Origin of the sequence: Rhizobium sp. NLR10b, assembly GCF_019685435.1 — a bacterium.
GTDB lineage: Bacteria > Pseudomonadota > Alphaproteobacteria > Rhizobiales > Rhizobiaceae > Rhizobium.
The window spans coordinates 168,247-223,823 of record NZ_JABDWV010000010.1; the positions used below are offsets into that span (position 1 = coordinate 168,247).

The following is a 55,577-nucleotide window of genomic DNA, read 5'->3' on the forward strand; positions in this document are numbered from 1 at the left end:
GCCTCGCCGGAGAGGTTCATGTAGGTCTGCGGCTTGATCAGCAGGACCTTGTCGCCGCCAAGCTCTCCCTCCGCAATTTCCGCCTTGAACTTCTTCGACCAGGGGGAGAAGCTGTGGCGCCGATGGATGGCGTCGACGGCCATGAAGCCGATATTGTGGCGGTTGCCGGCGTATTTGCCGCCGGGATTGCCGAGACCCGCAATGATCAGCATGGCCTGTCGTCCTCGCTTAAGCTTTTCCGACGTTCACCACCCGGAAACGGGAGCAAAGTCAAGCGGAAAGGGCGGCGGGCGCACCGAGCGGCATCAGTCCGACAGGTTCATGCCGTATTTCTGGAAGATCTGCCTCTGGTCGCCATCAGCGATCAGCTTGTCGAGGGCAGCCTGCATCTTGGCGTGCAGATCGTCGGGAAAGCTCTTCTCGCAGGCGATGCCCATTGGCTGGGAGGAGAGCACGGTTACGATCTCCACCGGCTGATCGGCCTTCAGCTTTTCGAAGTAGAGTTCGGAGATCGGCATCATGTCGATGCGGCCGCTGAGCAGCTTGCGCAGTGTGGCGTTGAAGTCACTGGCGACGTCCAGCTTGGTGAAACCCTTCTCCTTCAGGATCGTCTCGGTGTAGTCCTCGCGCTGGGTGCCGATCGTATATTTCTTTGCCTCTTCGAGATTGCTGGCGGTGATGCCCGAACCCTTGCGGGTGATCAGGATGTTTCGGTCGATGAGCAGCGGTTCGACCCATTTGAACAGTGGGTCGCGCGCGCTGTTGTGGGCGGTGGCGAAAACACATGTCATCGGCGCGGTGCGGGCAAGGCTGAAAGCACGCGCCCAAGGCATGACCTCGATCGTGTAGTCGACGCCGATCGCGGCCATCACCTTCTCGACCTGCTCGACGGTCGCGCCCTTGATCTCTTTGCCTTCGCGATAGTTGAAGGGAGCGTAATCCTCGGTCGTGAAGGCAACCGTCTGTGCGTGAGCCGCGCAGGGCAGCGCCAGGCATGCGAGAAGCAGGAGCTTTTTCATCGTCTCATCTCCTTGGGTCTTCGTTTATGAGGCGCGCGCGACGGCCGACTGCGGGGCCATCAGTTCCTCGATGAGTGCGGCTGCGTGCTGCGGACGATGGAAGAGATAACCCTGGCCGTAGTCCAGACCCATCTGGTGAAGCGTGCGGCATTCCTCTTCCGTCTCGATGCCCTCAGCAATGACGGTGCAGTTCATCTTGTGGGACAGGGTGGTGATGCCTTCAATCAGCATGCGGCTCTTCTGGCGCACGTCGTCGTCGCCGTCGTTAATCGCGCGGGTGAAGGACTGATCGATCTTGATGATATCGACAGGGAAACGATTGAGGTAGCTCAGCGACGAGTAGCCGGTGCCGAAATCATCGAGCGCGATGCGGCAGCCGAAGCGGCGAAGTTCCGTGACAATCATGCGAATCTGCGGGTTGTCGTGCATCAGCACGGCTTCCGTGATTTCGACGACGATGCGCTCGGGGCGGATGCCGTGGCGACCGACGATCGCGGCAAGACGGGCAGGCAGCGCCGGCTCGAACTGCAGCGGCGAGAAGTTGATGGCAAGGTAGGTATCCTGCATCCCCGATATGCGAGAGATTTTCGCGAGATTGGAGATCGCCTTTTCCATGATGAGGTTGCCGACGCGGACGATCTTGCCCGTCTCCTCTGCGACGCTGATTATTTCGGCCGGCGGCATCAGGCCCTTCTGCGGATGGTTGAGCCGCATCAGCGCCTCGAAACCGGCGACGCCGCGGCCGTTCAGATTGACGATTGGCTGCAGGAACGCCTCGAACCAGTTCTCGGAGAGACCGGCTTCGATATTGGCCTCGATTTCGGCGCGGCTGCGGGCGCGGTCGAGCATGGCTTTGTCGAAGAGCTGTGCGCCGTTCTTGCCGTCCCGCTTCTTGGCATACATGGCCATGTCGGATTTCTGCAGCAGCTCGGCGGCGGTCGCGGCATGATGTGGGTAGATGGCGATGCCGATGGAAGCGCTCAGATGCATGTCCGGGGCAAATGGCGTTTCGAAGATTGAGGCGATCTGCTCGCACATCGCCTTTGCGCGTGTTTCGGCGTCTTTCGCCGGCAGCAGGATGGCGAACTCGTCGCCGCCGAGACGGGCCGCCTCGTCGGAGGGGGCAAGATGGGTCTTCAGGCGCTCGACGAGTTCGATCAGCGCCGTGTCGCCGGCAGCGTGCCCCATATTGTCGTTGATCCACTTGAAGCGGTCGAGATCGACGAAGAGGCAGGCGAGTTCCTGGCCGGCGGCGTCTGCGGCAGCGATTTTGTTGTCGAGCACCGCCTCGAAGCCCTGGCGGTTGAGGAGCCCGGTCAGATGGTCGGTGATTGCCTGGCGATGGTTGCGGTCCTCCGAAGCCTTGAGCTCGGTCACATCCGTCATGACGGACAGCGAGAGGCGATCGTGAGCGCCGGCGGCGGCTTCCGATTCCATAATGAGGACGTCCATGGTGCGGCCGTCCAGGCAGACGAATTTGACGGTGACCGTCATGCCATTTTCGCCCTGGCGGCGCTTGACGAACTTATCGCGGCTGCTTGACGTCACCAGATCTGCGAAATTGCGGCCGATGATCTCGGGGCGGCTATATCCGGTGGCAAGCAGCCAATAGTCGCTGACGGCGGTGATGCGGTCTTCCTCATCGAGCGAGAAGAGCATGGCGGGTGTCAGATTGTAGATATCGGTGGCGCGACGATGGGCGAGCTTCAGCTCCATCTCCTCGCTTTCGAGCTTGGTTTGCATCTCGTTGAAGCTCCGGGCAAGCCGTCCCATCTCGTCGTTCGACTGCCAGTCTACATGATGGCGCGAGCCGAGCTGCCGGGTGGCCTCGATTGCCGCCGTCAGACGCATCAGCGGCTGGATGACGAAGAATCGGTTGCCGATCAGCGCTGTGCCGAAAACGGTCAGAACCGCGAAGATGAAGATCGAAATGAAGACGACCTCTTCCTGCTTCAGACCGGAAAACAGTCCGAGGGCGGGATAATAGACGCTGATGCTGCCGAGGTTCTTCGGACCGTCGACGGTGTTGTAGATGATGGCACGCGACACCTGCACGAGCTTGCCGTCAAAGGAACGCGGAATCGTGGATTGGCTGACGTCGAGCTGGCCCGACTGATCACGCACCTCGACCTTGACGATGGCGCCTTGGGAAACGACCGTCGCGCTGATCTGGGTGACACTTTCCTCGTCGAGGTCCCAGAGCGGTTTTGCCAGCGCCTGAGCGTTGGCGACAAGAAGAACAGAGATATGGTCGCGTATTTCTTTGTCGGCGCGCTCCGAGGAAAGAAAAAGGAAGAGAACAAAAAGCGGAGCGACAAAAACAAGCAGCGCTCCGCAAACAATCCCAAAAAACCTGTTCTCAACGGAATTGTTCATGGTTCCGTCTACTCCCCCAGGCCGGCATATTTGCTGTCGCGCGTTCGGGCCGGCTTCTTCGCAGCTGACGGCCCATGCTTTCACGAATATGTTAAATGTTGCTGAAACGGAGGCTTGGCAGGCAATGAAAAGCCCGCCTTCCCCGTAAGCTGGCTCTAGAAAGTTGGATGGCAACTTTCTAGAGCCAGTTCACCGGGGAGGCGGGCTATATGCTTTCAATTGGTCGAAGCGATCAGGCTTCGGCTTCACCTTCAGCTTCCGTGGCGCTCTCGTCGACGCCGGCAGCCGGAGCGACGATGGTGGCGATCGTGAAGTCGCGGTCGATGACCGGGCTGACGCCCTTCGGAAGGGTGACTTCCGAAATATGGATGCTGTCGCCGATCTTCTTGCCGCTGAGGTCAATGTTGAAGAATTCCGGGATCGCATCGGCCGGGCAGTGAACTTCAACTGCGTGGCGGACGATGTTCAGAACGCCGCCGACCTTGAGGCCCGGAGACTTCGTTTCATTGACGAAGTGAACCGGGATTTCGACGGTCACCTGGGTGTTGCCGGAGACCCGCAGGAAATCGACATGCAGCGTGAAGTCGCGGACCGGATCGAGCTGGTAGTCCTTCGGCAGAACCTTGTACTTCTTGCCGTCGACTTCGATGGTCGCTACGGTGGTCATGAAGCCACCGGCATGAATGCGCTTCGTCACCTCATTGGTGTTGATAGCGATGGCAATGGGGGCCTGCTTGTCACCATAGATGACAGCGGGAATCAAACCGTTGCGGCGAAGTTCACGGGCGGACCCCTTACCAACCCGTTCGCGCGCCTCGGCCTTGAGCTCGTAAGTTTCCTGGCTCATGGCTTTTCCTTTCGAGGTTATTTGGAGAGTTCGGCGGCGGGCAAAAGCCTTGTTCCGTCGAACCGGAGGCGGGTTTTCCCGTCCTCATCCGCGTTGCCTCCAAGGGTGTCTACGCGGACCGGTGGCCTATAGTATAAGTCGTCCTGAAACGCAAGTTGCCGATAGCGCCGGTTTTCCGACGATGGAGGGGCTTTTGCCGGGGCGCTCCATCATTTGAGAAGAGCGAACTCGCCCAGATTGCATCCGCACCCATCCCAATGCGAGAACCTTGTTGAAATCACTCGCGATCTGCACCTGGTCAAAGGCAAGATTGCCAGTGCCTATCGCCGCTTGGCTTGACATCGGCGCGCTTCGCATCTTTGGATGGCCGCAACCGAAAAGCGGCTGAGGAGAAAACCGGACCATGCGTCTCAAACTTGTCACGGCAACGAGTATGCTTGCCCTTTGCCTTTTCACCGGGGCCGAGGGCGCGGAGATCAACCAGGAGGGCGCCAATGCGGTCAAGGAGACCCTGACGAAGCTGCTTCCGCAGGATTTGGCAAAAAGCGGTCTCATCACCGTCAATCCGGCCGGCACGCGCTATGAGGTCATCTTTGATCTGGCGAAGCTGCTTACCAAGGCCGATCCGGCGACGTTTGCGATCACAGGGCTGACACCGTTTTCGATGTTCGCCACGCCATTGGACAGCGGGCTCTGGAACGTCGAAGGCGACAACAAGCTCAACGTCTCGGGCCATTTCAAGGGTCCAGACCAGAAGCCGACGGATTTCACCTATTCCATCGCGTCGCTTGTTTACACCGGCGTCTTCGACCCGGCGATCAGCTATCTGCGCTCCGGCACCTTCGCGGCCAAAGACATCAAGGTATCAAGCAAGTCCGAAACCGAGGAAGTCCATGCCAGCATCGCCAGCATGGACCAGAAGCTGAGTTCGACCGACAGCACAGGCGGCAATGGACGTATCGATTTTGCCGGCAGCGGCTCGATGTCTGATTTCGTCGAGCAGGTTTCCGGCCTGCAAATGCCGCCCATCGAACTTCGTGCCGGCTCAATCGATGTCGATGCCAAGGTGAACGGCCTGCCGGCCAAGCAGATTCGCGAGATAGTCTTCATCGTGCTCGACCATCTCGATGAGAAGGAATTGAGCCCGGAAAACAGCGACAAGATAAAGGGAATAGTGAAGGAAGCCTTCCCCCTTCTGACCTTGTTCAGCGAGACGATCGGGGTCAACGACCTGACCGTCAGCAGCGAGATGGGCAAGGGCGGCGCCAAGGCATTCGGCTACAACCTCGCCATCGATGGGCCCAGTGACGCAATGCGTTTTGGCTTCGGCATGAATGCGCAGGAGATCAGCCTCGACACACCGCTGATGCCGGCAAACTATTCGGCCTTCATGCCGAGCAACTTCGATTTCCAGCTCGCGCTTCCGAACCTGGATTTCGCAAGCTTCGGCGACGCCCTCATGGCGATGGATTTCAAAGATTCGGCGTCCGAGAAGACCGGCGAGGAGATGGCGAAGAAGCTCTTCCGCGATGGCCGGCTTGCCGTCGAGTTTCCGAAGATCAGTGCCAAATCGCAGGTCTATGACGTCGATATAACCGGCAGGATCGAAGGTCGCGTCGATACCGAGAAGGACTATTCGATGGAGGCGACGATCCTTGCCCGCGATCTCGACAAGACGATCGCGGCGGTCCAGGAGCTTGCCAAGACGGACCCCGATCTCAACCAGGTCTCCTTCGGCATCATGATGGTGAAGGGCTTTGCCAAGATCGATCCGGATGGCCGTTCGCGCTGGGACGTCAGCATCAGCCGCGACGGTTCCGTGGCGGTCAATGGCCAGCAGATCAAGGGACCGGATGGCCCGAATCAGGATCAGGGGCTGGAGTCGGACCAGGAGCAGGAACCGGATCAAGGACAGGACGTGATACCTGCGCCGCCGCAGCAGCCTTGAAGGTTCTCGATTGGAATCGCACTGCAAAAGCCGTGTCGCCATCTTCGGCCTTGTGCCGAGGATCTCATCCGGCCGATTAAATATCTGAAAATAATGCTTTCCTGCCAAGGAATTGCAAGGGCCAGATGCTCGGCACGCCGAGTATGACGGAGGAGGCTTTTTAATCGAAAAGGCTGGAGACCGACTCTTCCTGGCTCGTGCGGCTGATGGCTTCGCCGATCAGCGGGGCCGTCGTCACGACGCGGATATTGTGCGCTGAAAGCACCGCCGTTGTCGGCTGGATTGAATCGGTGATGACGAGTTCACGCAGCTTCGAGGAGGTGACGCGGGTGACCGCGCCGCCCGAGAGAACGCCGTGCGTGATATAGGCGGTGACGCTGGAGGCACCCTGGGCGAGCAGTGCGTCGGCCGCATTGCAGAGGGTGCCGCCGGAATCGACGATGTCGTCGATCAGCAGGCAGTCCTTGCCGGTGACGTCGCCGATGATATTCATGACCTCGGATTCACCCGGCCGATCGCGACGCTTGTCAACGATGGCCAGAAGACAGTCCAGCCGTTTGGCGAGCGCGCGGGCGCGCACCACGCCGCCGACGTCGGGCGAGACGACCATGACGTTGCTGAGGTCATAATGGCTCTTGATGTCGCGCGTCAGCACGGGCATGGCGAAGAGGTTGTCTGTGGGGATATCGAAGAAACCCTGGATCTGACCGGCATGGAGATCGAGCGTCATGACGCGATCCGCGCCGGCTTCGGTGATGAGGTTGGCAACCAGCTTGGCGGAGATCGGCGTGCGGCCGGATGCGCGGCGGTCCTGACGGGCATAGCCGAAATAGGGAAGAACGGCCGTGATACGGCGTGCCGACGAACGACGCATCGCGTCGATCATTATCAGCAGCTCCATCAGGTGGTCGTTGGCGGGAAAGGCGGTGGGCTGCACGAGGAAGACGTCCTCGCCGCGCACGTTTTCCTGGATTTCCACGAAGATTTCCTGGTCGGCAAACCTTCGGACACTGGCTCTTCCCAAAGGAACATTGAGATAGTTGCAGATCGCTTCGGCGAGTTGCCGGTTCGAATTGCCTGCGAAAACCTTCATTTTGGTCCGCCTATTATGCGCTGATAGCCGCGCTTTTTAGTCAGCTTCCCCGTGAATGCAAGGGCAAAGGCGCCACAGACTTTCATATTTGCAAAAAGTTTGTGACTAACCACCCTGAGTTTGCCGCCAGGAGGTGAATTCCGCGATGGTTTTCGAAGCGATCTGTTGCATCACCGAAGCCGGGACACCCGCCCAAGGGTCGGCCGCGGCTGTCGGCACGCTTTCCTGGCCTTGGATTCGGTGCAGGCGGGCGCCGCCGCCATCGAGAACGTCCCAGACATAGACCACGGTGACCTTGCCTTCGTCACCGAAGGCAGAGAGGTAACCTTTGAGGATGTAATCGCTGCTCGTGTCATTCGAGCTCTTGATGGAAAGGCCATGGGCGCGCGCCTCGGCGCCGAGCTGGCGCGAGAGCGGAGTCACGGCTTGCACCGGCGCCCCGATGATCGGCAGGAAGCGCACCGTATTGCCACGCGCGGAAGATGCGCCGGGCGCGAGGCCGGCGGTCTGCTGCGGTTGCTGCGTGTCAAGCAGCTGGCCGGGCTGTGTTGGAGTCTCGGCGCCGGCAGCGGCCGGCGGCAGCGCCTGTCCCTCGATCGGGGCGGAGGCGGCGGGCGAGGAGCCGTTTCTCGACAGCGCGTCTGCCTGCTCCTGCATCGTCGTCGGCGGCGCGCCGCTGCCGGGTCGATAGGTTCTTTGCGACTGATCATAGGCCGGATGATAGCCACTCGGCTGCGTGCTCCCGGCAAAAACCGGCTGGCGGGTGCCGGCCAGACGTTCTGCCTCGCCCTGCGTCACCGGACTTGACGGCGGAGTTCCGGAGGATTCGCCGATGCCGACTAGCGGCGTCAGCGCGTCGGTGGTGTTGCAGGCGGTCAGCAGAGCAATGACGAACAGGAGCGTGGGCACAGTCGCAGTTCGCGTCATCCCGTGATCCGTCCTTCCCACAATCGTACCAGCCCGCCCGGATTTATGCGGGCGGGGATGGTACTCTGTCAATTCCGGATTCTCACCGGTCAGCCCCGGTCTTCAAAGGCCGATGAAATCGAGCGAATGACGGGAAAGTGCGCGCGGCGCATCCGCGGTCGTCACGTAGGTCTGTCCGAGCGTCATTGCCGTGCCGGTATCGGAATCGGCAATGATCATGTGCACGAACAGCGACATGTTCGGCTCGATCGGCTGCGGATTGCCGACATGGAACATCTGGTGCTCCATCCAGGAGGGCGAGAAGCGGGCGCCGAGCGAATAACCGCAGGCATTCAGCCGGTGGCGGGCGAGGCCGCGCTCGTCCATGATCCTGGCATGCATGTCGAAGACGTCACCAAAGGTGTGGCCGGGCTTCAGCACCGTCTCGATCGCCTCGATGGTTTCGCGGCAGGCATTGTAGAGCTCGCGATGGCGTTGCATCGGCTCGCCGATGACGATCGTGCGCATCATGGCGGCATGGTAATGCGCATAGGTGCCGGCCCATTCCAGCGTCAGCTGGTCGTTGGCGTCAAGCTTGCGGCGGCCGGCCTTGTAGCGGCAGAGCAGGGCGTCGGCAGCCGAGCCGATGATGAACTCGTTGGCGGGATAATCGCCGCCGCCGGAAAAGACCGCACCCTGCATGGCGGCGAGGATATCGGCTTCGTCAGCGCCGGGCCTGGTCAGCCGGATCGCGGCGTCGAGCGCGTCGTCGGCGAGAGCGGCGGCGCGCTCGACATAGGCGACCTCCGTCGGGCTCTTGACGAGACGAAGACGGCTGACGAGATAGGAGGCGTCGACGATCTGGCCGAAAGTGGTCAATTGTGCGTCGAGCAGACGGGCGACGCGGCCGGTCATGCCGTGGGTGTCATATTCGACGCCGATGCGGGCGCCGAGCAGATCCATCTCGACCATGAGGTTCTTCAGGTCGAGCGTCGGATCGGCATTGACCCTGTCGACCCAGATGTGGACGTCCTCAAGGATCGATGTGTGTCTGGCCTGGCGAAGATCCGCCGAGCGGGTGATCAGCGCCATGGTGCCGTCGCTCTTGACGATCAGCGTCTGGAAAAAGCAGTAGCCGAAGGTGTCGTAGCCGGTCAGCCAGTACATGCTTTCCTGGGCGAAGAGCAGCAGGGCGTCGAGCTTTTCTTCCTTCATCTTCTCGGTGAGGCGCGCAAGCCGGCTTGCGAACTCGGCCTTTTCGAAGTGCAGTGCCATTCTGCTCAAGTCTCCCTGATTGATATCGCTGAAATCTGGCGGCCGTAGTCCGGCTCGCCGCGATGTGTCGTCCGGCGATAGGAAAAGAAGCGCTCGCTATCCGGATAGGTGCAGAGCCCGAGGCTTTCGGCCTGCACGCCAGCCCGCGTCAGCCTGTCGATCGTCAGCGCCGGCAGATCGAACATGGCGCGGCCCGGCGTTGCGGACGGCTTGAAAAAGCGTTCGTAGTCCGAATTCTCGGCGACGAAGCGATCGACGAATTCCGGCCCGACCTCGTAACTCGCCTGACTGATCGAGGGGCCGAGGCAGGCCAGTATGCTGGCGCGGTCGGCTCCCAATGCTTCCATGGCGGCAATGGTGTTTTCGAGAACACCGGTCAGCGCGCCCTTCCAGCCGGCATGGGCGGCGCCGATGACGCGATTTTCGGGGTCGGCAAAGAGGATCGGGCCGCAATCGGCGGCCAGCACGCCAAGGGCAATGCCGGGAACTGCCGTCACCATCGCGTCCGCGTCGGGACGGGCGCCATCGTAATCGGCGCCAATCGTCACGACGTCGGGCGAATGCACCTGATGAACAGTTGCCAGCCGCTCGAGCGGCAGATCGAACCAGGCGGCGACACGGCGGCGGTTTTCCACGACGTTCCCGCGCTCGTCGTTGGAGCCGAGGCCGACGTTGAGACCGCGATAGATCCCTTCGGAAACACCGCCTTTCCGGGTGAAATAACCGTGGCGGATGGTGCCGCCCGTCGCTTCGTTCAGCAGCGTGCTTTGGATCGGTGCGGGAGAGGCCGCGTCCTGCATCTGTAATTCCGGGTTTTTCGAGGGGTTTGTTTTGTCCCGAGCGCATCGCATCCACGGCGCGCTTCAAGTTCCTGTTTCGCGCGGATGTTGGCTCAGCCGCCTGCGCCCTGTCAATCCACCGGGCGAAAGGGCATGAGATCAACGGCAGGGTGGGAGACCGCCATGACCTTGAAGAGTTCGCCCATCCGACCCTCACCGGCGCCGGCAAGCCTGTCGATCGCCGACTGGATCACCTGCTGGGTCTGCGGTTCGCGGTCACGCCCGAGGGCGGCGGCGCGTTCGAGAATGCCGAGGCCGGTCAGAAAGTCACCCTGGTGCAGGGCGCCGTTCAGATGGAGGCCGGCCGTCATCGCCGTCTCGGCGAGCTGCTGGAAATCGACATGGCTCGTCAGGTCAGCTTCGCCGGGGTGGGCGAGCGGCGGATCGAATTCATGCATGCGCACCGCCTGCAGCGTATCGCCGAAGCCAGTGACGAGATGGCCGTAGTCGATGACCAGCGCCGTGCCGCCGAAGGCGCGCAGCCGCTCACAGATCGCCATCATCACGGCCTGGCGGGCGGGCGAGATCTCGAAGAGCGTGCCGAGCGGCAGGTTCTGCACCGGTTCCGGCAGTAGGGCAGGATCGATGCCCGCGACACCTGCGGCAAAGGTCAGTTCGCCATCGGCGTCAAGACCGACCATGCGCTCGCGGAAACCCGTTTGCGTGCGGACGAACTGCCGGATCGGGATCGCGTCAAACAATTCGTTGGCGGCAATCAGCGTGAAGCCCGGCGGGACCTCATCAAAGCCACCGTGCCACGCGATCCTTTCGCCATAAGCTTCGAGTGTCTGGCTCTGGACGTCGCGCAGGCGCTCGCTGGTTTCGACGAGATGCACGCTCATCGTGTCGAAGAGCGGCGGGGCAATGCGGGCGATGACGCGCAGCATATCCGCCATCATCGTGCCTCGGCCGGGGCCGATCTCGACCAGGCGCACATCTGCCGGCGTGCCATGACGCTGCCAGGCATGGACGACGAAGACGCCGATCATCTCGCCGAAGATCTGGCTGACTTCGGGCGCGGTGACAAAATCGCCGGAACGGCCGAAGGGCTCGCGGGTGCGGTAATAGCCGTGCTCGGGATCGGCGAGGCAGAGCGAGAAATAGTCGGTGACGCTGATCGGGCCGTTGGCCTGGATGATCGCCTTGATCTTTTCGCCTAGAGCGGTGGTCATGTCGCGCGTCCTGCCGGTTTAGAGCTGCGGCGCGGCCTGGCGACGGGCCCGCAGGATCGCCCAGAGGCCGAGCAGGATCATCGGGGAGGAGAGGATCATGCCCATGGTCAGCCAGTTGGTGCCGAGGAGGTAACCGAGCTGGGCGTCCGGCTCGCGGAAGAACTCGACGAAGATGCGCGACAGTGCATAACCGCAGACGAAGACGCCCGTGATGAAGCCAGGGCTTTTCAGCGCGCGCATGCCGTAGACGAGGGCGGCAAGCACCAGGAGCAGAACGATGCCCTCAAGGCCGGCCTCGTAGAGCTGGCTCGGATGGCGGGCGAAGGGACCACCGGTCGGGAAAACCACGGCCCAGGGGACGTCGCTCAGCCGGCCCCAGAGCTCGCCATTGATGAAATTGGCGATGCGGCCGAAGAACAGGCCGAAGGGAACGACGGCGGCGACGATATCGAACAGGCTCCAGATCGGAATGGCATTGCGGCGGGCAAAGATGATCATGGCGATCGTCGTGCCGGTCAGGCCGCCGTGGAAGGACATGCCGCCGTTCCAGATTTCGACTGCGCGGATGGGATCGCGCAGGATGGCGGAGAGGTCATAGAAGAAGATATAGCCGAGACGGCCGCCGAGCACGACGCCGAGGGCGGCCCAGACGATGAAATCGTCGAGCTGCGTCTTCGTCATCGGCGATGTATTGCCAGGCCAGAGACTGTCGTTGGCGGCGAGGCGGCGCGCATAGGCCCAGCCAAGCAGGATGCCGGCGACGTATGCCAGGCCGTACCAGTGAATCGCCAACGGACCGAGCGAAAAAGCGATCGGATCGATGTCCGGGAAAGGCATGATGGCAAGGAGATTGGCTGCTGTCGGCAAGATTTTCCCATCCGTTGAGGTCGGCGGAACATGCCGCCGCGATCCCGGACGGTCAAGTGCATTGTTCGTGATCGCTCCTCCGCTACCTTCTTCAGGATAAGGCTATCCCGCGCAAAGCGCTTGCATCCCAGGTGGCGAAGCCCTACCTCAATCTTCGGGGCCCCGAAGGGCTGAATTCACCTTATACGAAGGGAGAAAAACGCCATGACGACCGGAACGAACCGCATCATGGACGAGTTCGCCAAGCTGATGACCGACGCGGCAGGTGCCGCCCAGGGCGTCCGCAAGGAGATCGAGACGGCTTTCAACGCGCAGGCCGAGCGTTGGCTGAACAGCATGGACGTCGTCAAGCGCGAGGAATTCGAGGCCGTGCGCGAGATGGCGATCAAGGCGCGTGATGAAAATGAGGCGCTTGCCGCCCGTATCGCGGCGTTGGAGGCCAAGCTCGCCGGCGAGAGCCACTAAATTCCCATATGGCGCAGATGCGGCGTTGCCTTCATGCCACACGCCGCATCTGTCACAAAAAATTCCAGGTGAGTTTTCCACCTGTGGACACTGCCAAAAAAGCCAATACGCAGAGTCGTTTAATCTCCCTTCTGAATTGAGTTTCGAAGTGCTTTCCACAGCAGGTCCGCCCTATTTTCCCTTCTGGGGGCTGGCAGGTGGCAAGGGTCATTATACACTGATTTTAAATGATGATTCGAAGCGACTTGGTAAGCTCCGGGCAGGTTATCTGCGTTAAGTCTGGCAGCGGTTCAACGATCATCCGATGGTGGTTTCCGGTATTGCGTGTGTCTTTCTTGTGTTCGTATCCCAAGCTAAGCCGCATTCGTTCCGGTCAAGAAGGTGCTGCATGAACCTGATGGAATTGGAAGTCGAGCGTCAGTCGAACCCGGTCGATATGATCGAGTACGTGGCCTCCAACAACGACTGGTCGTTCGAGCGGTCCGGCGAGGACGAGATCGCAATGACGGTCGAGGGGCGCTGGGCGGACTATCACGTTTCCTTTTCATGGATGGAGGAATTCGAGGCGCTGCATCTTGGCTGTGCTTTCGATATCAAAGTCCCCGACATCAGGGTCAACGAGGTGGTCAAGCTGCTCTCGGCGATCAACGGGCAGGTGCTGATGGGTCATTTCGACCTCTGGCGTCAGGAAGATGTCGTCATCTTCAGGCAGTCGCTGCTGCTTGCAGGCGGCGCGGAGCCGACCAATCGCCAGGTAGAGGTGCTGCTTTCCAGCGCGCTCGACACCTGCGAAGCCTATTTCCAGGCATTCCAGTTCGTTGTCTGGTCCGGCATGGACGCGGCGAAGGCGATGGAAGCCGTGCTGTTCGAAACGGTAGGCGAGGCATAAGATGCCAGCGAAGGCTTTCTCCTCGGCAAATCCCATCGTGCTGATCGGCGCCGGAAACATGGGCGGAGCCATGCTCTCCGGCTGGCTGAAGAGCGGCGTTCCGGGTTCGGCCGTCATCGTTGTGGATCCCGGCCCCTCGTCGGCGATGCTGGCGACGATCAAGGAAGCCGGTGCGATGCATCTGACCACGGTCCCTGCGGAATTGAAGGCGAGTGTCTTATTCCTCGCGGTCAAGCCGCAGGTGATGGAGACGGTGTTGCCGGCGGTGAAGAGCGCCGTCGGACCGGCGACGGTCGTTGTCTCGGTCGCAGCCGGCAAGACGCTCGGTTTTCTCGAAAGACATCTCGGCAAAGCCGCCATGGTGCGAGCCATGCCGAACACGCCGGCTATGGTCGGCCGCGGTGTGACGGGGGCCTTTGCCAATTCAGGGGTCAGCAATCCGCAGCGCGAACGCGTCCATGCCCTTCTCAGCGTCTCCGGCCCGGTCGAATGGGTGCCTGCCGAGGCCGATATCGATGCCGTGACGGCGCTTTCCGGCAGTGGCCCGGCTTATGTATTCTATCTCGTCGAATGTATGGCGGAGGCAGGCCGAAAGCTCGGCCTGCAGGCGGACCTCGCCATGCGTCTTGCGCGGGAAACGGTCGCGGGGGCTGGTGAACTCTTGCACCAGTCCCCCGACGATGCTTCGCGGCTGCGCCAGAATGTGACGTCTCCCGGCGGCACGACGGCGGCGGCGCTCGCCGTGCTGATGGCGGAGAACGGCATGCAGCCCCTGTTCGATAAGGCGCTCGCGGCAGCGCGCAAGCGGGCCGAGGAACTGGCCGGCTGAGGAAGAACCACATGGCGGAAGAGATCAGCTACGCCGATTTCGAGCGTGTCGACATCCGTGTCGGTACGATCATCGAAGCGAGCCCCTTTCCGGAGGCGCGCAAGCCGGCTTTCAAGCTGCTCATCGATTTCGGCCCTGAGATCGGCATCAAGAAATCCTCGGCGCAAATCACCGTGCATTATACGCTGGAAACCCTGATCGGCCGGCAGGTGCTCGGCGTCGTCAACTTCCCGCCGCGGCAGATCGGGCCGTTCCGTTCGGAAGTGCTGACGCTGGGATTCGAGGACGAGAATGGCGCGATCGTGCTTGCGGCGGTCGAACAGCCGGTGCCGAACGGCAGGAAGATGATGTGAGTATCGGCTCACATCGTTCTGCCGGGTGGTGCCTGATGTGTCTGCATTGGATGCTCAGCGAGGCCTGATTTCCTGCAGAAACGGATTGCTTCGCCGTTCGTCGCCGATGCGGCTGCCGGGCCCGTGGCCGCAGATGAAGCCAACGTCGTCGCCGAGCGGCAGGACCTTGTCGCGGATCGAATCCAGCAGCTGCTGATGATTGCCGCCCGGCAGGTCGGTGCGGCCGATCGAGCCGTTGAAGAGCACGTCGCCGAGATGGGCGAAATTCTGCGCGCGGTTGAAATAGATTACGTGGCCGGGGGCGTGGCCGGGCGTGTGATAGACCTCGAATTCGTGGGCGCCGAAGGAGACCTTGTCGCCGTTCTTCAGCCAGCGGTCCGGCAGAACATTGCGCAATCCGGATATGCCGTATGTCGCGGCCTGGGTCTCAATCCGCTGCAGCAGCGGCAGGTCGTCCTGATGCGGGCCGACGATGTCGACGCCGAGCGCTTCCTTCAGCTCCCTGGCGCCGCCGGCATGGTCTAGATGACCGTGCGTCAGCCAGATTTCCTTGATGGTCAGCTCGCCGTTCTCAATCGCCTGAAGGATCAGCGGCACGTCGCCGCCCGGATCGACGACGACGCCTTCCCGGGTATCGGGATCGAAGAAGACCGTGCAGTTCTGCTGAAAGGGTGTCACCGGAATGATGCCGGCCTGGAGCATGCCCATAAGTGCCTCGCTTGGGTGTCTCGGGTGCTCAGGGTATAGTCTGAAACGGCGTCGAGGACAGCCGAAATCTTCGGCTTTTGACGCGTGTTTCACGGCAGCAAGACCCACTGCAACACAAGTTTATACGTCCCTTCCACCGTTAGGCCCATCGGGGAAATCCAGTTTTGTTATGATTTTTCAATTGCTTGCCAGCGCGTATTTACAGGTGTTGTTTTGTCGGGTCGGGGCGCGTGGGAACATCGTAGAACGCCGCGCGTTGTCCGGCCATCGAAACCAAGGAGACGCTCACATGACCTTGACGAGAAACATCCTATTGGCTGGAGCCGTGCTCCTGGCGAGCGGCGGTCTGGCGCAGGCGGAGATGGTGGCGACCACGGTCAACGATCTCAACGTCCGCGCCGGTCCGGGCCCGCAATATCCGGCAGTCGGCCTTGCCACCCGCGGCTCGACCGCGGTGCTCGACGGCTGTATCGAGGGCAGCCGCTGGTGCCGTGTCGACGTCAATGGCATGCGCGGCTGGGTCTATGCGGATTATCTGCAGATGGACTACGGCGGCAACCAGGTTATCGTCGAGCAGCATCGCGCCGAGATCGGCGTTCCCGTCGTGACCTACGAGTCGACCGCCAGCGTTGTCCCGGCTGACCCACAGCCGGCGCCGGGCGATGAATTGATCGGCCCCGTTGGAGCCGTCGAAACGATCACTCCGCCGGAGACGGTGCGGACCTACATCGAGACCAATCCGACCGAGACAGTCCGGCTTGGCGGCGATGTGGTCGTCGGCGCGGAAGTGCCTGCCGACGTGACTTTCGAGACGATTCCGGACTATGAATACCGCTACACAAGGATCAACGACCGGCCGGTGCTGGTCGATCCAGGTACGCGTCGGATCGTCTACGTCTATCAGTAAGATCATCGGGAAATCCGAAACGAGGCGGTCGGCAGGCCGCCTCGTCCGGGCAATTCCTCCTCCCGCCTCAATCCCGCAAGGATGGATTTTCCCAGCTTTCTTTCTTTGTATGAGAAGATAATAATATATTAAGAGTTCGGCCTCTTAGAGACCGGCGTTGCTTCCGCGGCCTAACCGGTGCGACCGAACCGGAAACATTCGCTGAAATCAGGCAGTTCCTCCGGCCGGATCGCGCCCTCGATCACCTCGATGCCAGGCGATCCCAAACCTTCTCCGGCGCTTAACGCGCCCTGCCTGTTGATTGTTGTCCCCATTACGTTTTATCCACAGGCGGTAAGGGAATTACTTATTGCGGTCGGAAATTCCGGCGGACCTTGGTTTCCAAAAGAAGTGTCAGGGAAACTGAGAAGCTGGGGGCTCCCACGAAAGTTCGGCAAAGCTGGCAGCCGCGTAAATTTATGCCAACAATACTGATCTATATTTTGCGGATAGTTTCCCGCAACATGCGGAACGAGAAAGGAAATGCCGAGTGTCACGACAGACCGGTCTGAAAGCAGGCAAGCCGGAGCCGTTGGCCACGCCGATGGAAGATACAGGCGGTATCGATTTCGAGATCATCGAACTGTTCTTCTTCGCCTATCGCGACTTCGTTTCCGATCCTGACGCCATCCTCGAGAAGAGCGGCTTCGGCCGGGCGCATCACCGCGTCGTGCATTTCGTCAACCGCAATCCGGGCATGACGGTGGCTGATCTTCTCGACACACTGAAGATCACCAAGCAGAGTCTTGCAAGGGTGCTGAAACAGCTGATCGACTCAGGCTATATTCGCCAGGTGGCCGGTCCTGAGGATCGGCGGCAGCGCAAGCTTTATCCGACGAAATCGGGCCGCGAGCTGGCGCTTGCCCTTGCAGAGCCGCAATCGCGCCGCATTGAGCGGGCATTCGAAGGAGCCTCTGCGCAGGAGCGGGAGGGCGTGAAGGCCTTCCTCGGAGGCATGCGGGACAGAAAGAAGGCGGATTGAATGGCGGTCAGGACAGGTATTTCCGACGATGCGGCGCATCTGCTGGTGGTCGACGATGACTCCCGCATCCGCGCGCTGCTCAATCGTTATCTCGCGGAGAACGGCTTTCGCGTCACTGTCGCGGCCGACGGCGCCGAGGCGCAGCGCAAACTTGCCGGTCTCGATTTCGATCTCATCATCATGGATGTGATGATGCCGGGCGAATCCGGCATAGACGTCACCCGCGGGCTTCGGGCCATCAAGAATGTGCCGATCATCATGCTGACGGCGCTGGCGGAATCGGGCAACCGCATCGAAGGCCTCGAGGCCGGCGCCGACGATTATCTCTCAAAACCCTTCGATCCGCGCGAGCTGGTCCTGCGCATCAACAATATCCTGCGCCGCAACGCTGGCGGTGAGGGGCTGAAGATTGAACAGGTCATGTTCGGGCCCTACACTTTCTCCTTGACCCGCAAGGAGCTGAAGAAAGCCAGTGAGGTGATCCGGCTTACCGATCGCGAGCAGGAAATCATGCTGCTCTTTGCGCGGCGCGCCGGTGACACCATCCCCCGTCACGAACTGATCGGCAATGACACCGAGGTCGGCGAGCGGACGATCGACGTGCAGATCAACCGGCTCAGGCGCAAGATCGAGGAGGATCCGGCCAACCCCGTCTGGCTGCAGACGGTTCGCGGCATCGGATACAGGCTGAGCATCGACTAGATTTGAGAAGTGGAGCATGATGCCGATGACGTTCACACTTTCCCGCATCGTGCTCTGAACGGCCGGGACCGACGATGGTGACAATGGACAGTTTGCGGCGGGAAGACCGCGCTCCGGCGGCGGGCTGGCGCTGGATCGTCCGCTGGCTGCGGCGCCGATTGCCCACCGGACTCTACGCGCGCTCACTGCTGATCATCATCATCCCGATGGTGCTGCTGCAATCCGTCGTGGCCGCCGTCTTCATGGAGCGTCACTGGCAAATGGTGACCGAACGGCTGTCGCTCGCCGTCACCCGCGACATCGCCGCGATTATCGAGATCGTCGAGACCTATCCGCAGAATTCGGACTATAGCGAGATCATCCGCATCGCGCGCGATCAGCTCAACTTGCAGATTTCGATCGAGCCGGACGGCGATCTGCCGCCGCCGCGCGTCAAGCCCTTCTTCTCGATCCTTGACGGCATTCTCAGCGATGAGATCACCGATGAGATTCACCGGCCTTTCTGGATCGACACGGTTGGTAACTCGAATCTCGTCGAAATCCGCATCAAGCTCGAGAACAAGATACTGCGGGTGCTGGCCAAACGCAGTCAGACCTATGCCTCAAACACCCATATCTTCATCGTCTGGATGGTCGGCACGTCGCTGGTGCTGATCGGCATCTCGATCCTCTTCCTGCGCGGACAGATTCGGCCGATCCTGATGCTGGCCCGGGCTGCCGAAAGCTTCGGCAAAGGGCAGAAGCCCGACAATTTCTATCCGCGCGGCGCCGACGAGGTCAGGCGCGCCGGCCTTGCTTTCATTCTGATGCGTGAACGCATCGAACGGCAGATCGAGCAGCGCACGGCGATGCTTTCCGGCGTCAGCCACGATCTGCGCACCATTCTCACCCGCTTCAAGCTGCAACTGGCGCTCGCCGGCGACAATCCCGACCTGCATGGCCTGAACGACGACGTCAATGATATGCAGACGATGCTGGAAGCCTACATGGCCTTCGCCCGCGGCGAGGTCGAAGAGGATGTTGGCGAACTGAAGCTCAGCGAGATCTTCGCCAAGCTGGAATCCGATTTCGTCCTGCATCGTAAAAGGTTCAGCTATTCGATCGAGGGCGACGACGACATTTCCGTCAGACCGAATGCGTTCACGCGTCTCGTCACCAACCTTGCCTCGAACGCGCGCCGTTATGCCGACAGGCTCGACATCGAGGCCAAGCACAATGCCAAGTGGCTGACTGTTATTTTTGACGATGACGGGCCGGGCATTCCGGAAAAGAATCGCGAAGACGTGTTCAAGCCGTTCTTTCGGCTGGACACGGCCCGCAACCTCGATGCATCGGGCACTGGCCTCGGTCTTGCGATCGCCCGTGATATTGCGCGCAGCCATGGGGGCAACGTCACGCTCGGCGACAGTCCACTCGGAGGCTTGAGGGCGACGATCCGCATTCCCGCTTAAATGTCCGTTGCCGTCAGCTTCACGGCCTTGCGCGCATCGAACTCATCCAGGCGCTCGACGATCCAGCGCCAGAGAGTGACAACCTGCATGAGCAGATTGCGGCCGAGCGGCGTCAATTCATATTCGACGCGCGGTGGAATCTCGGGATAGAGCGTGCGAATAATGAGGCCGTCGTTTTCGAGCGTGCGCAGCGTCTGAGTCAGCACTTTCTGGCTGATGCCCTCAACCCGCTCCATGAGGCGCGAGAAGCGTAAGGGCGCGCCGGCATCGGACAAGACGTGCAGGATGCGCAGCGGCCATTTCGCCGCCGCCCGCTCGATCAAGGCGCGCGCCCGCGCATCCTGCTCGTCGGTCATGTTGCAACAGAAATCGAACATTTCGCCGGCCATTCCCAGTTACCTCAGGGTGTGTATAGATCATACTGGTACCTTCTTTCGAATGGAAACAATACGACCTACATGCTCCGGGAACCAATCAAGGAGAGGTTACCGATGTCGAAGGTGTGGTTGATTACAGGCAGTTCGCGTGGTCTCGGTCGGGCGCTGGCGGAGGCGGTTCTGGCAGCCGGCGACAATCTGGTGGCGACGGCGCGCGATCCCGCTCAGCTTGCCGTTCTTTCCGAACTGTACCGCAGTCAGGTGCTGACGCTGGCGCTTGACGTGACCGACGAGCAGGCGGCAGCTGCCGCGGTGGAAGCTGGCGTGAAGCGGTTCGGCCGTATCGACGTGCTTGTCAACAATGCCGGCTACGGCAATGTCGGCCCGATCGAGGATACCAGCCTTGCCGATTTCCGGGCCCAGATCGAGACCAACCTGTTCGGCACTGTTATCATGACCAAGGCGGTGATCGCCCTGATGCGCGAACAGGGTGCGGGCCATATCATCCAGTTCTCATCCGTTGGTGGCCGTATCGGACCGGCTGGACGCGGCGCCTATTCGGCAGCCAAATTCGCCGTCGAGGGCTTCTCGGAGGTGTTGTCGAAAGAGATCGCGCCATTCGGCATCAGGGTGACGGTGATCGAGCCGGGCGGCTTCAGAACGGATTTTGCCGGTGCCTCGACGGTGCTGGCCGAGGGGCGAGCGAACTATGCGGAAACGGTCGGCGCCACAGTGCGCTTCCAGCGTGAATATGACGGCCGTCAACCTGGCGATCCTGCCAAGGCGGCTGCGGTCGTCATCCACATTTCAGGGCTCGAACAACCGCCGTTCCGGTTGCTGCTCGGCAGCGATGCGGTTCGCAATGTCGAGAAAGCGGATGCGGCGCGCATCGAGGCCGATCGAGAATGGCGTGCCGTCAGCGTCTCGACTGATTTTGACCCGGATGCCGAAGCGGGCCTAATGCCTTGGGAAAAGAAGACCGCCTAAACTCGGCAAAAAACAAAAGCGCCGCTGAGGAGCGGCGCTTTGTATCAGGAATTTTGAACAATCAGCCTGCAGTGCAGAAATGGCTGCGGCCGTCATTGCCGATATAGGTGCCGCTGCGCGGATCGAAGGAGCGGTAGCGGTAGGAGCAGTAACGCTCCCATTGCGGTGACCAGGGCTCCACCGAGGTGCGGACGGGCGCATAATATCTCGGCTGTTCGACATACTGCGGCTGCTCGACATAGACGCGGCGCGGGGCGCGATAGACCGGAGCAGGCTCGTAATATCCCGGCTCGTAAGGCGGGTCGATGTAGCGGGGTTCGTCGTAAACAGGGCCGTTATTGGCGTTGGCGATGGCCGAGCCGACGATCAGACCGGTGGCGAGGCCGACAGCGCCGCCGACCAAGGCGTCGTTGTTGTTATGATGGCGCCAGTGGCGGTCGCCGGCCGAGGCGTCGCCGATGACGGAGAGAGTAAGCGCGGCAGCCGTTGCCGTCAGCAGAAGAGTTTTGGCGAGCCTGTTCATAACCATCAAGTCCCAATCTCGGAAACCGAACTCCGGCTCCTTCTCGATGGTGTCAGTCCTAGAGATTTCTAGCTGAACGAAGGCTGAACGACAAAACCCGGCATTGCTGCCGGGCTTCAACTCGAATTCGACAGCCTAGTTAAGGGCTCAGCCGGCAATCTGCAGATTGACAGCCTTGGGGCCCTTGCCGCGGCGATCCGGCTCCGTGTCGAAGCTTACCTTCTGGTTTTCCGTCAAACCGGCCAGCCCGGAGGCCTGTACGGCAGAAATGTGAACGAAGATATCGGCGCCGCCCCGGTCCGGCTTGATGAAGCCGAAGCCCTTGTCGGTATTGAAGAATTTTACAGTGCCAGTCTCGGCCATGCGTCAGGTCCTTTTCTCTCTGCCCGCCATCCACACGGGCAGCATCATAGCATTGCCTCCTTGCGGGAGGCGTTAGCAGGCAAGTCTTGAAATGTGAGAAAAAGGTCCCCTCTACCTCGGCCTGTTCCAAGCAGGACTTTCGCCTGCTTTTTCTGGAACCGGCTGACCGGAATATTAGCGTTCCCGGCGCGCAAATACTTAAGGACTTCCCATGCTCGCAAAATGCCCGAACGAGCCGAGAGTGCTGCGTTTAAGGGATTTTGGCAAGCAAAAGTTTTTTAACGTGTCCTTCCGGGCACACTGCTCCCGACATCTGGTTTGCGCAAAAACGCAAAATTTCCGTCGCGAACGGAGGATGATTAACGATTCATATCGTCCGCAATGTAAGTTTCGGGCAGATTTTGCCAAAAATGCAACGTAAACGGGCCTTGCGGGTTCCTAAAATATTTTTCCAAATCCAGCGTCCACCCATATTTGGAGGCGTGTTCAGACGGCTGTCAAGCGGCGGCGAGCAAATCCGGGGACGATCTCGACTACAAGCATAGCGATAAACATTAGCGCACAACCTGTATATCCTGTCGCCGGCATCGACTCACCGAGAATCAGGGCTGCGAGCGATGCACCGAAGAGCGCTTCGGACGAAAGGAAGATCGCCGCCTGCGACGGCGTCGTGTAGCGCTGCGCGATTACCTGCAGCACGAAGGCCAGACCGGACGAGAAGATGCCGACATAAAGGATCTCGGGTCCTGCGGACCAAATCGCGGAAAGGCTGATCGGTTCGACCGTTGCGGCAATGGCCAGCCCGAAGACAGTGGTAACGGCAAATTGCGTGGCCGCCAGCGCGAGTGGCCTTCCGTTCTCGGAGACGGTCGTGCCGGCAAGGGTGATCTGGATCGCCCAGAAGACGGCGCAGACCACGGTCAGGAGATCGCCTGAGGTGAGCGCCGAAAGATGACCGCCGGATAGGAGATAGATGCCGGCGAGCGCCATCAGCGCGCCCGGCCAGATGATCCAATGCGGGGCACGGCGCAGGAAGAACACGGCAATGAGCGGCACGAAGACGACATAGAGGCCGGTGATGAAGCTGGAATTCGTTACCGTCGTCGTCTGCAGGCCGACCTGCTGGGTGGCAGCGCCGCTGAAAAGGGCAAGGCCGGTAAGGACGTAGAGCCTGGCATGGCGCGCGCTGGTCTTCGCCTCTGCCTTGCGCGCTTCCAGAAGAACGAAAGGCAAGACGGCCAATGTGGCAACCGCAAAACGCAGGGCGATGAACCAGAAGGGGCCGATCGCCTTCATCGCCGTCGATTGTGCGACGAATCCGCCGCCCCAGATGGCGGCGGCAAACAACAGGAGGAGATTCGCCTGAATGCGCGTCATGTCGTCCTCCAAGGGAAGGGAGATGTGTCCGAGCGGTTAGCAGTTGCCTTTCCGCTAGGCAAGGGCGAAGACTTGGTGCTGATGGGGGAGGTGGAGGCATGCAACACGAAAAACAGCGGCCGGCGAGCGACATGGCTGCACCCGGAACGGCAAGCTATTCCGGTACGCCGCTTGCCAGGAAGCTCGGGCTTGCGCATGGGCAGGCTGCCGCTCTTCTCGATGTTCCCGAAACGATCGAAGACATCGTTGGTTTCGCCGGTTTTGCTTCGGTCGTCCGCGTGCTTCCCGAGACGCTTTTTCGGGCGTTTGACTATGTGCATCTATTTGTCACTGAGCGCATGGTGCTGGAAGCGGCGGCGCCAACGCTTTTGCGGGTCCTAAAGCCCGACGGCATGATCTGGATCTCCTGGCCGAAGAAGAGTTCACGCGTGCCGACCGATATCACCGAAGACGTGCTGCGGGAGATCCTGCTGCCAACTGGCCTGGTCGACATCAAGGTCTGCGCTGTCGACGGGACCTGGTCGGGGCTGAAATTCGTCATTCGCAAGGAATTGCGCAGCGCGCTGTGATCGCTCAACCATTGCTGGCCGGAGCGCGCGAGACCCTGAGCAGCGCGCCGTCGTCCTCGTCCGTCACCATCAGCAGCGCGCCATCGGGCGCCACGATGACGTCGCGGATGCGGCCGTAATCACCTTCGAACAAGCGCTCTTCGGCGACGAAGGCGCCGCTCTCGTCGCGCTGCATGCGCGAGAGCAGCTGGAATTTCAGTGCCGCGACGAGGAAGTCGCCGTCCCATTCCGGGAACATGGCGCCGCGATAGACAGCGAGCGCGCCGGGCGCGATCGAAGGATCCCAATAGTGCAGCGGCTGCTCCAGCCCTTTTTTGGCGGTGCCTTCGCCGATCTCGGCGCCCGAATAGTCACGGCCGTAGGTGATGATCGGCCAGCCATAATTCTTGCGGGCTTCGATCCGATTGATCTCGTCGCCGCCGCGTGCGCCATGCTCGACGGTGTAGAGCTTGCCGTCCTTGGCATCGAAAGAGATGCCCTGCGGGTTCCGGTGGCCCTTCGACCAGATCTCCGGCAGCGCCTTGCCACCGTCCTTGAACGGATTGTCGGCGGGGACGCTGCCGTCGGCATTGATGTGAACGATCGAGCCGGCATCGTCCTGCCAGTCCTGCGAGCGGTCGCGGTCGCCGCGGTCGCCGACACTGATGAACAGCGTGCCGTCAGGGGCAATCGCGATACGCGCGCCATATTGGATGTTGCCTGAGGTGAAGCGCTTCATGGTGAAAATCGGCGTCACCGCCTCAAGCGTCTTTTCGTCAGGAGATAGCGTCGCGCTGAAGGCCTCGGTGCCGGAGCCCTGCTTGTTGGCGATGGCGGCGGTGAAATAGAGTTTTCTGCTCGCGACAAAGTCCGTGGCAAGCGCCACGTCCATAAGACCGCCCTGGCCGCGGGCATTCACTTTGGGCACGTTGCCGATCGGCTCGGAAAGCTTGCCATTGCGGATGATACGTATGCGGCCCGGCCGCTCGGTGACGAGATAGGCGCCGTCGGGCAACACTTCGACCGCCCAGGGGTGTTCGAGACCATCGGCCAGTTTTTCGACGCGAACCGTAGGACCCTGCGTGTTGACGGTATCGGCCGCATTGGCCGAAGTGGCGCCGAAAAGAATCAGCGTCGCGGCGAAATGGAAGGCGGATATTCTTGTCATTTGCTTCCCCGTCGTCTCTCCATCCGGAACGTGGAGTGGGCAGGGCAGAGCTTCAAGCCTCAGTCTGTCTGTAATAACGGCTTTGTGTTTGCCGGTTGAACGGAGCCGGCCGCGTTACCATCGACCAGTTCGGCTTCGAGGATGTAGCGCAGCGGCCCGCGTTCGGTCGCATCGAAAGGCCAGCAGGTGGTCAGTACAAGGCGGCGGCCATCGGAGGAGGGGTCGATGCCGCTCGCGTCCCAGGGGGCAACGCGGCCTTCGCCGGCCTTGAATGTCAATAGCTTGCCGTCGCGGCGGGTAACTTCGATCGTATCGCCCGGCCTTATATATTGCAGCCAGCGGAAATGGGTGTCGCGATGGGCGGCGATGACGGAGGTGCCTTCGTCGCCCGGCTGCGGTGTATTGGCGAGCCAGGCCGGACCGAAGGCGAGCGCTTGGCCGGAGGCGCCGGAAAGCACGATCGCCTCCTTGCCGAGGCGCGGCGCACGCACCCTCGCTTCAGTGATGAAATCGGCCCAAGGCCAGGGTTTCGTCTCCTTGCCGCTCAGTTCGGCGGCAAAAGCACGCTTCAGCAGGACCTGAGAGATTTCTGCCTTCGCCTTCAGCAGGAGGCCGTCGCCGATCAGCGTCAAGCCGTAGAAAGCAAGACCGGCAATGGCGAAGGCGATCGTCTTTTCGATCGGCGAAAGACGCCAGAGGAAGAAACCCTTTCTCCTCCGTGCCTTCGGCATGTCGTGGGCCGTGGCGGCGGCCATGGCGAGTTCCAGATAGGTCGGAAGCGGCTCGAATTCGGCCGCTTCCTGATTGTTGCTAGAAGCCATCGCGCTTGGCTCCGGCAGTGACGAGACCCTTGAGGCGGCGGCGCCAGATGGCGAGCCCGCTCGCCGCCGCCAGCGCCAGCAGCAGCATGGTGAGCCCGCGCATGATCTGCTCGTCGGCGCGAGTCGCCGTCTGCGGCAAGTTCACGGTTGAGCTCTTCTGCGCGATCAGCATGGCGGCTTTCGCCGTCGGCGCCGCGGCCATCAAGTTGGCGATCTCGGGCGATGCGGCGAGATCCTGGGTTGCGGCTGCGGTCCGTTGCGGTTCGGCTCTTCCAACCGGCGTGGCCGCGCCATGGCGTTCGGCGCCGCCAGAAGGGACAGCATTTTCGCCGAAGACCTTTCCGAAGTCCCAACCTTCGGGGAGGTTGAGCGGCAGCTTCGTCGAGCCGAGCGGTTCGGTTGCCGGCCGCGACGGCGTGACGTCGACGGCGACCAGACTGGTGACGCGCGAGACGAGGTGGTGGGCGAGCGCCACCGTCTCGATGTCCTTGTCGAGTGCCGCGGGGTCCTGGCGCTCATAGGCACGGGCCTCGAAATCGTCGATCTTGCGTCGCGCCCAGAGCTTGGAAATGCCGTTGCCGTCTGCGGCATTGGCGATATCCATCTCGACGCGCCAGGGCTGGTTGCCTGTCTTGCCGACGATCTGCAGCTTGCCGGTAGGCTTTTCCTGCGGCAATTCCGCAGTCAGAACGACGGGCTCGCCGCTATAGAGGTCGGGCATCGGGTTCGGCGTGATATCCTCGGCTTCGATGCCTTCGAAGGTTGCGGCGATATCGGTCATTGCGGGGTTCTGCAGCTTGGCGAAGAGTTCGCTCATGCGGCTTGCCACCTGGTCGGTCGAGCCAATCTGGGTGAAGGTGCCGCGGCCGACCTCGGCGGCTTTGGTCATGAAATAAGTGTTCGGCGCCGAGCCGATGCCGACGGTGAATACGCGGGCATCGCCGTGGTTTGCGGTGATTTCCTGGAAGAGCTGTTTTTCGTTGCCGATCGCGCCATCCGTCAGGAAGACGACCTGGCGCAGAGCGCCGGTTGCGACGGGGCCTTGGTTGCGAAGTGCATCCTCGAGCGCCGGCAGCATTTCCGTGCCGCCATCGGCGTTCAGGCTCCGGACGTAAGCGATGGCCTTTTCGCGGTTATCGGGAGTAGCGGCGACGAGGCCGTTGAAATAGTCGGTCATCGTATCGTCGAAACGGATGACGTTGAAGCGGTCGTCCGGGTTCAATCTGGAGATGGCAAGCGCCAAGCTTTGTCTTGCCTGCTCGATCGACTGGCCGGACATGGAGCCGGAATTGTCGATGACGAAGACCACTTCGCGTTTTGCCGGCGCTGCCGCATCCGGCGCGGTGGGCGGGGTGACGAAGGCAAGCAGATAGGTCTTGCCATCAATCGCTTCGCGGAAGAGGCCGGCGCCTGGCGTCTTGCCCGGAGCGGCTTTCCAGGTGAGCTCGAAATCTTTGTCGGCAGGAACCGCGTCTCCTTTCAGGCTGATCGTTCTCGCCTGGTCGCCGTCCTCCCGGATATCGACGTCGTGGAAGGACGACTTCACTCCACTGAGCGGGAAGCCAGCCTTGAGATTGACTGTCAACGAGATCGGATTGATTTTGGCATTCTCGCGCGGATCGAGCACCGGGGCTTCGATCTTCTCGCGATTTTCCACCGGGTCTCTCGGTGTTGCGAAGCCGGCACCGTTGTTGAACTCGACGGTCTGGACGATCGGCGCCGGATTGTAGCGCGGCGCGACGACCATCGGGAAACGCAGCGAGAATTCGCCGCCGGACTGGTGGACCGTCTGCTGATATTCGATCTGCACGACGATCTCTTCGCCGGGACCGATATTGGCGACCTGGTTGGTGAAGATGTTCGGCCGTTGCTGTTCGAGCAGCGCTGTCTTCTTGCCCTCAGCCTTGGCCTGCTCGTAGATCTCGCGGGCTTCCTGGCGCGGCTTGATCTGGCCTTCGATGAAGCGTTCGCCGATCTGCATCTTCAGCGCATCGACGGCGGAATTGTCCGGCAGCGGGAAGACGTAGGTGCCCTCGACCCAGCCCTGGCTCGGGTTCTGGAAACGCTGGGTCACCTTCACCCTGGCGATCGGGCCGGAAACAGCGATTGCGACGTCGGTCTTCAGCCGCGGCGCTTCGACATAAAAGCCCGGTTCCTTCGACGGGAAGAGCAGCGAGCCGCTATTGACGTCGTTCGGCCGTAGAAGGGCCGCGAGCTGGCCGGATGCCTGCCGCGTCTCGGCGCGGGCGGCAGAGGCAAGCCCCAGCATCGCAGCGATGCAGGCGACAAAGGCGGTGACGGCGACAAGACATGAAATGGAGATCCGGCGCATGCGCATGCGCCCAATGGCGAACTCATCTTCCAGAAACATTGGCCTACCCTCAATAACCAATTTTGGATGAGGGAATGATGCAGCTTCGATCTCGGCGCGCTCGCGACCGAATTGCGGCGGCGGGCGGCATTTGTTGCGGCTTATTCGTGGCGCGATTGAAATCCGGCGATCTCTCTGATTTTAAAAGACGAAAAACATGATCATCGTCACCGTGAAAATACCGCGGCCGGGGTCATACCCTGCCCAAATCCCGTGCCCCCAATTGTCGTGACGTTCATGGATGGGTAATTCTGTAGACCAGCAAATCATCCGAATCCACAAGCTTGGTTGCGGTCTTGTTCAGATAATCGATGACGCCGACATGATGCTCGATGAACCGTAGATCCTGCTTGTCGGCGGCGTTCTTCGCCACGCCGAACAGATCCGCCCTCTGCCGCGCAGGTCCTCGAGCTGCCCGATCGCCGTGGCGTCATTGGCGACGAATTTCGACCATTCGGAATCGCCTCCGCCGGGTGGAAACACCCATCCGCGCGCCCTGCTGTATTAGACCGCGACGGGATCGCCGGCCCTCGGGCGCGATGGCGACGACAAGGTCGCCCGGTTTCGCCAGCCGCGCCAGTTCCTCGTCAAGCAGCTTGCCCTTCATGGCGATTGGCTTCTTCATCGTCCTGACGAGGGGGAAGGGTCGACCAGCCCACAGCGACGACCACGATGCAGATCAAGCGGAGCACGACCGCCGGGGTTGTCTTAGATGAAAGCTTTGCCAGAAGAAGCGCGCCGTGGCCCCAAATATCGCGGCCGGCACATGGAAGATGTGCAAGTTCCATACATTGCTGGTGATCTCGCCCGCCGCAGCCAGATAGAGGATGACAGCTGCGGCCAGCCAAACAAGAGTGTGCGGTGCGTTTCGACTGCGCGCTGCAAGTCCCGGTGAGAACGACGGCGGGTCCGCCCGCCGGTGCGGCAAAACGATCGATAAGAATCATTGCCCCCATCACGCCTTTGCCCTTGAAATGCCGTCATACATTGGACATAGAGCTAACCGCAGAACTCCGGTCCCGGCTTTCTGCCCGTTTTAACCAATAGGACCGATATCATGGCCTTCCTTGCCGATGCTCTTTCCCGTGTGAAGCCTTCAGCCACCATCGCCGTTTCCCAGAAAGCGCGCGAGCTGAAAGCGAAAGGACGCGACGTCATCGGCCTCGGCGCGGGCGAGCCGGATTTCGATACGCCCGACAATATCAAGAAGGCCGCCATCGACGCGATCAACCGCGGCGAGACGAAGTACACGCCGGTTTCCGGTATCCCTGAGCTGCGCAAGGCGATCGCCGCCAAGTTCAAGCGCGAGAACGGCCTGGAATATTCCTGGGAGCAGACGATCGTCGGCACCGGCGGCAAGCAGATCCTGTTCAACGCCTTCATGGCGACTCTGAACCCGGGCGATGAGGTCGTCATTCCGGCGCCCTACTGGGTGTCCTATCCGGAGATGGTGGCGCTCTGCGGCGGCACGCCGGTGTTCGTTTCGGCCACCCAGGAGCATAATTTCAAGCTCCAGGCCGCCGATCTCGAAAAGGCGATCACGCCGAAGACCAAGTGGTTCATCTTCAACTCGCCGTCCAACCCGACGGGTGCGGCCTATACGCATGCCGAACTGAAGGCGCTGACCGACGTGCTGATGAAGCATCCGCATGTCTGGGTGCTGACGGACGACATGTACGAGCACCTGACCTATGGCGACTTCAAGTTCGTCACTCCCGTGGAGGTCGAGCCCAGCCTCTACGACCGCACACTGACGATGAACGGCGTCTCCAAGGCCTATGCCATGACCGGCTGGCGTATCGGTTATGCCGCCGGCCCGCTCCATCTCATCAAGGCAATGGACATGATCCAGGGTCAGCAGACCTCGGGTGCGACGTCGATCGCCCAGTGGGCGGCTGTCGAAGCGCTGAACGGCACGCAGGACTTCATCCCGGCGAACAAGAAAATCTTCGAAGGTCGCCGCGACCTCGTCGTGTCCATGCTGAACCAGGCCAAGGGCATCGTCTGCCCGGTGCCGGAAGGCGCCTTCTACGTCTATCCGTCCTGCGCCGGCCTGATCGGCAAGACGGCGCCGTCGGGCAAGGTCATCGAGACGGACGAAGATTTCGTTTCCGAGCTTCTGGAATCGGAAGGCGTCGCCGTCGTTCACGGCTCCGCCTTCGGCCTCGGCCCGAATTTCCGCATCTCCTATGCGACGTCGGAAGATCTGCTCGAGGAAGCCTGCCGCCGCATCCAGCGCTTCTGCGGCGCCTGCAAGTAAAACGAACCGCGATCATATCGATCGAAGGCCTGCCGGTGACGGCGGGCCTTTTATTTATCCGGCGTTGACGGTGTGGCTGCATGTGGCTACATTTGGTATCATGAAGACCGTTTCGATCCGTGACGCGAAGAACCGCCTGACCGAGCTTGCCCGCGAGGTCGAGGCAGGCGAGACCATTGTCGTCACGCGGAACGGCCGACCGGTGTTCGACCTGGTGCCGCATCAGAAACGCGGCGGTTTGAATCTGGAGGCCGGTCAGGCCTATCTTCGTGCTCGGGGTATTACCAATCCGGTGCCGTTCATCGCGGATGATTTTGACGATCCGCTGCCGGAGGATTTCCTCCTGAGGCCTTTGCCGGAGTCATGAGACTTCTTCTTGATACTCACATCGTTCTCGCGATCCTGAGGAAGGATGCTGGCGCGCGATTTCCGGAGATCGCGTCGCTGCTCGGCGACAGCAAAACCGTGGGCTTCGTCAGCGTCGCGAGCCTTTGGGAAACGGCGATCAAGGCTCGTCTGGGAAAGTTGGATCCCGGCATGCCGCTCGAAGACATTGCCGGTTCTCTTGAGGAAATAGGGCTGATCCTGCTGGGGATCGAAATTCAGCATGTGATTACTGCCGCCGACCCCGAGCCGGAGACGCGTGATCCCTTTGATCGGCTGCTGCTGGCGCAGTGCAAGGTCGAAGGCTTGCAGCTTGCCACCGTCGACCGGCTGCTCGTCGATCATCCTTTGGCGCTGCGGCTTTAGAGCCTTTCCTGGTCAGATTGCAGCGTTCTGCCGGAGCAGGTTTTCGTCAGGGCAAAGGCGATTGGCGACGGGCATACCCGCAGGTACGTCCGAGCCGATCGCCCGACGCGCGCCGGCCGGTCGACCATCCAACTCCGTTTGAGCCAACAGAATGCTGCAATCTGACCAGGAAAGGCTCCAAGTTCACATCCCGATTCAACCCGTTGCCGCATTGAATCCACTTCGCCTCGCAAGTCGTTGAATTCCGATTCAAAACGTGACGGGGAGTGCCGGTGGGGCGGGTGATCTGCTGTTGCGGGCGGACGCCAAACCAACTAGATATCCGGCATCAAGTTCAAATTGCCGCTTCGGGGGTCCGGATTTTGCAGCAGAGTGCCGTCATCGTCTGTTCTGACGTTAACATGCTCCCGGCCGCCTGCTGCACTCTGCTTTCCGTCAAGCGCAATCTTACCAATGCTGATGTAGAGTTCCTGCTTCTCGGCATTGACCTCAAGCCGCACGAGGTCGCCGAGGTCGATAATTTTGGGCGGCTTCACGGTATGGCGATTAGGGTGTTGCCCTATAAGACGCCCGACACCGGCCTCCAGGCGCGGGGCCGCTGGTCCGCCGCCACGCTGGCGCGGCTCTATATGGATCGGGATATACCAGAACATATCGAGCGCCTGCTTTACCTCGATGCCGATGTGCTCGCGGTGGCATCCGTCGACGAACTCTTCACGCGGGATCTCCAAGGCAAGGCGCTTGCTGCCGTCGACGACTATGTCATGGCCTTTCCCGAAAAGGCCGGCGCACGCCAGCGCAAGATCGGCATGAGCGAGGGCGGCCGTTACTTCAATGCCGGCGTGTTGCTGTTCGACTGGTCGGCCTGCCGGGCGAGGGGGCTTTTCGCAAGGACCCGGGAGATCTTCGAGGAACGGTCGCACCTGTTCGAGAACAACGACCAGGATGCACTGAACGTCACTTTCGATAGCGATTGGCTGGTGCTCGATCCGCGCTGGAATACGCAGACGGGCCTGCTGCCTTTCGTCGGCCGGCCGGCCATCTTTCATTTTACCGGCCGCAAGAAGCCGTGGCAGGCGAACGTTCCCTGGGTGCACCGGCGGATGGCCGATCGTTATGCCGAAGATCTTCGCAACACGTCCTGGGCGTCTTTCTGCAGGCAACCGTCGACGACGGACCGAGTGGCGGGCTTCCTCTCGCATGTGGGAAAGCAGATCGGCGGGCTGACGCGGCTTGCCCGGATGCGCGCCTATTTCAGCAACAGCTAGTCGGGCGGGCGGAACGCGTCGTCCTTGGAAAGTGCATGTGAGGCGATATGGAAGCAATCCCCAGCGATAACAAGGCTACGACCACTCCGGATGGTGGCTTCAATTTCCTGACGCCGGAAGCGTGGAAGGCGTTGTTGTCGGGCTATTCCCATATCGTGCTGGTAGCAAACAGCGAGGCGGTCGATATTGAACGGCTGCGGAGCGAATTGCCGGAGACGGCGCTCTACGTCTTCTTCAACAAGGTCTACAAGGTGCTCGACGAACCCTTCGTCGGCCATTCCATGCTGGTTGCTCGCAGCGACGTGATGGGCGCCCATATCGTCCACCGGCGCGAGGCGGCGGATGTCTTGCGGTTCTTTGGCGGCGACGATTTCCTCGGCGTCGTCAACATCCGGGTCTCCGTCGAGGAAAATCTCAGCGAAAAGAGCCGCTTCGAAGGCGCTAAGGCCCGTCACCTTGATCTGACGCAAATGCTCGCCGATCTCTATCCGATCGGCAAGATCGCGACGAGCGGCTTTGCGGTGGCGCTGTGGCTCGCCGATCTGCAGTTGCCGGGCAAGATCCTGCTTGCCGGCTTTTCGGCGAAACGGAGCGAGAAGTGGAAGGTGTTCGACGTGCACGATTGGACGTTCGAGCAGATCTTCCTGCGTCTCTTTGCGCGCATGGGATCGATCTCGATGATGGGCGGCGTCGATGCCAGCCCCTATTCGGCGCTCGCCAAACGGTTTCCTGAGGTGCCGCCGATCGAGATCGCGATGACTGCGGCTGAGGTCTTGTCGGAGCGGCTCGACAATACGAACAGCCAGATCGACAGGCTGATGTCCGTCACCAAGTTCATCCGCGCCGTCGACAATTTCTTTCGGCGGTTCAAACCGAAAACCCGCAAGCAGCGTTTTCTCGAAAAGTCGAAGGGATGACTGTCGCGGGCCTTTGCTAACAGGCGTGGGTGGCCACGAAAGCTGTTGCCGATACTGGCGATCAAGGTGGACAATGGAACAACAGAACGTTCGAATATTTGTGGGATTCGATCCCAAGGAAGTGGTCGCCTACCACGTTCTCGTGCAGAGCATCATCGAGAAGTCGTCGATCCCGATCGAGTTCTCGCCCATTGCGCTCTCCAACCTTGGCGGGATTTTCACCCGCCAGCGCAACGCGATGCAATCCACGGAGTTTTCCTTCTCGCGTTTCCTGACGCCCTATCTCAGCGGTTACGACGGCTGGAGCATCTTCATGGATTGCGACATGCTGATGCGTGCCGATATCGCCGAGCTTTGGGCATTGCGCGACGAGCGTTACGCCGCCATGTGCGTCAAACACGATTACCAGCCGAAGATCGACACCAAGTTCCTCGGCCAGGCACAGACCAAGTACGAAAAGAAGAATTGGTCGAGCCTCATCCTCTTCAACAATGACGAATGCCGCGCGCTGACGCCCGACTACGTCAATACCGCGACCGGGCTGCAACTCCATCAGTTCAAATGGCTGGAGAATGAAGACCTCATCGGCGAATTGCCGGTGACGTGGAATTACCTCGTCAATGAATACGACTACCGCGAAGACGCCAAGAACGTCCATTTCACCGATGGCGGGCCTTATTTCGAGGAACACAAGAACGACGATTACGCCGAGGAATGGTTCGCGGCCCGCGAACGCCTGCTCTTCGCCCAACAGTCCGCCTAAACAGCCTGTTCTTTCCCTTTTTCCGCGGTGAGGGAGCCCTCAGAGACCAAGCGCCGTCAGCATGACGAAGGTGGCGAAGAGGATGAAATGCGTCATGCCTTCTATGGCGTTGGTCTCGCCGTCGTTGAGGTTGATCGCGGCGGCAATCAAGGTGATCGTTACCATCACCGTCTGCACCGGGGTCATCGCCATGATGAAGGGCTGGCCGGTATAGAGTGCGATCGCCTCCATGACGGGCACCGTCAGGATCACCGTCGACAGCGAGGCGCCCATGGCGATGTTGACGGTCGCCTGCATTCGGTTCTTGAGCGCCGCCCGCAACGCGGTCAGGATTTCAGGCGCGGCCGAAATCGCCGCGACGACGACGGCGGTCACCGCGATCGGCGCGCCGCTGTCGCGCAGGCCTTCGGTCATGAAAGCCGACATGAACTCCGCCAGCAGGCCGATGATGACGACGCCGACGAGGATGGTGGCGATCGAGACAGCGGCCGGTCCGTCGGCGCCGTGTTCTTCCTGACTTTCCCGCTTCCGCTCGGAGCGCGGATAGCTGTAGCTGAAGAAATAGCTGTGCTGGCCGACCTGCATACGCAGGAAGAGGCCGTAGAGAGCGATCATCGCGACGATGGTAAAGGCGGAATAATAGTGCCACTTATCGCTCGGCACGAATTCCGGCACGATCATCGAAATGCCCATGGCGGTCAGGATCATCACGCCGTAGGTCTTGCCCGAATTGTCGTTGTAGGGCTGCTCCCCATGCTTGAGGCCGCCAAGGAGGGCCGCGAGGCCGAGGATGCCGTTGATATCGAACATCAGGGCCGAGTAGATCGTGTCGCGCACGAGCGTCGGCGAGCTCTCGCCGCTGATCATGGTGGCGAGGATGACGACTTCGACGGCGAGAGCCGAAAGTGTCAGAATCATCGTGCCGTAGGGATCACCGACCTTGACGGCGAGGAGTTCGGCATGATGGGCGACGCGGATGGAGGCGAGTACGATGGTGGCGACCAAGGCGGCGGTGGCGATGAGCGCCAAGCCGCGCCCCATCTCGATAACCGTGTGTTCCAGAAGATAGGCCATCACCGCGACGACGAGTGCGGTGACCAGAAACCTCTCCTCGTTAAGGCGTGACGCGATACCCAAGCCTCGGCTCCCGTTGTGATTCACGCCTTTTAACTAAGTCACTGATTTCGGAAGGGAAGCGCACGGTGGCACTCTGCTATTTGCAGTCTTCGGCGTTTAATGGAATACTGAACGCCATCGGGGCCGGAAAGCAGATCGCGGCGTCCTCGAATTCTCGTCACGCGGCCGCGATGATCCGGACCCTGTCCGGAAGCATGCGAATGCGCAACAAGATGATGAGGAGACGGATGCATGATCAAGGTGGTCTATGAAGTCGTGCCGCATGACGGCGGTTGGGCCTACAGGCTTGGAGGCGTCTATTCCGAGGCATTCCCGACCCATGCCGAGGCGCTCGAAGCTGCGCGCATCGTCGCGGCCGAACAGCAGGTCGGCGGCGATTCCGCCGAGATCAGCTGGCAGGACGAAAACGGCAAATGGCATGAGGAATATGCTGAGGGCGGTGACCGGCCGGAAACCGAGGTGGTCGACGGCTTATGGCAGGAGCGATCGGCTGGAGCCTCGCAGAGCGCTGGACATTAACCCTAAAGCGCGTCGTGATCTTTCAGATTCGCTCGCTGCGATTTAAGTCCTTGTCTTTGCGCATGCCGTTATCGCACAACCGCGCGCTTTTGCGCGACATGCACCTAGCCCCTCAATGCCCGCGTGACAATCGTGTCGACAAACTCGCGCTTCTCAGTGGTATAGCGATCGCCATCCATTCGGAATTCAGCTGCCAGCCTGCGTTTCAGCGCGGCATAATCGGCCGCCGCCTCGGGATGCGCGATGAGATAATCCCGGAAAGCCAGCCTGTTTCGATGCGTGCCGTTGCCGGCCGGGCAAAGGTAGACGCGCTCCGCCGGCATCGAACCTCTCGATAAGAATGCCCAAACCTCGTCGTCATAGCGGTTGCCGCGCGGTTCGTAGTTTTCCGAGAGAAGCACCTGCGTCGCATTCTCGATATGCTCCAGACCGGGAAGGACAATGTCGATATCGATGAGGGGCTTGGCGGCCATACCGGGTATGGCGGTGCTGCCGACGTGATCGATGGCGAGCGCCTGCGGCAGCAAAGCCAACAGCTTGGCTCGGATGCGCTGGAAAGCTTCCGGCCATTCCCTGTCATAGCTCACGAGTTCAACCGGCTTGTGCATCGTTATCTCCATAGATGCTGCGAGATTGCCCATGATTCTCATCGAAAATCGATCTCGATCTCCGCTTGCGCGCCGGTGGAATGACGATGGTAAGCCCGGATCCCCTTGACCAGCGCGTCGAAAGTGGCGCGGCAGCGCGGTGAGGTCTTCAGGCTTTCGTGCATGACCACCCATGTGCCGAGCGGAATCTCGAACGCATCGGGAAGCACATGCACGAGGTCGGGGTTTTCGCGGGCCAGTCCGATCTGGCAGAGGCCGATGCCGACGCCGGCGCGGATTGCGGAGAGCTGGGCAAGATTGCTGTCGGTCCTGTAGGAGAATTTGATCCCTTCGGGCGCCGGATAGCGTTTCATCACCATGCGGACGTAGGCCGTCTGCCGGTCGAAGCCGATGAGCCGGTGGTTGGCGAGGTCCGCCATGGTTTGCGGAATGCCGTGCCGTTCGAGATAGCGGCGGTGGGCGTGGAAGCCGATCGGGATGTCGCCGATGCGGCGCACGATGAGAGCATCCTGCTGCGGCTCGGCCATGCGTACGGCGATATCGGCCTCGCGATTTACCAGATCTTCGATCGCATCGGATGCCGAGAGCTCGATGTGGAGTTCGGGATAGGCTTCCTGCAGCGGCCCGAGAATCCGAGGCAGGATCTCGACGGCGACGACCTCGCTGGCGCTGACCCTGACCGTTCCGGCTACCCTCTCGCGCTCGCCGGATGCGGTGCGCAAAAGGGCGGCGGCGGTTGCCGCCAGCGTTTCGGCATAGGGTTTCAGCGCCTGTGCGGCGTCGGTTGGCACGAGGCCGTTCGGCGACCGGATGAAGAGCTCGGCGCCGATCGCCTGTTCCAGTGCGTCGACATGGCGGCCTATGGTCGGCTGCGTCAGCCCCAGTTCGCGCGCGGCGGCCGAAAGCGACCCCTGCTGGAGCACGGTCAGGAAACTGCGGTAGAAATCCCAGCTTGGTTCGAGAGGCATATGTTTTTGTATAACTGATCCACTTATTTCGTCAATTTTGTTTATCGGAAAGCAGGGGCATAGTCATCTCATGCAATTGAAAGGAGATGATTGCGATGAGTGGAGAGACGAAGATCACGGCGCTGGTTCTCGGCGCGACCGGCGGCATCGGCGGCGCAATCGCCCGCAAGCTTCTCGCCCGCGGGTGGCGCATCCGGGCGCTCAACCGCGACGCCGCCAAGGCATCGAAGAACGAGCCGGCATTCGAATGGGTGCAGGGCGACGCGATGAATGCCAGCGACGTGCTGGAGGCGGCTGAAGGTGTTGACCTGATTGTCCACGCGGTCAATCCGCCCGGCTATCGCGACTGGGAAAAGCTCGTGCTGCCGATGCTCGACAATACCATTGCCGCCGCTCGCGCCGTCGGTGCGCGCATCGTTCTGCCGGGCAATGTCTATAATTTCGGTCCCGATGCTCTGCCGGCGCCGGCGGAGGAAAGCCCGCAGCATCCGGTGACCAGGAAGGGTGCGATCCGTGTCGAGATGGAGACGCGGCTGAAGGCGGCATCGCAATCCGGCGCGGGCGCGATCATCGTGCGGGCCGGCGATTTCTTCGGTCCGGGCGCAACGGCCAACAGCTGGTTTTCATCGGGGCTGGTGACGGCGGGCAAGCCGGTTGGCACGATCAAGAATCCGGGACGGCGCGGCGTCGGCCATCAGTGGACCTTTCTGCCCGACATGGCGGAAACCATCGTCCAGCTCATCGAGCGGGCCGATCGGCTGCCGCCCTTTGCCGTTTATCATATGGATGGCTTCTGGGATGCCGATGGCATGCAGATGGCGGAAGCGATCAAGCGCGTTTCCGGTGGCAAAGCAAAGATCGCCGGCTTCCCGTGGTGGATCGTGCCGCTCGCCGCGCCTTTTATGCCCATCATGAGGGAGATCAAGGAAATGCGCTATCTCTGGAAGGTGCCGCTCAGGATGAGCAACGCCAAGCTTGTGGCCGAACTCGGCAAGGAGCCGCGCACACCGATCGATGAGGCGGTGAGAGCCACACTCGTGGCCCTCGGCTGCCTGCCCGAACCGCATCACGACACAGCGGCCGCCTTCATTGCGCATTCGCCGGTTTCACCTCGTTAAGGTTGGTAACGCTTCATTTCGATCGCTGAGATAGGCCCGCCAAGTTCCATGTCCTGGATAATCGTCATTGTCGACATTCAGCCGGTGATGCGCCTGCCGGTCTCTGCCGCCTCATCGGGGCGGAGAGCCAGGAATTCGAAGAGCCGGGCCACCGCTTCCGCGCCGGGATCGATATGGCCTTCGAGCTGCTTGGCGTTGATGTATGCGGCGCGTCCGGCTTTCGCATGAACGAGCGTGGCGGTCAGGTCCGCGCCGGCGCGGGCGGCTTCCGCAGCCGCGGCAAATCCCACGTCGAGCGCATCCAGGGCCGGCGAGAGAGCATCGACCATCGTCCGATCGCCCAGACGCGCGCCGCCGATCTCCTGCATTCGGGAGAGGCCGGCCTTGAGGGCTTCGCGAATGCTCAGCCCGCTCGATGCGCCATCGCCGGCCGCGGCAAAGAAGATTGCGAGAAGCACACCCGAGGAGCCGCCCATGGTCTGGCTGAGTTCCTGCCCCATGGCCCGGAAGAGCTGGGTGTGATCAGAGAGGGGGAGACGATCAAGCGCCTCGATGAGCGCGCGGGCAGCACCGGCCAAGGTCGAACCGGTATCGCCGTCGCCCGACTTCGCATCGAGCGCATTCAAGTCCCTCTCCGCGCCGATGAGAAGATTGCAGCAATCCGTCAGGAACTGGCGGGTGGGTTCGTGCCTTGATGCAATCGGGGCGATCGGCGTCAATCCGTCCGGCAGCGAAAGCACCGTAACAGGTTTGACGGCTGTCACGCCCGGCCAGGCGGCAAGTTCAACCGGCTTGGAAAGAAGCTCCAGTTCTGCCTTGCCGGCAGGGAAGACCGAGATTGAGAATCCCTGCATGTCGAGAGACGTCATCATCGGCGCCGGTCCGACGATGTGTGAAATCCTGCCCGCGATGGCTGACTGGAGGAGTTCGTGAACGACGACCGACATTTCCAGGACCGAGGTGCCGCCGAGGTTGTTCACGAGGACGACGTGAGATCTGTCATCCATCGATTGCGCAAGACGCTCGACCATCGCGGCGACCGCGCCTTTCGCACCCGAATATTCGACCTGCTCGACACCGGCTTCACCGTGAATGCCGAGACCGAGCTCGGCGTGACCGTCCGGAATTCGGTGCTCCTTCGGAGAGCCCGGCACTGTGCACGTATCGAGCGACATGCCGATCGAACTGGTGTTTTCGATCACCCGGCGCGCGGCTTTGCTCACCGCCCCGAGGTCGGCGCCGCTCTCGGCGAGCGCACCCGCGATCTTGTGAACGAACAGGGTTCCGGCCACGCCGCGGGACTGCGGGAGATCCGGCAGCGCGATGTCGTCATCCACGATGACCATGCTGACGTTCAGGCCAAAGGCGCGTGCGCGTTCGGCGGCGAGACCGAAATTGAGGCGGTCGCCGGTATAGTTCTTCACGATGAGCAGGCAGCCGGCTGGTCCGGTGACGGCCAGGATACCGGCAAGGATCGCGTCCACGCTCGGCGAGGCAAAGACATCGCCGCATACGGCTGCAGTCAGCATCCCCTTGCCGACGAAACCGGCGTGTGCGGGCTCGTGTCCCGAGCCGCCGCCGGAGACGATCGCAACCTTGCCCTTGTCCCAATCGGAGCGGACGACGACGCGAATATGCGGATATCCGTCGAGGCGGGTGAGCGCGCCGCCGGATGCGGCCAGAAGGCCGTCGAGTGCTTCGGTGACCGCGTTTTCCTTGCTGTTGAGGAACTGTGACATTCTCGCCTCCCTTAAACTAAGCGCATGCCGGCCGCGTCGAAATAGAGCGGCTTGTTCGGCTGGATCTTGATGGTTTCACCGCCCTTGAGCTCGGTATGGGCGTCGGTGACGGTGATCAGATTATGTGTCTTGAACGTGATGTGGAGGCGCGTCTGATCGCCGAGATGTTCGACGCGCGTAACCGTCGCATCCTGGCCATCGCCCTGATCGATATGCTCGGGCCGCAAGCCGATCGATTTGGCCTTCGCCGGCGCGCCTGGGAAGAGCTCCGCGGGAATGACATTGATGCGGGGCTGCCCGAGGCGCGTCGCGGCGTAGATGCTGACCGGATGTTCGTAGATCTCACGCGGGGAGCCGAACTGGACGAGCCTGCCCTCTTGGAGAACGCCGACATGGGTTGCCATCGTCATCGCCTCGACCTGGTCGTGGGTGACATAGAGCAGCGTCGCGCCGGATCTGGCCTGGATATTCTTGAGCTCGATTCGGAGATCGGCGCGAAGCTTGGCGTCGAGTGAGCTCAGCGGCTCATCCATCAGATAGATCTGCGGGTTCCTGACCAGTGCGCGCCCGATCGACACGCGCTGCATTTCTCCGCCCGATAGCGCGGTCGCCTTGTTGTCGAGCTTGTGGGAGATCTGGAGGATTTCCGCAATCGCGTTCACCTTCTCGTCGATCACGCGCTGCGGCGTCTTCAGCAAGGGCGACTTCAGGGGAAATTCCAGGTTCTGGCGGACCGACAGATGCGGATAGAGCGAATATTGCTGGAACACCATGGCGACGTTGCGCTGGGCCGGCGTCAGGCCGCGCATGGACCGTCCGCCGATCATGACTTCGCCGACATCGGGGTTGTCGAGGCCGGACACCATGCGCAAAGTCGTCGTCTTGCCCGCACCCGTCGGTCCGAGAAGGACCACGAACGAGCCGTCGGGGACGATCATCGAGACGTCATCGAGTGCACGATGGCCGGCGAAGGATTTGGTGATGTTTTTCAGGATGACCTCAGCCACGGCGCACCACTCCTTCGTTGGCCTCGGAAACAAGCGCGTTTCCGGTCGCAGAGTCAAAGATCGTCAGGTTCCTGGAATCGAAATCCAGGCCGATCAGTTCGTCGACATGTGCGGATTGATTGGACGGTGTGCGGGCCTTGATCTCACCGTGGGCGGTGTCGATCGTGACGATCTGCGTCGTGCCTAGATATTCGACGGCAATAACCCGCCCGCGATAGGCTGAATCGTCGCTGAAGCTGATATGTTCGGGTCTTACGCCCAGGGCGAGTTTGCCAAGGCGTTCGTCCCGGCAGACCGGAACCTTCATCACGTGTCCGGCGAGGCTGACCTGGTCGTCGCCGGCGCCGATCGAGCCTTCAAATTCGAGGAAATTCATCGGCGGCGAGCCGATGAATTTCGCAACGAACTTCGTCGCTGGCCAGTCGTAGATCTGCTGGGGCTTGCCGAATTGTTCGACGACGCCGTGGTTCATCACCACGATCTTGTCGCCCATCTGCATGGCTTCCAGCTGGTCATGGGTCACATAAACGGTGGTCGCGCCCATGCGATCATGCAGAGCCCGCAATTCTTCGGCCATGTGCTCGCGGAACTCGGCGTCGAGCGCGCCGAGCGGCTCGTCCATGAGGAAGGCCTTCGGATTGCGCACGATGGCGCGACCGAGCGCGACGCGCTGCCGATCGCCGCCGGAGAGGCCACCGACCGGCTTATCGAGGATGTTCTCGATCTTCAGGATCTTTGCGACTTCCGCGACGCGCGCGGTGACCTCGGCCCTCCTCATGCCCTGGCTCACCAAGGGATAGGAAATGTTCTTGCGGACGTTCATGTGGGGATAGAGAGCGAACATCTGGAAGACGAAGGCGATGTCGCGCTCGCTCGCCCTCTTCATCCCCACCTCTTCGCCGCCGATGTAGATTTCGCCGCTGGTTGGAAGCTCGAGCCCAGCCATCATCCGCAGGGTTGTCGTCTTGCCGCAGCCGGACGGGCCGAGAAGCATGAAGAACTCGCCGTCTTCAACGGTGAAGGTGGAAGCCTTCACCGCGTTGAAGGCTCCGAAATCCTTGCGCACATTCTGAATTCTGATCTGTGCCATGCTTCACTCCGGGAAATGGCTGACGACGACGAACATCACTGTTCCCACAAGCGTCACGATGAAAGAGTAGGAGTAGAGCGACAGCGACAGGGGCTGCATCAGCATGACGACGCCAAGCGCGATCAGGATCGACGCCACCATTTCCCATGCATCGCGGCGCAGGCGGAACAGGCGATTGAGAAAGGTCGTCATTTGCGGACCGCTCCGAAGGTAATGCCGCGCAGGAGATGTTTGCGAAGCAGGATCGTGAAGACCATGACCGGCACCAGGAAGATGGTGGCGCCGGCGGCGACGGCGGGCCAGTCCTGGCCGCTGACGCCGATGATCGTCGGGATGAACGGCGGCGCCGTTTGCGCGTTGCCCGATGTGAGGAGGACGGCAAAGGCATATTCGTTCCATGCGAAGATCAGGCAGAAGATCGCCGTCGATGCGATGCCGGTGACGGCCTGGGGCAGCACGACTTTGTAGAAGGCCTGGAAGCGCGTATAGCCGTCGATCAGTGCCGCCTCTTCGTATTCGATCGGGATTTCGTCGATGAAACCCTTCAGCAGCCAGACCGAGAGGGACAGGTTCACCGCGGTATAGAGCAGGATCATGCCGGCATGCGTGTCGCTGAGACCCAGCGATCGGAACATCAGGAAGATCGGGATGGCGACGGCGATCGGCGGCATCATGCGCGTCGACAGAATGAAGAAGAGAAGATCGTCCTTCAACGGCACCTTGAACCGCGAAAAGGCATAGGCAGCCGCCGTGCCGAGCGTGATGCACAGGACGGTCGAGCCAAATCCGATGATGACGGAATTATAGAACCGCTCGGCAAAGCGCGAAGCACCGGTAATGACGACGCCCTCCTTGCGGACCAGTTTATCGTACCAGGTCGTCGGCTCGCCCAGTGCCTTGAGTTGATCCTCAGGCACGCGGGTGCGGGTCGTGAAGAGGTTCACATATCCCTCGACCGTCGGCTGGAACACCATTTTGGGCGGATAGGCGATCGCGTCCTCAGGTGATTTGAAACCGGTCCCGATGATCCACAGCAGCGGAAGGAGGGTGACAACGGCGTAGAAGACGACCAGAATACCGGCAACCCACTTCTGACGCCCGGATGGTTCGGTTACGGAATAGCTCATCGTTGTTTCACCTTGTTCAGAGCTTTGACGTAGATCGACGCAAGGCCGAAGACGGTGACGAAAAGAATGACGGCGTAGGCGGATGCGTAGCCGGTTCGCCATTGCTCGAAAGCGGCGCGCTTCAAATTGATCGAGGTCAGTTCGGTGATCGATCCCGGACCGCCGCCGGTCAGCTGAACCACGAGGTCGAACATCTTGAAATTCTCGATGCCGCGGAAGAGGACGGCCAGCATCAGGAACGGCAGCACCATCGGGATGGTGATGGTCCAGAACTGACGCCATTTGCTCGCGCGGTCGCATTCGGCCGCCTCGTAAATGCTGTCTGGAATGGAGCGCAGTCCTGCAAGACAGATCAGCATCACGAAGGGCGTCCACATCCAGGTGTCGACGATGACGATGGCCCAAGGTGCCAGCGACGTGTTGGCGATCATCGAGAAGCTGGAAGGATCGTTCCCTGTAAGGAAGCCGACCACGTAGTTGAACAGGCCGATTTGCGGCTGGTAGAGAAAGGTCCAGAAGTTGCCGACGACGGCGGGGCTCAGCATCATCGGAAGCACGATGATCGTCGTCCATAGGTCGTTGCCGCGGAACTTCTTGTTGATCAGGTAGGCAAGCGAAAAGCCGATCAGCACCTGCAGCACGATGGTCCAGATCAGGAAATGAGCGGTGGCCTGCATGCTCTGCCAGATATCGCTATCCGTCAGGATGTTGATGTAGTTGCGCAAGCCGACGAACTCGATCGGCGCGTTGGGCCGGTTCACCCTGAAGTTGGTGAAACTCAGCCTGATCGTCCAGATCAGTGGAAAGATGTTGATGGCGAGCAACAACACGATCGACGGTGTTACGAAGAGCCAGGCTATTGCGCGATCGGACAGGCCTTTGACCCGGGCCGCGATTGCAGGCGGAGTCGCGCTGGCGACCCGATCGATCGGGGAATGGAGCATGTTCATCTCCTTGGCATGAAAGATGGTGGTATGCAGGGCCGGCTCGGTCCACATGGCCGGCCCTGCGCGACGCCCACTGCTGGGAGAAAGCGGCTGTCAGCGTCAGTATTTTCCGTCGTCCTCGAAGACGCCCCTCCAATCCTTCACGAGGCCGTCGAGCGCGACTTTAGCGCTGCCCTGGTTTGCGACCACATAGTCGTGGAAGCGCTTCTGCGATGCCTGGAGGAGAGAGGCGTAGGCAGGTTCGGCCCAGAAGTCCTTCACGATCGCCATCGAATCGAGGAACGGCTTGGAGTAGGGCTGGCTGGAGGCGAAGCCCGGATCTTCCACGACTGCCCGGAGCGCGGAGTAGCCGCCGAGCTTCCACCATTTCTGCTGGATTTCAGGCTGACCGAACCACTTGATGTAGTCGAGCGCTTCCGTTTGTTTGTCGGAAGCGGCGACGACCGAAATGCCCTGGCCGCCGAGCTGGGCAAACTGCACACCCTTCGGGCCGGCCGGATTGGGGAAGTAGCCAGACTTGTCGCCGCCGACATTGCCATCGGCGTTGATCCCCGGCCAGGTGAAGGTGAAGTTCATCTGCAATGCGACCTGGCCGGATTTATAGGCGTCGACGTCCTGGGTCATGTAGGCGTCGGAATGGCCGGGCGGCGTGCAGCAATCGTAGAGCTTCTTGTATTCTTCAAGCCCGGCGACTGCATCGGGCGAGTTGACGAAACCTTCGAGATCGTAGGGCTTTTTCGGGTTCTGATATTCGAAGCCGTAGCTGTAGAGCGCATTCATCGCGCCCATGGTGATGCCTTCGGAGCCCCGTTCCGTATAGATCGCCGCGCCGTAGACCTTCTTGCCGTCGATTTCGCGCCCCTGAAAGAACTGGGCAATATCGACCAATTCGTCCCAGTTCTTCGGAACGGCGAGATCACGGCCGTATTTCTTCTTGAACTCGGCCTGCAATTCGGGACGTGAGAACCAGTCCTTGCGATAGGTCCAGCCGACCACGTCGCCGAAGGCCGGCATTGCCCAGTAGTTGGGCGAGTTCTTCGGCCATTCGGCATATCCGACGACGGTAGCCGGGATGAAATCGTCCATCTTGATTCCTTCCTTGTCGAAGAAATCGTTGAGCTTGACGTACTGCTTGTTCTCGGCCGCGCCGCCGATCCACTGGCTGTCGCCGATCAGCAGGTCGCAGAGTTTGCCGCCGGAATTCAGTTCGTTGAGCATGCGATCTGCAAAATTCGGCCACGGCACGAATTCGTAGTGCATCTTGTTGCCGCTCTTCGCCTCGAAATCCTTGCTGAGCTCGACGAGCGCATTGGCAGGATCCCATGCCGCCCAGCACAGGGTGAGGTCTGCGGCCTGGGTATGCGAAGCCGTACCGGCAGACGCGACGATATACATCCCGGCAGCGAGTGCCGAGCTCATCAAAAGAGACTTCATAACTGCGATCCTCCCGTTGAACCTCCCGACCTCCATCGCGAGGGTGAATGAAAAGCATTGCGGCAAGGGCGCATATGCTGGAGCGCGCTGTGGCCGCGTTATCGACTGCCCTTTCCGGTCTGGCCCGAAGAGCCCGTCGTAAATTATTTATAACTGAGGTGCGCACCTCAGCGCAAGCAAATTTTGAGGTGCGCACTTCAATTCTTGCAATTTTCATTTTTTTGAGGGAAACGTGAACCGTCCAAATCGCATCAGGAGCCCTTATGCGGCCAACAGCAAAAGACCTTGCGGAAGCCGCCGGCGTCAGCCTCGCGACCGTTGATCGCGTATTGAACGATCGCCCGAACGTGAGCAAAAAAGCGGTTCGCAGCGTTCACGAAGCCATTGAACGGATTGGCTTTATCCGCAACCCGGCGGCTGTGAGCCTGGCGCGCAACAAGAGCTATCGGTTCAGGTTTGTCCTGCCCAAGTCTGGCGATCTTTATCTTCGCGAGCTTTTGCGACGGGTGGAGGAGTTGGGGCAAGCCCTGAAGGGCGATCTTACCGATATCGATTATGTTCAAATTTCCACCGACGACGCGCATGGGGTGGCGAAGTATCTTGCTGGAATAGGTGAGGAAGAACTCGACGGAGTGGCGCTGATGGCGCCGGAATCGCCCCAGGTGCGCGATGCCGTGGCGCGGCTGCTCGAACGAAACATCAAGGTCGTGCAGTTTCTGTCCGGCCAGGAAAAGCTTCCCGCGGCCGATTTCGTCGGCGTGGACAATTTCGCGGCCGGGGCGACCGCCGGAAAGCTGATCGGCACATTTGCCTGCCGAACGCCGGGCAAGGTGATGGTGGTGGCCGAGACGATGCAATCGCTTGACAGCATTCAGCGCCGGCACGGTTTCGACACCATAATTAATGAGCGATTCCCGTTCCTTAGGTCTCTTCCTTCGATAGAGACGCATGCCGATGAGCGGCGCGCGAACGAGATCATCGGGCGCGTGCTCGATAACAACAAGGACATCATTGCCGTTTATGTTCTGAGTTCCGAGGCGCGCATTCCTCTTTCGGCAACCGCTGGGAAAGTCGATCTCGTCAACCTCGCAGTGGTCGTCCATGAGCGTACGCCGTTCAGCGAGGAAGCCTTGCGCGACGACCGCATCGACGCCGTCATCGCACAGGACCCTGGTCATGCGGTGCGAAGCGCAATCCGTATCATGCGGGCTCGCTCGGACGCCCGCGAGCCGCTGGCGGAACAGGAGAGAATAAGGATCGAGGTCCTTCTCAAGGAAAATCTCTGAGGAATCAATCCGCGACCCAGCGCCAGTTGAGGCGCGAACCTCATTGCGCGGCGACATGCTCTAGGCCCGAAGCTCGGAAAGCGCGATCCGCGCGACCGTCAAGGCCGTCTCCGCCTGCTCGATATTGGGGTCGCCAAGGAACCAGGCGGCGGAAAGGCCCGAATAGGCGGCGATCCATTGCAGCAGCCGCTTCGGCTCCAGCCGGGCTTCTGCCGAGACGATGTCGAGCTGGCGGCGGAAACGGGCGGGGTCGGTAATGGTGGGCAATTCCTCGTTGGCGAAGATATTGGCGAAATCGAAACCGCGCTCGCCGCGGAGCCGTTTCGGATCGATCGCCAGCCAGCCGCGCTCCTCGAAATCGAGAATGTTGCCGTGGTGGATGTCGCCATGGAGGACGGAGAGATCGCGCTGATCGGCAAGGAGGACGTTGGCGACCGCCGAGCAATCGGCAAGCGTGCCGCCATATTTGGCGGCGGCTGGCTCGAGTTCGCGGAACCAGAGGGTGAGGGGAATGGGATCGGGGAGCGGTCTTTCGCGCGGAGCATGCAGCCGGGCTGCGGTGCGGCAGAGAATGCGGCTCGCTTCGTCGTCTTCTCCGTTCATCGCCATGGCAAGCAGCGAGCGTTTCCCGGTTGCCCTTTCCAGCAATACGGCGTCGTCTTCGTGGGCATAGACATGCGCAGCGCCGTCGCCGTCCCACCATTGCATCAACAGGGCGCCGTATCGTTCGTCGATATCGGTCGCGACTTTCAACATGGCGGGCCTCTCCTGCCAGAGGACCGGCAGCAGGCGGCTCGAATGGGTGATGATGGGCTCGCCGTCCGATATGAGGGACCAGCGATCGAGATGGGAAGCAAACATGCGTCCCATATAGGGATACTCAACGCAGAAATCCCACCTCTCGATGGGATTTCTTGATGCGTAGAAGAAGTCTCAAGCGATCTTTTCGAGGGTGGGATAGTCGAGGTAGCCTTTGGCGGCGCCACCGTAGAAGGTCGACTGGTCGGGCGTGTTGAGCGGCAGGTTCTTTGCCAGCCGTTCGACGAGATCGGGATTGGCAATGAAGGGCTTGCCGAAAGCGACGAGATCGGCGCGGCCGCTTTCGGCGGCATCGATCGCGAGATCGCGGTCATAGCCGTTGTTGACCATCCAGCTGGCCTTGCCGCCGGCGGTTTCATAGGCCTGGCGCAGCGCCTTGTAATCGAAGGAGGGGTTGTCGCCTTGCTTGTAGTCGCGCTCGCCGCCGGTCTGGCCTTCGATGACGTGGATATAGGCGAGGCCGTATTTCGCCAGCCCTTCGACGACATGGGTGAAGGTCGCCTGCGGATTGGAATCATAGCTTTCGCCCGACGGCGTCACCGGCGAGATGCGGATTGCGGTGCGGCCTGCGCCGACTTCCCTGACGACAGCATTGACGACTTCGAAGGTCAGGCGAGCGCGGTTCTCGATCGAGCCGCCATATTGGTCGGTGCGATCGTTGACGCCATCGCGGATGAACTGATCGAGCAGATAACCATTGGCGCCATGGATCTCGACACCGTCGAAGCCGGCATCGATCGCGGCGCGGGCTGCCTTGCGGTAATCCTCGACGATGCCGGGGATTTCGGAGGTTTCGAGCGCGCGGGGCTCGGAGGTATCGGCAAAGCTGCCGCTTCCGTCGGCGTTGACCAGATAGGTCTTTGCCTTGGCGACGCGATTGGTCGAGGAAACCGGCTTGCCGCCGTCCGGCTGCAGCGTCGTGTGCGAGATGCGGCCGACATGCCACATCTGGACGACGATCCTGCCGCCGGCGGTGTGGACGGCGTCGGTCACGCGCTTCCAGCCGTCGAGCGCTTCCTTGCTGTAGAGACCGGGCACGTCGGCATAACCCTGGCCCTGATGGGTGATCGCGGTCGCTTCGGTGATGATCAGGCCCGCCGTGGCGCGCTGGCGGTAATATTCGACATTGAGGTCGTTGGGGATCGCGCCCGGCGAACGGTTGCGGGTGAGCGGCGCCATGACGATGCGGTTCTTGACGGCGATATCGCCAACCTTGGTGGGTTCGAAAAGCTTGGCCATGATGGTCCTTTCTTTTGCGGGAGGATCACTCTGCGAGGGCAAGCGCAGCTCGGCCCCTGGCGGAGAGATAGGTGAGCGCCGTCGCACCCAGGCCGATCAGGGCCATCAGGGCTGCGGCGAGCGGAACGCGGGTGAGATCGAAGCCGGCATCGATGACCAGGCCGCCCGCCCAGGCGCCGAGCGCATTGCCGGTGTTGAAGGCGCCGATATTGATCGTCGAGACGAGGTTCGGCGCATCCTTGCCGAAACCGACGACGCCGACCTGCAGCGCCGGCACGGCGGCAAAGCTTGCGGTCGCCCAGAGAAAGAGGGTGATTTCAGCCGGGATGAAGAAACGGCTCGTATAGCTGAAGGCGATCGAAGTGACGGCGACGGCGGCGAAGACGCCGGCAAGTGTGACGCCGAGCCGCCAATCGGCAAGCTTGCCGCCGATGAGATTGCCGACAGTCAGCCCGAGGCCGATCAGGAACAGCGTCCAGGTGACGCCCTCAGGCGAAACGCCGGTGACGTCACGCAGGAGCGGCGCGATATAGGTGAAGAGGGCGAACATCGAGGCAGCGAAGAAGACGGTGGTGGAAAGCGCCAGCCAAAGGCCGCCATTCCTGAGTGCCGCAATCTCGCGCAGGATGCTACCGGTTTGCTGCTTCTTGTCCTTCGGCAGGATGGCGATCAGGCCAAGAATGGTGACGGTGCCGATGACGGTGACGACGCCGAACGTGGCGCGCCAGCCATAGGCCTGGCCGATCGCGGTGCCGAGCGGCACGCCGAGGACGTTGGCAAGGGTCAGGCCGGTGAACATCAGCGCGACGGCGCGGGCCTTGCGGTCTTCGGCGACCAGGCCGGCGGCGACGACCGAGCCGATGCCGAAGAAGGCGCCGTGGCAGAGCGCGGTCACGATGCGAGCGATCATCAGCACCCAATAATCGGTCGCCAGAGCGCAAAGCAGGTTGCCGGCGATGAAGAAGGCCATCAGCGCAATCAGGGCGATGCGGCGCTTCAGCTTCGCTGTCGAAATTGCCATGACGGGTGCGCCGATCGCGACCGCGAGCGCATAACCCGTCACCAGCCGTCCGGCTTGCGGGATGGTCACCGAGAGATCGGCGGCGACTTCCGGCAGCAGACCCATGATGACGAATTCGGTCGTGCCTATCGCAAAGGTGCTCAAGGCGAGGACGAGAAGGGCGAGGGGCATTCTAGAGATCCCGTGTCAGCTGCTTGAGGAAAGCAGCGATCGTTTCTTCGTTGCGCTTGTAGAAGATCCACTGGCCGACACGTTTCGTGGTGACGAGGCCGGCGCGCTGCAGGGTTCCGAGATGAGCCGAGACGGTGGATTGAGATAGGCCGCAACGCTCGAACTGGCTGGCGCAGACGCCCATTTCAAAGGGATGCTCCTGCGTGGGGAAATGTTCCGCGGGATTCTTCAGCCAGCTCAGAATGTCCATCCGGGTAGGGTGGGCGAGAGCCTTGATGATCTCGTCTTTGTCCATCGTCGCTTACCGAACTATAAATCGTGTTTGAACGATATATTGATCGTGGGATGCCGATATGCAAATCACGGAGACGTGAGGCGGCAGCTTTTGTTGATTGGGCAAATTTTGGGCAAAAAAAGAGGGCCACCGGAAAACCAGGGCCCTTTGAATTGTGAAGGTCAATAACCTCCAGAGGGGAACAGCTAATGCGGTGGAACTGGGAGAGAAACCACGAAATGCATCAGCTGGATTGGATATGGTGCTTCCTTAGGCAGGTTTCAATGCTTTTTTGTGCATGCCTGCTATGCGCCGCACAATTTTTTTGCGGCGCGGCATTTCTCGAAGCGGCAAGGCAAAAAAAGAGGGCCGCTGGAAAACCAGGGCCCTTATAATTGTGAAGGTTCAAAAACCTCCAGAGGGGAACAGCTAATGCGGTGGAACTGGGAGGAAAAGCCACCATGTGCATCAGCTATGTGCGATATGGTGGTTTAATGGGCAAACGGCAACCCTCATTTGTGCATGCCAGTCATGCACGCAATGCATAGTATGGAAATCATTCCATAAAACTGGCTCAAAAGTTCCAGTTTCTCGCTTTGCTGACGATGAAATCGCGGAAAGCCTTCAGCTTGGCGGCATTCTTGATCTCGTCGGGATAGCAAAAATAGGTGTCGAAAGACGGCACGTCGGCATTGATCGGCAGCTGAATCAGGCCAGGGTCGCGGCCGACGATATAGTCCGGCAGGCAGGCGACGCCGATTCCGAGCAGGCAGGCGCGCTTGATCGAGGTCTGGCTGTTGATCTGCAGATGCGGGATGCGCTTGTTGTCGGAGGAGCGGCCGGCGACTTCGAGCCAGTTGACGTCGAGCAGGTAGCTCGGCGCCGGCTCGCCGAAGGTGATGATACGGTGATTGTCGAGATCCTCGATCTTCTGTGGTTCGCCATGGCGATTGATATAGGAGGGGGCCGCATAGACGTGCATGTGCACGGTGAAGAGCTTGCGCTGGATGAGGTCGGATTGCTGCGGCTGGCGCAGCCGGATCGCGCAGTCGGCATGGCGCATATTCACATCCACTTCCTCGTTGTCGAGGATCAGCTGGATCTGAACGTCGGGATAAAGCTGCAGGAATTCCTGGATCTTGTCGGTGAGCCAACCCTGGCCGAGGCCGACCGTCGTTGTGACACGCAGCTTGCCGGACGGTGTCTCGGTCGTCTCGGTGAGCTGCATCTTCACAGTTTCGAGCTTCAGCAGCACGTCATGAGCGGTGCGGTAGAGCAACTCGCCCTGTTCCGTCAGGATCAGGCCGCGCGCGTGGCGGTGAAACAGCTTGGTACCGACATCCTGCTCCAGCGCGCTGACCTGGCGGCTGATGGCGGATTGGGACAGATGCAGTTTGTCCGCCGCATGCGTGAACGAACCCGCCTCGGCAGCTGCGTGAAAGATACGCAGCTTGTCCCAATCCAATGGCATTCCCCCACCCCTCATGCCGGTCTTACTCCGCAGCCACGGCGATAGGCATGTGGCCCGTCAGATATCGCTCGGCTTCGAGCGCTGCCATGCACCCCAAGCCGGCGGCGGTGATTGCCTGGCGGAACGTATCGTCGGTCACGTCGCCGGCGGCATAGACCCCCTCCAGGCTGGTCGCGGTCGAATCCGGCGCGGTCCAGAGGTAGCCATTGTCCTTCAGCTTCAGCTTGCCCTTGAAAAGCTCGGTTGCCGGGGCATGGCCGATGGCGACGAAGACGCCGTCGATCGGCATTTCGGTAATCGCACCGGTTCTGACGTCGCGCAGACGCGCACCAGTCACCGATTGCGGCATCGGCGGCTTGGCCGGGGTACCGGTGATTTCGGCGACCTCGGTGTTCCACAGCACCTTGACGTTTTCCTTGGCGAACAGGCGCTCCTGCAGGATCTTCTCGGCGCGGAAGGAGTCGCGGCGGTGCACCAATGTGACCGACTTCGCGATATTGGAGAGATAGAGCGCTTCTTCGACGGCGCTGTTGCCGCCACCGACCACGATGACGTCCTTGTTGCGATAGAAGAAACCGTCGCAGGTAGCGCAGGCGGAAACGCCGAAGCCCTGGAAATGCTGCTCGCTTTCGATGCCCAGCCACTTCGCCTTGGCGCCGGTGGCGATGATCAGCGTATCAGCGGTCCAGACCTGGCCGCTGTCGGTGCGGGCGACGAAGGGACGCTGGTTCAGGTCGACTTCGGTTACGAGGTCGTTGACGATCTCGGCGCCGACATGTTTTGCCTGCTGCAGCATCTGGTCCATCAGCCAGGGGCCCTGGATCGGATCGGCAAAGCCCGGATAATTCTCGACATCGGTGGTGATCATCAACTGGCCGCCCTGTTCGAGACCGGCGATCAGGACCGGTTTCAGCATGGCGCGCGCGGCATAGACCGCGGCGGTATAGCCGGCGGGTCCGGAACCGATGATGAGCACCTTCGTATGGCGGGCGGGCATGTCATTTCCTTTCGACTGGCAGGAGGGCGGCGGCTAAAAGGCGATTGCGGCCGTTTCGCGGTCCATGCGCCATTTATGAACGTCCAATGCTATTATTCAAGGGCAGCCTTGCATTACCAACAAGGCAAATCACGCTGTTGTGCAAGATTCCGTCATCGGCTTGAAACTTTCTTGCGTATTTCGCCGCTTTATATAGAAGCTCGCCGCTACGAATTAAAGAAAGGCCGCGATGTGGGTCGCACGGAACTCGACGTCATCGACATAAAGATCCTGCGGGAGCTGCAGGCCGATGGCCGCATGACCAATGTCGAACTCGCCGATCGCGTTGGCATCTCGGCGCCGCCCTGCCTGCGCCGGGTCCGCAAACTCGAGGAAGCCGGGATCATCGAAGGCTATCACGCCATGCTGAACAGCCCGAAGCTCGGCTTCGATCTGGTCGCTTTCTGCATGGTCGGGCTCAAACACCAGTCGGAAGGCAATCTCAAGGCGTTTGCCGCCGCCACCACCGAATGGCCGCTGGTGCGTCAGGCCTGGATGGTCTCGGGCGACAGCGATTTCCTGTTGCATTGCGTGGCGGAGAATCTCACCCATTTCCAGGATTTCGTCATAGAGATTCTGACGGCGAACGAGCATGTCGACACCGTGCGCACCATGCTGACGATCCGGCAGGTAAAGAAGCTCGGATTGGTCGAAGTCTGAAACAACCTAAAGCGCGTCGCGATCTTTCAGATTCGCTCGTTGCGCTTTAGGTTTTGCTTTTACCCATGTCGTTGCCGCAAAACCGCTGCACACTTTTGCGCGACATGGCTATTTGCGCGAGGCGTAGCCGCCCCGGTGGATGCCGTGGCGCTGCAGCTTGTCGTAAAAGGTCTTTCTCGGAATGCCGAGCGCCTCGATGGTGCGGCGCACGTCGCCGTTGTTGCTGGCGAGTGCGTCGCGGATGATTTCCGCCTCGTAGCGCTCCAGCCGCTCGGGCAGCGTGCCGCCGGTCGGCTGCGGGGGAGAGGATGGGTCTGCGCTGCCTTCGAGGCCCAACACCACGCGTTCGGCATAGTGGGAGAGTTCGCGGACGTTGCCTGGCCATGAATGGGTGGCAAGGTGGTGGCGAACCGCCTCCGAAAGCGGCGGCACATCGCGGCGGAAGCGCTCGGCGGCGCGGGCGGTAAAGTGGGAAAACAGCAGCGGAATATCGTCGCGGCGTTCCCTCAGCGGCGGAATCGAAATCGTCACGACATTCAGCCGGTAATAGAGGTCCTCACGAAAATCGCCGCGCACCTCGGGGTCGCCAAGGTCGATCTTGGCGGCCGCGACGACGCGCAGATCGACCGGGCGCACCTCGTTGGTGCCGAGCGGGGTGATCTCGCGCATTTCAAGCACGCGCAGCATCTTGACCTGCGTGGCGACAGGCATGCTTTCGATCTCGTCGAGGAAAAGCGTGCCGCCGCTTGCATGCTCGATGCGGCCCATACGGCGCTTCTGCGCGCCGGTAAAGGCGCCGGCCTCGTGGCCGAACAGTTCGCTTTCGATGACGGTTTCGGGGAGTGCCCCGCAGTTCAGCGCCACGAAATTGCCCTTCCGGCGGTGGCTCCACTGATGCAGGATCTGGGCGACGACTTCCTTGCCGCTGCCGGTTTCGCCGGCGACCAGCACGTCGACATCGGTATCGGCGATGTGGCGCAGAATTTTCCTCAGGTTTTCCATGGCAGGCGTCTGGCCGATCAGTGGCAAAGTCTCCTGCGCGTCTTCGGCGGCCCGGCGCAGCGCGCGGTTTTCCAGAACAAGCTGCCGCTTCTCGCCTGCGCGGCGTACGCTGTGCACGAGCCGATCGGCAGCGAAGGGTTTGGCGATGAAATCATAGGCGCCGTTCTGGATGGCCTGAACGGCCATCGGAATATCGCCGTGGCCGGTCATCAATATCACCGGCAGGTCGCCGTCCATGCCCTTCAGCGTGGCGAACAGCTGCAGCCCGTCGATCTCGGGCATGCGGATATCGGTGACGACGGGGCCGGCAAAATCGACCGTTAGTTCCTCCAGGGCGGCTTTCGCGCCGTCATAGGCCGAGACGGAGAAGCCGGCGAGTTCGAGGGTCTGGGCGGTGGCACGGCGCAGATCCCTGTCGTCGTCGATCAGCGCAACGGGCATCGGTGTGGCCATGATCAGGCCCTCCTCAGATGAACGATGAACCTTGTCCCGCTGCCATCGCTCTCCACCTCCATCCGGCCGCCGTAATCGCCGACGATATCCTTGGAGATAACGAGGCCCAGGCCGAGACCTTTTTCCTTCGAGGTGTTGAAGGGCGTGAACAGGCCCTTGCGGATATCGGGCGAAATGCCGGGGCCGTTGTCGGCGACCGTCAGCGTCACGATCTCCTGGTCATTCGATGTCCTGACCTCGACGCGCGCCTCGTCGGCTTTCGGGGCCACGGCCTCCAGCGCATTCTGAAGC

General features: G+C 61.0%; 57 protein-coding genes and 2 pseudogenes (2 of these 59 only partly in view). 22 read left to right on the plus strand and 37 right to left on the minus strand.

Annotation, left to right across the window (positions count from 1 at the left end):
• The 4 genes from pth to HJB91_RS18280 form a co-directional block, all read right to left on the minus strand.
• Positions 1–212: the beginning of an aminoacyl-tRNA hydrolase gene (gene pth / locus HJB91_RS18265; RefSeq protein WP_210630467.1), read on the minus strand. 520 nt of this gene lie to the left of the window's left edge; 212 of the gene's 732 nt are visible here — the first part of the coding sequence; it begins with the start codon at positions 210–212; the stop codon falls past the left edge of the window.
• Positions 213–305: 93 nt separating this feature from the next.
• On the minus strand, positions 306–1,019 hold the full coding sequence (locus tag HJB91_RS18270) for an ABC transporter substrate-binding protein (RefSeq protein ID WP_210630468.1): 714 nt from the start codon (positions 1,017–1,019) through the stop codon (positions 306–308).
• 24 nt (positions 1,020–1,043) lie between these two features.
• A complete protein-coding gene (locus HJB91_RS18275) occupies positions 1,044–3,395 on the minus strand; it encodes an EAL domain-containing protein (protein ID WP_210630469.1) in 2,352 nt (783 codons plus the stop codon).
• A gap of 232 nt (positions 3,396–3,627) precedes the next feature.
• Complete coding sequence (locus tag HJB91_RS18280; RefSeq protein WP_210630470.1) at positions 3,628–4,242, minus strand: 50S ribosomal protein L25/general stress protein Ctc; 615 nt, start codon at positions 4,240–4,242, stop codon at positions 3,628–3,630.
• 403 nt (positions 4,243–4,645) lie between these two features.
• On the opposite strand from HJB91_RS18280, the gene HJB91_RS18285 reads away from it, so the two are divergent.
• Positions 4,646–6,190, plus strand: coding sequence for a hypothetical protein (locus HJB91_RS18285; RefSeq protein ID WP_221155658.1), 1,545 nt, complete (start codon positions 4,646–4,648; stop codon positions 6,188–6,190).
• Between the two features lie 160 nt (positions 6,191–6,350).
• Here the strand turns inward: HJB91_RS18285 and HJB91_RS18290 are convergent, their stop codons facing one another.
• The 6 genes from HJB91_RS18290 to lgt form a co-directional block, all read right to left on the minus strand.
• Positions 6,351–7,283, minus strand: coding sequence for a ribose-phosphate pyrophosphokinase (locus tag HJB91_RS18290; RefSeq protein WP_210630472.1), 933 nt, complete (start codon positions 7,281–7,283; stop codon positions 6,351–6,353).
• 105 nt (positions 7,284–7,388) lie between these two features.
• A complete protein-coding gene (locus HJB91_RS18295) occupies positions 7,389–8,210 on the minus strand; it encodes a hypothetical protein (RefSeq protein WP_210630473.1) in 822 nt (273 codons plus the stop codon).
• 102 nt (positions 8,211–8,312) lie between these two features.
• Positions 8,313–9,464 carry a Xaa-Pro peptidase family protein gene (locus tag HJB91_RS18300; protein WP_221155659.1) on the minus strand — a complete coding sequence of 384 codons (1,152 nt, stop codon included), beginning with the start codon at positions 9,462–9,464 and terminating at the stop codon, positions 8,313–8,315.
• Positions 9,465–9,469: 5 nt separating this feature from the next.
• Positions 9,470–10,264 carry a peptidoglycan editing factor PgeF gene (gene pgeF / locus HJB91_RS18305; protein WP_210630475.1) on the minus strand — a complete coding sequence of 265 codons (795 nt, stop codon included), beginning with the start codon at positions 10,262–10,264 and terminating at the stop codon, positions 9,470–9,472.
• 110 nt (positions 10,265–10,374) lie between these two features.
• Complete coding sequence (locus tag HJB91_RS18310) at positions 10,375–11,475, minus strand: class I SAM-dependent methyltransferase (protein ID WP_210630476.1); 1,101 nt, start codon at positions 11,473–11,475, stop codon at positions 10,375–10,377.
• Between the two features lie 18 nt (positions 11,476–11,493).
• Positions 11,494–12,342: a prolipoprotein diacylglyceryl transferase gene (gene lgt, locus HJB91_RS18315; protein ID WP_221146970.1), complete on the minus strand. Its 849-nt coding sequence runs from the start codon at positions 12,340–12,342 to the stop codon at positions 11,494–11,496.
• Positions 12,343–12,546: 204 nt separating this feature from the next.
• Here lgt and HJB91_RS18320 point away from each other — a divergent pair, with 204 nt between their 5' ends.
• From HJB91_RS18320 to HJB91_RS18335, 4 genes are all read left to right on the plus strand, one after another.
• Complete coding sequence (locus HJB91_RS18320; protein WP_210630478.1) at positions 12,547–12,807, plus strand: accessory factor UbiK family protein; 261 nt, start codon at positions 12,547–12,549, stop codon at positions 12,805–12,807.
• Positions 12,808–13,195: 388 nt separating this feature from the next.
• Positions 13,196–13,696, plus strand: a complete 501-nt coding sequence (locus HJB91_RS18325) for a YbjN domain-containing protein (protein ID WP_004680153.1) — start codon at positions 13,196–13,198, stop codon at positions 13,694–13,696.
• A 1-nt stretch (position 13,697) separates the two neighbouring features.
• A complete protein-coding gene (gene proC / locus HJB91_RS18330) occupies positions 13,698–14,525 on the plus strand; it encodes a pyrroline-5-carboxylate reductase (protein ID WP_210630479.1) in 828 nt (275 codons plus the stop codon).
• Between the two features lie 11 nt (positions 14,526–14,536).
• Complete coding sequence (locus HJB91_RS18335) at positions 14,537–14,878, plus strand: tRNA-binding protein (RefSeq protein WP_221155661.1); 342 nt, start codon at positions 14,537–14,539, stop codon at positions 14,876–14,878.
• Positions 14,879–14,932: 54 nt separating this feature from the next.
• On the opposite strand, the gene HJB91_RS18340 is transcribed toward HJB91_RS18335, so the two are convergent.
• Positions 14,933–15,586, minus strand: coding sequence for an MBL fold metallo-hydrolase (locus HJB91_RS18340; protein ID WP_221155662.1), 654 nt, complete (start codon positions 15,584–15,586; stop codon positions 14,933–14,935).
• 289 nt (positions 15,587–15,875) lie between these two features.
• Between HJB91_RS18340 and HJB91_RS18345 the strand changes: the two genes are divergently transcribed.
• The 4 genes from HJB91_RS18345 to HJB91_RS18360 all read left to right on the plus strand — a co-directional run bounded on the left by HJB91_RS18345 (position 15,876) and on the right by HJB91_RS18360 (position 19,667).
• Complete coding sequence (locus HJB91_RS18345) at positions 15,876–16,493, plus strand: DUF1236 domain-containing protein (protein ID WP_221155664.1); 618 nt, start codon at positions 15,876–15,878, stop codon at positions 16,491–16,493.
• A 529-nt stretch (positions 16,494–17,022) separates the two neighbouring features.
• Complete coding sequence (locus HJB91_RS18350; RefSeq protein WP_210630483.1) at positions 17,023–17,514, plus strand: MarR family winged helix-turn-helix transcriptional regulator; 492 nt, start codon at positions 17,023–17,025, stop codon at positions 17,512–17,514.
• On the plus strand, positions 17,515–18,216 hold the full coding sequence (locus HJB91_RS18355; protein WP_210630484.1) for a response regulator: 702 nt from the start codon (positions 17,515–17,517) through the stop codon (positions 18,214–18,216).
• A 74-nt stretch (positions 18,217–18,290) separates the two neighbouring features.
• Positions 18,291–19,667 carry an ATP-binding protein gene (locus tag HJB91_RS18360; protein WP_210630485.1) on the plus strand — a complete coding sequence of 459 codons (1,377 nt, stop codon included), beginning with the start codon at positions 18,291–18,293 and terminating at the stop codon, positions 19,665–19,667.
• Here HJB91_RS18360 and HJB91_RS18365 read toward each other — a convergent pair.
• Positions 19,664–20,087 (minus strand): annotated as a pseudogene (locus HJB91_RS18365) (winged helix-turn-helix transcriptional regulator). The gene HJB91_RS18360 and the pseudogene HJB91_RS18365 sit on opposite strands and share 4 nt — an antisense overlap.
• Positions 20,088–20,158: 71 nt before the next feature.
• On the opposite strand from HJB91_RS18365, the gene HJB91_RS18370 reads away from it, so the two are divergent.
• On the plus strand, positions 20,159–21,031 hold the full coding sequence (locus HJB91_RS18370; RefSeq protein WP_210630487.1) for an oxidoreductase: 873 nt from the start codon (positions 20,159–20,161) through the stop codon (positions 21,029–21,031).
• Positions 21,032–21,092: 61 nt separating this feature from the next.
• On the opposite strand, the gene HJB91_RS18375 is transcribed toward HJB91_RS18370, so the two are convergent.
• The 3 genes from HJB91_RS18375 to HJB91_RS18385 all read right to left on the minus strand — a co-directional run bounded on the left by HJB91_RS18375 (position 21,093) and on the right by HJB91_RS18385 (position 23,294).
• Entirely contained in the window at positions 21,093–21,554 is a 462-nt protein-coding gene (locus HJB91_RS18375) for a BA14K family protein (protein ID WP_210630488.1), read from the minus strand.
• A gap of 147 nt (positions 21,555–21,701) precedes the next feature.
• A complete protein-coding gene (locus tag HJB91_RS18380) occupies positions 21,702–21,917 on the minus strand; it encodes a cold-shock protein (protein WP_003561293.1) in 216 nt (71 codons plus the stop codon).
• A gap of 486 nt (positions 21,918–22,403) precedes the next feature.
• Positions 22,404–23,294 carry a DMT family transporter gene (locus tag HJB91_RS18385; RefSeq protein ID WP_221155666.1) on the minus strand — a complete coding sequence of 297 codons (891 nt, stop codon included), beginning with the start codon at positions 23,292–23,294 and terminating at the stop codon, positions 22,404–22,406.
• Positions 23,295–23,392: 98 nt separating this feature from the next.
• On the opposite strand from HJB91_RS18385, the gene HJB91_RS18390 reads away from it, so the two are divergent.
• Positions 23,393–23,863 carry a DUF3052 domain-containing protein gene (locus tag HJB91_RS18390; RefSeq protein ID WP_221155667.1) on the plus strand — a complete coding sequence of 157 codons (471 nt, stop codon included), beginning with the start codon at positions 23,393–23,395 and terminating at the stop codon, positions 23,861–23,863.
• 4 nt (positions 23,864–23,867) lie between these two features.
• Here the strand turns inward: HJB91_RS18390 and HJB91_RS18395 are convergent, their stop codons facing one another.
• From HJB91_RS18395 to HJB91_RS18415, 4 genes and pseudogenes are all read right to left on the minus strand, one after another.
• The gene (locus tag HJB91_RS18395; protein WP_221155670.1) at positions 23,868–25,010 is read right to left on the minus strand and encodes a PQQ-dependent sugar dehydrogenase; all 1,143 of its coding nucleotides are present in this window, start codon (positions 25,008–25,010) and stop codon (positions 23,868–23,870) included.
• 59 nt (positions 25,011–25,069) lie between these two features.
• Entirely contained in the window at positions 25,070–25,831 is a 762-nt protein-coding gene (locus tag HJB91_RS18400) for a class GN sortase (RefSeq protein WP_210630492.1), read from the minus strand.
• Positions 25,821–28,202, minus strand: a complete 2,382-nt coding sequence (locus HJB91_RS18405; RefSeq protein WP_221146977.1) for a marine proteobacterial sortase target protein — start codon at positions 28,200–28,202, stop codon at positions 25,821–25,823. Before HJB91_RS18405 ends, HJB91_RS18400 begins: the two co-directional genes overlap by 11 nt.
• A gap of 235 nt (positions 28,203–28,437) precedes the next feature.
• Positions 28,438–29,052: pseudogene (locus HJB91_RS18415) on the minus strand (glycosyl transferase); the annotation flags it as partial.
• Positions 29,053–29,259: 207 nt separating this feature from the next.
• Here HJB91_RS18415 and HJB91_RS18420 point away from each other — a divergent pair.
• The 6 genes from HJB91_RS18420 to HJB91_RS18445 all read left to right on the plus strand — a co-directional run bounded on the left by HJB91_RS18420 (position 29,260) and on the right by HJB91_RS18445 (position 34,160).
• Entirely contained in the window at positions 29,260–30,462 is a 1,203-nt protein-coding gene (locus HJB91_RS18420) for a pyridoxal phosphate-dependent aminotransferase (protein ID WP_221146978.1), read from the plus strand.
• A 100-nt stretch (positions 30,463–30,562) separates the two neighbouring features.
• Positions 30,563–30,829, plus strand: a complete 267-nt coding sequence (locus HJB91_RS18425; RefSeq protein WP_210630495.1) for a type II toxin-antitoxin system Phd/YefM family antitoxin — start codon at positions 30,563–30,565, stop codon at positions 30,827–30,829.
• Positions 30,826–31,212, plus strand: coding sequence for a type II toxin-antitoxin system VapC family toxin (locus tag HJB91_RS18430; RefSeq protein WP_210630496.1), 387 nt, complete (start codon positions 30,826–30,828; stop codon positions 31,210–31,212). The genes HJB91_RS18425 and HJB91_RS18430 overlap by 4 nt, the downstream gene beginning before the upstream one ends.
• 362 nt (positions 31,213–31,574) lie before the next feature.
• Positions 31,575–32,480, plus strand: coding sequence for a glycosyltransferase family 8 protein (locus HJB91_RS18435; protein WP_210630497.1), 906 nt, complete (start codon positions 31,575–31,577; stop codon positions 32,478–32,480).
• Between the two features lie 47 nt (positions 32,481–32,527).
• Positions 32,528–33,397, plus strand: coding sequence for a 3-deoxy-manno-octulosonate cytidylyltransferase (locus tag HJB91_RS18440; protein ID WP_210630498.1), 870 nt, complete (start codon positions 32,528–32,530; stop codon positions 33,395–33,397).
• Between the two features lie 73 nt (positions 33,398–33,470).
• Positions 33,471–34,160 carry a glycosyltransferase gene (locus HJB91_RS18445; protein ID WP_210630499.1) on the plus strand — a complete coding sequence of 230 codons (690 nt, stop codon included), beginning with the start codon at positions 33,471–33,473 and terminating at the stop codon, positions 34,158–34,160.
• A 39-nt stretch (positions 34,161–34,199) separates the two neighbouring features.
• Here the strand turns inward: HJB91_RS18445 and HJB91_RS18450 are convergent, their stop codons facing one another.
• Positions 34,200–35,297 carry a calcium:proton antiporter gene (locus tag HJB91_RS18450; protein ID WP_221155672.1) on the minus strand — a complete coding sequence of 366 codons (1,098 nt, stop codon included), beginning with the start codon at positions 35,295–35,297 and terminating at the stop codon, positions 34,200–34,202.
• A 231-nt stretch (positions 35,298–35,528) separates the two neighbouring features.
• Between HJB91_RS18450 and HJB91_RS18455 the strand changes: the two genes are divergently transcribed.
• Positions 35,529–35,816, plus strand: a complete 288-nt coding sequence (locus tag HJB91_RS18455) for a DUF2188 domain-containing protein (RefSeq protein ID WP_064804010.1) — start codon at positions 35,529–35,531, stop codon at positions 35,814–35,816.
• A 104-nt stretch (positions 35,817–35,920) separates the two neighbouring features.
• Here HJB91_RS18455 and HJB91_RS18460 read toward each other — a convergent pair whose 3' ends face one another.
• Entirely contained in the window at positions 35,921–36,430 is a 510-nt protein-coding gene (locus HJB91_RS18460) for a GrpB family protein (RefSeq protein WP_210631585.1), read from the minus strand.
• Between the two features lie 32 nt (positions 36,431–36,462).
• On the minus strand, positions 36,463–37,392 hold the full coding sequence (locus HJB91_RS18465; protein WP_221155674.1) for a LysR family transcriptional regulator: 930 nt from the start codon (positions 37,390–37,392) through the stop codon (positions 36,463–36,465).
• Positions 37,393–37,487: 95 nt separating this feature from the next.
• On the opposite strand from HJB91_RS18465, the gene HJB91_RS18470 reads away from it, so the two are divergent.
• Complete coding sequence (locus HJB91_RS18470) at positions 37,488–38,510, plus strand: NAD-dependent epimerase/dehydratase family protein (protein ID WP_221155676.1); 1,023 nt, start codon at positions 37,488–37,490, stop codon at positions 38,508–38,510.
• A gap of 77 nt (positions 38,511–38,587) precedes the next feature.
• Here HJB91_RS18470 and HJB91_RS18475 read toward each other — a convergent pair whose 3' ends face one another.
• The 7 genes from HJB91_RS18475 to HJB91_RS18505 form a co-directional block, all read right to left on the minus strand.
• Positions 38,588–40,249 carry a dihydroxyacetone kinase subunit DhaK gene (locus HJB91_RS18475; RefSeq protein ID WP_221155678.1) on the minus strand — a complete coding sequence of 554 codons (1,662 nt, stop codon included), beginning with the start codon at positions 40,247–40,249 and terminating at the stop codon, positions 38,588–38,590.
• 11 nt (positions 40,250–40,260) lie between these two features.
• Positions 40,261–41,256, minus strand: a complete 996-nt coding sequence (locus HJB91_RS18480; RefSeq protein WP_221146982.1) for an ABC transporter ATP-binding protein — start codon at positions 41,254–41,256, stop codon at positions 40,261–40,263.
• A complete protein-coding gene (locus tag HJB91_RS18485; protein ID WP_221146983.1) occupies positions 41,249–42,346 on the minus strand; it encodes an ABC transporter ATP-binding protein in 1,098 nt (365 codons plus the stop codon). The genes HJB91_RS18480 and HJB91_RS18485 overlap by 8 nt, the downstream gene beginning before the upstream one ends.
• 3 nt (positions 42,347–42,349) lie before the next feature.
• Positions 42,350–42,538: a hypothetical protein gene (locus HJB91_RS18490; RefSeq protein WP_097610864.1), complete on the minus strand. Its 189-nt coding sequence runs from the start codon at positions 42,536–42,538 to the stop codon at positions 42,350–42,352.
• Entirely contained in the window at positions 42,535–43,473 is a 939-nt protein-coding gene (locus HJB91_RS18495) for a carbohydrate ABC transporter permease (protein WP_210630506.1), read from the minus strand. The genes HJB91_RS18490 and HJB91_RS18495 overlap by 4 nt, the downstream gene beginning before the upstream one ends.
• On the minus strand, positions 43,470–44,417 hold the full coding sequence (locus HJB91_RS18500) for a carbohydrate ABC transporter permease (protein WP_210630507.1): 948 nt from the start codon (positions 44,415–44,417) through the stop codon (positions 43,470–43,472). Before HJB91_RS18500 ends, HJB91_RS18495 begins: the two co-directional genes overlap by 4 nt.
• Positions 44,418–44,519: 102 nt before the next feature.
• Positions 44,520–45,854 carry an ABC transporter substrate-binding protein gene (locus HJB91_RS18505; protein WP_221155680.1) on the minus strand — a complete coding sequence of 445 codons (1,335 nt, stop codon included), beginning with the start codon at positions 45,852–45,854 and terminating at the stop codon, positions 44,520–44,522.
• A gap of 47 nt (positions 45,855–45,901) precedes the next feature.
• Between HJB91_RS18505 and HJB91_RS18510 the strand changes: the two genes are divergently transcribed.
• Complete coding sequence (locus HJB91_RS18510) at positions 45,902–46,090, plus strand: hypothetical protein (protein ID WP_221146985.1); 189 nt, start codon at positions 45,902–45,904, stop codon at positions 46,088–46,090.
• A gap of 27 nt (positions 46,091–46,117) precedes the next feature.
• Entirely contained in the window at positions 46,118–47,140 is a 1,023-nt protein-coding gene (locus HJB91_RS18515) for a LacI family DNA-binding transcriptional regulator (protein WP_210630509.1), read from the plus strand.
• A 60-nt stretch (positions 47,141–47,200) separates the two neighbouring features.
• Here HJB91_RS18515 and HJB91_RS18520 read toward each other — a convergent pair whose 3' ends face one another.
• The 6 genes from HJB91_RS18520 to trxB form a co-directional block, all read right to left on the minus strand.
• Entirely contained in the window at positions 47,201–48,001 is an 801-nt protein-coding gene (locus tag HJB91_RS18520; RefSeq protein WP_210631586.1) for an aminoglycoside phosphotransferase family protein, read from the minus strand.
• 72 nt (positions 48,002–48,073) lie between these two features.
• Positions 48,074–49,198 carry an alkene reductase gene (locus HJB91_RS18525; RefSeq protein ID WP_221155681.1) on the minus strand — a complete coding sequence of 375 codons (1,125 nt, stop codon included), beginning with the start codon at positions 49,196–49,198 and terminating at the stop codon, positions 48,074–48,076.
• 25 nt (positions 49,199–49,223) lie between these two features.
• A complete protein-coding gene (locus HJB91_RS18530; protein WP_221155682.1) occupies positions 49,224–50,390 on the minus strand; it encodes an MFS transporter in 1,167 nt (388 codons plus the stop codon).
• Position 50,391: 1 nt separating this feature from the next.
• Positions 50,392–50,685 carry a helix-turn-helix transcriptional regulator gene (locus HJB91_RS18535; protein WP_210630512.1) on the minus strand — a complete coding sequence of 98 codons (294 nt, stop codon included), beginning with the start codon at positions 50,683–50,685 and terminating at the stop codon, positions 50,392–50,394.
• Between the two features lie 553 nt (positions 50,686–51,238).
• The gene (locus tag HJB91_RS18540) at positions 51,239–52,135 is read right to left on the minus strand and encodes a LysR family transcriptional regulator VtlR (protein WP_085778879.1); all 897 of its coding nucleotides are present in this window, start codon (positions 52,133–52,135) and stop codon (positions 51,239–51,241) included.
• A 22-nt stretch (positions 52,136–52,157) separates the two neighbouring features.
• The gene (gene trxB, locus HJB91_RS18545) at positions 52,158–53,132 is read right to left on the minus strand and encodes a thioredoxin-disulfide reductase (protein WP_210630513.1); all 975 of its coding nucleotides are present in this window, start codon (positions 53,130–53,132) and stop codon (positions 52,158–52,160) included.
• A gap of 231 nt (positions 53,133–53,363) precedes the next feature.
• Here trxB and HJB91_RS18550 point away from each other — a divergent pair, with 231 nt between their 5' ends.
• A complete protein-coding gene (locus tag HJB91_RS18550; protein ID WP_064695956.1) occupies positions 53,364–53,831 on the plus strand; it encodes an Lrp/AsnC family transcriptional regulator in 468 nt (155 codons plus the stop codon).
• 108 nt (positions 53,832–53,939) lie between these two features.
• Here HJB91_RS18550 and HJB91_RS18555 read toward each other — a convergent pair whose 3' ends face one another.
• On the minus strand, positions 53,940–55,286 hold the full coding sequence (locus HJB91_RS18555) for a sigma-54 dependent transcriptional regulator (protein ID WP_221155683.1): 1,347 nt from the start codon (positions 55,284–55,286) through the stop codon (positions 53,940–53,942).
• Positions 55,287–55,288: 2 nt separating this feature from the next.
• Positions 55,289–55,577: the 3' portion of an ATP-binding protein gene (locus HJB91_RS18560; protein WP_221155684.1), read on the minus strand. Its footprint extends 1,586 nt past the window's final position; only the last 289 of its 1,875 coding nucleotides appear in the window; its start codon lies beyond the right edge, outside the window; it ends in the stop codon at positions 55,289–55,291.

Excerpts from the sequence above, each read along its gene's own strand:
- trxB (WP_210630513.1), bottom strand. The coding sequence starts at position 53,132 with ATGCCCGCCCGCCATACGAAGGTGCTCATCATCGGTTCCGGACCCGCC.
- HJB91_RS18490 (WP_097610864.1), bottom strand. The coding sequence starts at position 42,538 with ATGACGACCTTTCTCAATCGCCTGTTCCGCCTGCGCCGCGATGCATGG.
- HJB91_RS18280 (WP_210630470.1), bottom strand. The coding sequence starts at position 4,242 with ATGAGCCAGGAAACTTACGAGCTCAAGGCCGAGGCGCGCGAACGGGTT.
- HJB91_RS18275 (WP_210630469.1), bottom strand. The coding sequence starts at position 3,395 with ATGAACAATTCCGTTGAGAACAGGTTTTTTGGGATTGTTTGCGGAGCG.
- HJB91_RS18380 (WP_003561293.1), bottom strand. The coding sequence starts at position 21,917 with ATGGCCGAGACTGGCACTGTAAAATTCTTCAATACCGACAAGGGCTTC.
- HJB91_RS18270 (WP_210630468.1), bottom strand. The coding sequence starts at position 1,019 with ATGAAAAAGCTCCTGCTTCTCGCATGCCTGGCGCTGCCCTGCGCGGCT.
- HJB91_RS18485 (WP_221146983.1), bottom strand. The coding sequence starts at position 42,346 with ATGGCACAGATCAGAATTCAGAATGTGCGCAAGGATTTCGGAGCCTTC.
- HJB91_RS18400 (WP_210630492.1), bottom strand. The coding sequence starts at position 25,831 with ATGGCTTCTAGCAACAATCAGGAAGCGGCCGAATTCGAGCCGCTTCCG.
- HJB91_RS18355 (WP_210630484.1), top strand. The coding sequence starts at position 17,515 with ATGGCGGTCAGGACAGGTATTTCCGACGATGCGGCGCATCTGCTGGTG.
- HJB91_RS18335 (WP_221155661.1), top strand. The coding sequence starts at position 14,537 with ATGGCGGAAGAGATCAGCTACGCCGATTTCGAGCGTGTCGACATCCGT.
- HJB91_RS18510 (WP_221146985.1), top strand. The coding sequence starts at position 45,902 with ATGAAAAGCATTGCGGCAAGGGCGCATATGCTGGAGCGCGCTGTGGCC.
- HJB91_RS18345 (WP_221155664.1), top strand. The coding sequence starts at position 15,876 with ATGACCTTGACGAGAAACATCCTATTGGCTGGAGCCGTGCTCCTGGCG.
- HJB91_RS18360 (WP_210630485.1), top strand. The coding sequence starts at position 18,291 with ATGGTGACAATGGACAGTTTGCGGCGGGAAGACCGCGCTCCGGCGGCG.
- HJB91_RS18340 (WP_221155662.1), bottom strand. The coding sequence starts at position 15,586 with ATGGGCATGCTCCAGGCCGGCATCATTCCGGTGACACCCTTTCAGCAG.
- HJB91_RS18525 (WP_221155681.1), bottom strand. The coding sequence starts at position 49,198 with ATGGCCAAGCTTTTCGAACCCACCAAGGTTGGCGATATCGCCGTCAAG.
- HJB91_RS18555 (WP_221155683.1), bottom strand. The coding sequence starts at position 55,286 with ATGGCCACACCGATGCCCGTTGCGCTGATCGACGACGACAGGGATCTG.
- HJB91_RS18495 (WP_210630506.1), bottom strand. The coding sequence starts at position 43,473 with ATGAGCTATTCCGTAACCGAACCATCCGGGCGTCAGAAGTGGGTTGCC.
- HJB91_RS18505 (WP_221155680.1), bottom strand. The coding sequence starts at position 45,854 with ATGAAGTCTCTTTTGATGAGCTCGGCACTCGCTGCCGGGATGTATATC.
- HJB91_RS18475 (WP_221155678.1), bottom strand. The coding sequence starts at position 40,249 with ATGTCACAGTTCCTCAACAGCAAGGAAAACGCGGTCACCGAAGCACTC.
- HJB91_RS18370 (WP_210630487.1), top strand. The coding sequence starts at position 20,159 with ATGTCGAAGGTGTGGTTGATTACAGGCAGTTCGCGTGGTCTCGGTCGG.
- HJB91_RS18290 (WP_210630472.1), bottom strand. The coding sequence starts at position 7,283 with ATGAAGGTTTTCGCAGGCAATTCGAACCGGCAACTCGCCGAAGCGATC.
- HJB91_RS18295 (WP_210630473.1), bottom strand. The coding sequence starts at position 8,210 with ATGACGCGAACTGCGACTGTGCCCACGCTCCTGTTCGTCATTGCTCTG.
- HJB91_RS18285 (WP_221155658.1), top strand. The coding sequence starts at position 4,646 with ATGCGTCTCAAACTTGTCACGGCAACGAGTATGCTTGCCCTTTGCCTT.
- HJB91_RS18520 (WP_210631586.1), bottom strand. The coding sequence starts at position 48,001 with ATGTTTGCTTCCCATCTCGATCGCTGGTCCCTCATATCGGACGGCGAG.
- HJB91_RS18445 (WP_210630499.1), top strand. The coding sequence starts at position 33,471 with ATGGAACAACAGAACGTTCGAATATTTGTGGGATTCGATCCCAAGGAA.
- HJB91_RS18300 (WP_221155659.1), bottom strand. The coding sequence starts at position 9,464 with ATGGCACTGCACTTCGAAAAGGCCGAGTTCGCAAGCCGGCTTGCGCGC.
- HJB91_RS18425 (WP_210630495.1), top strand. The coding sequence starts at position 30,563 with ATGAAGACCGTTTCGATCCGTGACGCGAAGAACCGCCTGACCGAGCTT.
- HJB91_RS18455 (WP_064804010.1), top strand. The coding sequence starts at position 35,529 with ATGATCAAGGTGGTCTATGAAGTCGTGCCGCATGACGGCGGTTGGGCC.
- pgeF (WP_210630475.1), bottom strand. The coding sequence starts at position 10,264 with ATGCAGGACGCGGCCTCTCCCGCACCGATCCAAAGCACGCTGCTGAAC.
- HJB91_RS18470 (WP_221155676.1), top strand. The coding sequence starts at position 37,488 with ATGAGTGGAGAGACGAAGATCACGGCGCTGGTTCTCGGCGCGACCGGC.
- HJB91_RS18395 (WP_221155670.1), bottom strand. The coding sequence starts at position 25,010 with ATGACAAGAATATCCGCCTTCCATTTCGCCGCGACGCTGATTCTTTTC.
- HJB91_RS18535 (WP_210630512.1), bottom strand. The coding sequence starts at position 50,685 with ATGGACAAAGACGAGATCATCAAGGCTCTCGCCCACCCTACCCGGATG.
- HJB91_RS18310 (WP_210630476.1), bottom strand. The coding sequence starts at position 11,475 with ATGACCACCGCTCTAGGCGAAAAGATCAAGGCGATCATCCAGGCCAAC.
- HJB91_RS18420 (WP_221146978.1), top strand. The coding sequence starts at position 29,260 with ATGGCCTTCCTTGCCGATGCTCTTTCCCGTGTGAAGCCTTCAGCCACC.
- HJB91_RS18375 (WP_210630488.1), bottom strand. The coding sequence starts at position 21,554 with ATGAACAGGCTCGCCAAAACTCTTCTGCTGACGGCAACGGCTGCCGCG.
- HJB91_RS18430 (WP_210630496.1), top strand. The coding sequence starts at position 30,826 with ATGAGACTTCTTCTTGATACTCACATCGTTCTCGCGATCCTGAGGAAG.
- HJB91_RS18320 (WP_210630478.1), top strand. The coding sequence starts at position 12,547 with ATGACGACCGGAACGAACCGCATCATGGACGAGTTCGCCAAGCTGATG.
- HJB91_RS18405 (WP_221146977.1), bottom strand. The coding sequence starts at position 28,202 with ATGTTTCTGGAAGATGAGTTCGCCATTGGGCGCATGCGCATGCGCCGG.
- HJB91_RS18530 (WP_221155682.1), bottom strand. The coding sequence starts at position 50,390 with ATGCCCCTCGCCCTTCTCGTCCTCGCCTTGAGCACCTTTGCGATAGGC.
- HJB91_RS18515 (WP_210630509.1), top strand. The coding sequence starts at position 46,118 with ATGCGGCCAACAGCAAAAGACCTTGCGGAAGCCGCCGGCGTCAGCCTC.
- HJB91_RS18465 (WP_221155674.1), bottom strand. The coding sequence starts at position 37,392 with ATGCCTCTCGAACCAAGCTGGGATTTCTACCGCAGTTTCCTGACCGTG.
- HJB91_RS18540 (WP_085778879.1), bottom strand. The coding sequence starts at position 52,135 with ATGCCATTGGATTGGGACAAGCTGCGTATCTTTCACGCAGCTGCCGAG.
- HJB91_RS18440 (WP_210630498.1), top strand. The coding sequence starts at position 32,528 with ATGGAAGCAATCCCCAGCGATAACAAGGCTACGACCACTCCGGATGGT.
- proC (WP_210630479.1), top strand. The coding sequence starts at position 13,698 with ATGCCAGCGAAGGCTTTCTCCTCGGCAAATCCCATCGTGCTGATCGGC.
- HJB91_RS18390 (WP_221155667.1), top strand. The coding sequence starts at position 23,393 with ATGCAACACGAAAAACAGCGGCCGGCGAGCGACATGGCTGCACCCGGA.
- HJB91_RS18325 (WP_004680153.1), top strand. The coding sequence starts at position 13,196 with ATGAACCTGATGGAATTGGAAGTCGAGCGTCAGTCGAACCCGGTCGAT.
- HJB91_RS18500 (WP_210630507.1), bottom strand. The coding sequence starts at position 44,417 with ATGCTCCATTCCCCGATCGATCGGGTCGCCAGCGCGACTCCGCCTGCA.
- HJB91_RS18385 (WP_221155666.1), bottom strand. The coding sequence starts at position 23,294 with ATGACGCGCATTCAGGCGAATCTCCTCCTGTTGTTTGCCGCCGCCATC.